This window comes from Collinsella aerofaciens (assembly GCF_028206795.1).
Classification (GTDB): domain Bacteria; phylum Actinomycetota; class Coriobacteriia; order Coriobacteriales; family Coriobacteriaceae; genus Collinsella; species Collinsella aerofaciens_AX.
Map to the genome: position 1 here is coordinate 1 of NZ_JAQLFJ010000006.1, position 57,671 is coordinate 57,671.

Below are 57,671 nucleotides of genomic sequence, written 5' to 3' on the forward strand. Positions count from 1 at the left end.
CGCGAGTTCCGCACGCAAAGGAAAGCACTTAATGTGCTTTCCGTCTTGCGCAGGACTGTAGAGCAGCAAACTTAACCCCCGCCCCCAGCCCCGGAGACCCTCCCGGATGGCCCCAAAATTTTTTTCAAAAAAGTTGTTGCGCGCCGGACAGACTTCTGTGTATACTAATCCCCGCAGCGCACGCGAGCGGAAACAAACGCGAACGCCTGCCTGGGGAGTTAGCTCAGTTTGGTTAGAGCGCCGGCCTGTCACGTCGGAGGTCGCGGGTTCGAGCCCCGTACTTCCCGCCAACGCAATTAAAGCCACGTCTTCGGACGTGGCTTTTTGCGTTTGATGCACTTTGTTTCGATAGAACGATCGCCCTGGTGCATCTTCGCCCAGAATCCCCGCGCCTTCGGGAACGCAAGTAAAATCTAATAAGTATATCTGTCTGAACAACAGCTTTGTTGCGCAACACCTGTTCAACGAGACAGGGGGTTAGGTTATACTAAATTCCACTGTGCGCCGCATCTGATGCATTTCGCTCCAAGCGCGGCACTCAGTGGATATCCGATTTACCATTTGGATGTCCTGGCGGTCATTTAGCGTCTCGACACAAGCTCGGCCCCGGAGCTCGTTCGAGCTGTTCGTATTCCTTGAAAGGGGAAACATGGACATATCGAGGAAGACTGATTATGCCCTTCGCATGCTTGCGATGCTTGCCGAGGAGCCGGAGCGGTTGCTTTCTGTTCGCACTGCTGCCGAAGAGGTCAATGTTCCGTATTCGTTTGCCCGTTCGATTCAGCACGGCTTGGTTCAGGCCGGCATTGTGGAGAGCCTGCGTGGTGTTCATGGCGGCATGCGCCTTAAGGTGAGCCCCGACGATGTCACGATCCGTCAGGTCGTAGAGGCCGTTCAGGGCCCCATGGTTATGAACGATTGCACCGCGCCCGATGGCGACTGTGCGCGCATGGGCACGTGCTGCTATCATCCCCTGTGGGCCGGAGCCCAGGCGCTGATGCGCGACTATCTCGATTCCGTTTCGCTCGGCGATATCGTCGCCCATCGCCAGTTTCCGGCTGTCGATCCCAAGTTCGCCGACCGCGATGCGTTTCCCGAGTACGCCGCCTGCGCGTATGCTTGCCGGGAGGAATAGCGCCGCATAAGGAGCATTGTCATGATTCAGGACCCCTTTCGTTCGATGATTCGTTCGGAAGGGGTCCTGCGTTATCGCGACCTTCCGTGGCGCCGCACGCGCGACCCGTATATCATCTGGCTTTCCGAGGTCATGCTGCAGCAGACGCAGGTGCCGCGCGTGGAGACGCGCATGCCGGCGTGGCTCGATCGCTTTCCGACTGTCCGGGCGCTTGCTCAGGCCGCCCCTTCCGATGTCTTGGATGCGTGGCAGGGGATGGGCTACAATCGCCGCGCCCTGGCGCTTCACAGGGCTGCACAGTGCGTTGTGGAGGACTGGGATGGGGAGTTTCCGCGTGAGATGCACGATCTGGTCGCGTTGCCCGGCATTGGCCCGGCAACGGCGCAGGGCATCCGTTCGTTTGCATTCGATCTTCCGGGCGTGTATCTGGAGACCAACGTGCGCACGGTCTTTTTGCATCATTTCTTTCCCGATGTGCCGGCCGTTCCCGATCGCGAGCTGGTGCCGCTGATTCAAGCTGCCTGTCCGGCGGCCCCCGGTGCGGCGGCGGATGAGATTGCGCCCTTTGCCGCGCCTCAAGACGATGCCGACACGCCGCGCGCGTGGTATTACGCGTTGCTGGATTACGGCGCGTATCTTAAAAAGACGCTGCCCAATCCGTCCAGGCGGTCGGCGAGCTATAGTCGTCAGTCCAATTTTGAAGGCTCGCGTCGCCAAAAGCGCGCCCACATTGTGCGCATGCTGCTGGCGGCGCGCGATGGGCAGCCGGCAGGTATTACGCTCGATGAAGCTGTTGCAGGCGTTAACGAGATGGAGACGGCAGCCGGCCGAGAGCCGGTCGAGCGCGAGCTGGTCGCAAGCATCCTTGCCGATCTGGAGCGCGAGGGCTTTTGCCGCTCCGAGGGCGATCGTTGGTTGAGCGTGTAGCCCGCTCAAATCTGAAGAACGGGATTGTAAGGTTTAAATTCTCGGCTTGAGGGCATCCTAAAGACAGGGCCGCTCAAAGCCTATGGGCGGCACGTGTTGAAGGGAAGTACACCTATGGATTTTGAGAACTCTCAGACCAAGAAGAACCTCGAGACTGCTTTTGCCGGTGAGTCCCAGGCACACACCAAGTATCGCTACTATGCATCCAAGGCCAAAAAGGACGGCTACGTTCAGATCTCGAATATCTTTGCCGAGACGGCGGGCAACGAGTCCGAGCATGCCAAGCTGTGGTTTAAGTATCTGCACGATGGCGCCGTTCCGGGCACTCTGGACAACCTGCGCGACGCCGCCGCGGGCGAGAACTACGAGTGGACCACGATGTATGACGAGTTTGCCAAGACCGCCGAGGAGGAGGGCTTTGCCGAGATCGCCGAGAAGTTCCGCGGCGTCGCCGCTGTCGAGAAGGCCCACGAAGAGCGCTATAACAAGCTCGTCGAGCGCATTGAATCGGGCGAGGTGTTTGAGCGCGAGGGCGTAAAGGTGTGGAAGTGCCTGAACTGCGGACACCTGCATGTTGGTGCCGAGGCGCCCGAGGTGTGCCCGGTGTGCAACCACCCGAAGGCGTACTTTGAGGAGCAGGTGGTGAACTACTAGCGCTTGGCGCTGGCTGCTGCGGAGCGCAGGGCGGGAGGCCGGATCGCCTTCCCTCCCCGCTCACGGCTCCACAGGGTCGCGTTGAGGGAAGGCGATCCGGCCTCCCGCCCTGCGCTCCGGCTTCGGGTCGTCGCGTGCTCGTTACTGAAAAGCTGATTAGAAGTTTGTGTGCCGCCCCTTTTGGGGCGGCACGTTTTTGTGTGGGGTCTCGGTCTCCACAATTTTCGTCAAGCTTTTGGTTAGATTTTGGTTAGTTGGCGGGTTGGCGGAAGGGCAAAAGACCATTCGATAAAAAAGCTCAGAGAAAGTGCTGGTAGGGGAGTTGTTGAGGTTTTCGACAGCTTTTGTCAACAAGAAACTTTGCGGCTATTGCTACGGATTGCGTTGCCGTGGCATTGACGGTGCGGGATGCTGGGCGTAAGCGTCGAATGCTCCGATTTTGGAGGCCAGCATGGATCTGTTTCTTGAGACTCCGCAGCAACAAGCTGAGCGCATGCTGCGTCAGCAGCAACGACTCATGGAGATGCAAATGCAAGGGGCGGCAGTCCAGCCCTTTGCGCAAAATGTCGTGCTCGCTGCTGTACCTGCAGCTGTGCCCGGGTGTGAATCGGCACCAGAGGCCTATTCCGTACAGCAAGATTCATATGCGCAGGAGCTCGCGTTCGACAAGCGTCGTGCGCGCCGTCGCCGCGTGGGCCAGCGCCTGCGCACCTTGGCGATGATCGTGCTCATCCCGCTGGGGCTTGCGGCCATCTTTCTGGCGTCGTATGCCCTCACGTGCATCCTCAACGGCGCATCGCCCAACGAGGTACTCCAACATCTAGCGGCCCTGGGCCAGCGCCTAGGTGACGTCATAACAACCATCCGCGCCGGCTGGGAGAGCTAGCGTTTGTCACATTAGGACTTCTAGGGTGTAGGGATTCTCGCCACGAGTAGGATTCTTGCATCCTGTGGGTCCTGTCGTGCGACTGAATAGTATTATTGAAGATGAATAATAATAGGATTTGCTATGTATAAGCAGGATTTAGAGCAGACTCTTTTGGATATTGACGAAGAGGCGGAGCTGGAAATAGGTCCAAGAGACGATAGGCCGAGCGTTGTATTGGTGGGAGGAAGCGCCTTCATGCTAAACGATGTGACGAATCGGTCGGTTACACATGACATTGATGTGTTTGAGGCAGACAGGTGCCTCCGCGAGATCATAGCTCGATACCCCGAGGTGAATGGCATGGTAGTGGCATATTGCAACCAGATGCCATTCAATTACGAAGATCGACTGATCCCATTGGAGATCGGGGCGCATTTTATCAGGTACTTTACGCCATCTTTGGAGGATCTGGCGGTGATGAAGCTTTATGCCTATCGTCCGAACGACATCGTCGACCTCCATAGTCGAACATTTATCGACCGACTTGATTGGGATCTGCTCGAGCGGCTTATATTCGATGAAGGGGAGGCGTTGGCCTCGTCGCCTTCAGAGCGGAGTTATCAAGAGATGGTCTGTGCATACAGGCAATACAAAAAGGAGGTGCTCGGTTGAATCTGACTTTTGAGGGTTTTTTGAAAGGCTATTGCCGAGAGCTGTCCGGACAGCAGTCGCTGAGTTTTAGGAAGCTTGTAAAGCAGGCAACAACGGTTGAGCCGCGTGTGGCGGAGCCTCTGTTTTTGCTCGCTTTGGCGCAGGGTAAGGCCGAATACGTTCTGGGTTTATCCGAGGGCTCGTGGATGGAAGAGGATTACCGAGACGTTTTGTCCTTGTACGGTCAAGCGGGTAACATAATATCTTTATGCGCCAAAAGTGAGCTTCCTAATCGTTATGCCAACGTTTGGCGTGCGTATAGAGCGGTGAAGGAAAAGCCGGTGGCGAACAGAAGGATCAACGCCCTGATGCGAAAAAGAATACTGGAAGCATTGGAGGAATCGGGCGTAACGCGCTATGGCCTCTGCCGTGCTCTGCACCTGAATAAAGGAAACGTGTACGCATACTTAGCCGGTGATGACTCGAAGGTGAGCAGGAAGACAGCGCGTCGCATTATGGAATATGCGGAGGAGAGAAGCACCCAAGAAGGGGCCGGGCGCCCGGTGCGTGTGGCGGGGTAAGATTGATCGCGGTTTTGATTGATGGTCGATTGAGTTTGTTGGGCGGAGTCTATGCCTGCTATTGATATCGTGCTTGTTGTGATTGCCTTGGTGGCGGTGGGAGTTGCTGTGGCTTGCGCCCTCCAGCTCAAGAGCCTGCGTGCCGAGTTGCGGGAGCGTGGCGACAGTAGCGCGGAAACGCTGGCAGCGCTCGAGCAGGCCAACAGCACGCTCGACACCCTCAACGTCGCGTTGGCAGAAACCCGCCGCACGGCAAATGCCATCGCGCAGCAGCAGACGACCGATGCGGCCGTAGAGCAGCAGCGTTACCTGACCATCGCGCGTGAGTTCTCGCAGGCTGGCGACCGTATGGATGACCTGCGCCGCGAGACGGCCCAACAGCTCGGTGCCAACCGCGAGGGCATCGAGCACCGCCTGGACAAGGTGCGCGAGACGGTCGATGCCCAGCTGGGCGCCATCCGCAAGGACAACAACGTGCAGCTCGATCAGATGCGCGCGACGGTGGACGAGAAACTCTCCCGTACGCTCAACGATCGCCTGTCTGCATCGTTTAAGCAGGTGAGCGACCAGCTCGAGGCCGTGTACAAGGGCTTGGGCGACATGCAATCCATTGCCACGGGCGTGGGCGACCTCAAGCGCGTGCTGGGCAACGTCAAGGCGCGTGGCATTTTGGGCGAGGTACAGCTGGGTGCAATCCTGGCGGACATCCTTACGCCCGACCAGTATCTGGAAAACGTCGCCACCAAGCCCAGCGCCTCGGAGCGCGTCGAATTTGCCGTCAAGCTGCCGGTGGACGAGGGCGACCCCGTGCTGCTGCCGATCGACTCCAAGTTCCCGGGCGACGCGTACGAGCATCTGCTCGACGCGCAAGAGTCGGGTGATGCCGAAGCTGTGGCCACCGCGCGCAAGACACTCGATGCTATGGTGAAACGCGAGGCAAAGGACATCTGCGAAAAGTACCTGAGCGTGCCCGCGACCACCAATTTTGGCATTATGTTCATGCCGTTTGAGGGCCTGTACGCCGAGGTCGTCAGCCGCCCCGGGCTTATCGAGACCCTGGGCCGCGACTATCACGTTAACGTTGCCGGCCCCAGCACCATGGCGGCCATCCTCAACAGCCTGCAGATGAGCTACCAGACGTTTAGGCTGCAAAAGCGCACCGACGACGTGCTGCGTGTGCTCTCTGCCGTCAAGGCCGAGCTGCCGCGCTATCAGGCGGCGCTGCGTCGTGCCCAGCAGCAGATCGAGACCGCGGGTAAAACGGTCGAGGGCATCATCACCACGCGCACCAACGTTATGGAGCGCAAGCTCAAGGATATCGACGCGCTGGAAGACGCGCGGGAGGCCGACGAGATTTTGGGCTTGGAGTCCGCAGGCTTGCTCGCAGACCAAAAAGACGAAGACTAGCTGCATCTGACGGCGGGGTGCCTGCACAAGCACGGCGCGGGCGCTTTTCGCATCGTGCTTGCCTGAAGTGCGCTTTAGTGTGCAACAATGGCGTTTCGCCCTATCAGACGCGAAAGGAAGCCCATGTCTCAGAGAAACACCAGTCCGCTCAAACGCTCCACCGTGCGCCGCACGCTACAGCGTTTTTGGGACGTCACGCGCACACAGCCGCTGATCGTCTTTCTCTCGGTGTTCTCGTCGGCGGGCTACATCTTTTTGCTCACGTTTGCCAACACCTACGTGATGGCCCTTATCGTCGACCGCGTCCAGGCCGGCCCCGTGGCGGGCGACCAGGTGTTTGAGGTCTTTGGTCCCTATATTCTGGCGCTCGTGTTCGTTAACCTAGTGGGCCAGATCCTCTCCAAGCTGCAGGACTACACCGTCTACAAGCTCGAGATTGCAGGTAACTATCACTTGGCGCGCTTGTGCTTCGACACACTCTCCAATCAATCCATGACATTCCACACCAGTCGCTTTGGCGGATCGCTTGTGAGCCAGACGAGTCGTTTTATGAGCGGCTACACGGGCCTGGTGGACGTGACGGTGTATTCGCTCATTCCCACCATCACCTCGGTTGTCTGCACGGTGGCGGCGCTCGCCCCGGTGGTACCGACGTTTACCGTGATTTTGGTGGGCATCATGGTCGTCTACATCGCATTTGTCTGGCTTATGTACAAGCGCATCATGCCGCTTTCGGCCGCGACGTCCGCCGCGCAGAACAAGCTGTCGGGCGTGCTGTCCGACGCGGTCACGAACATCCTGGCCGTCAAGACCTGTGGGCGCGAGGACTTTGAGCGCGACCTGTTCGATGCCGCCGACCGCGCCGCGCGCGACGCCGAGACGGTTTCGATGCACGCCATGATGCAGCGCAACTTTACGACCTCGGGCCTTATCGTCGTTACTATGGCCGTGGTGAGCGTGTTCGTCGCGGGCGGCAACGCGTGGTTTGGCATCTCTGCTGGCGCGCTCGTCATGATCTTTACCTATACGTACAACCTCACCATGCGTCTGAACTACGTAAGCTCCATGATGCAGCGCATCAACCGCGCGCTGGGCGATGCGGCCGAGATGACGCGCGTGCTGGACGAGCCGCGTCTGGTGGCAGACGACGAGAACGCTCCCGAGCTTAAAGTGACCGAAGGTGCGATTGATTTTGAGCACTTGAGCTTTGCATACCGTGACGCCGCAGCGGGCGAGAGCGTGTTCGACGACCTGACGCTCCATGTGGCGGCGGGCCAGCGCGTGGGCCTGGTGGGTAAATCGGGCTCGGGCAAGACGACGCTCACCAAGTTGTTGCTGCGCCTGGACGACGTACAGGGCGGCCGCGTGCTCGTGGACGGCCAGGACGTCTCGCGCTGTACGCAGCAGAGTCTGCGCCGCCAGGTTGCCTACGTGCCGCAGGAGGCGTTGCTGTTCCATCGCTCCATTCGCGAGAATATCGCCTACGGACGCCCCGACGCCACCGACGAGCAGATCCGCGAGGCCGCGCGCCTGGCAAATGCGACCGAGTTTATCGACCGCCTACCAAACGGCTTTGACACCATGGTGGGCGAGCGTGGCGTCAAGCTTTCGGGCGGCCAACGTCAGCGCGTGGCCATCGCCCGCGCTATCCTGACCGACGCGCCGATCCTGGTGCTCGACGAGGCGACGTCTGCCCTCGACAGCGAGTCCGAGGCGCTGGTGCAGGAGGCGCTCGAGAACCTGATGCGCGGTCGCACCTCCATTGTGGTGGCGCATCGCCTGTCCACCGTGGCGGCGCTCGATCGCATCGTGGTGCTGGCGGACGGCGAGATTGTCGAGGACGGTACGCATGCGCAGCTTGTCGAGGCGGGCGGCGAGTATGCGAGCCTGTGGGGCCGCCAGACCGGCGCATTTTTGGAGGCTTAAGGCCCCCGTACGTGGGACAATCGTTTCCGTGAAGTTATGTTTCTGCCGAGCCGAGGAGTTGTTATGCCACGCGAGACCAATGCCGCCAAACGCGAGCGCGCCGTTGAGGTGTGCGAGCGCCTCAACCGTCGCTATGGCCCGGTCGAGTGTTTTTTGGATCACGAGAATCCCTTTAGGCTGCTCATCGCGGTGCTGCTCTCGGCGCAGACGACCGACGCGCAGGTCAACAAGGTGACGCCGAAGCTGTTTGCCCAGTGGCCCACGCCCGAGGCCATGGCGGGGGCGAGCGTGGCCGATGTGGCCGATACCATTAAGTCGCTCGGCTTTTATAAGAGCAAGGCCAAGCACGCCGTGGAGGCCGCGCAGATGATCGTTGCCGATTACGGTGGCGAGGTGCCGGCCGACATGAAGGAGCTCGTCAAGCTGCCGGGTGTTGGCCGCAAAACGGCGAACATCGTGCTCAACGTGGGGTTTGGCATTGTCGAGGGCATCGCGGTCGATACGCACGTCAACCGCATCGCGCACCGCCTGATGCTGAGCCCCAAGACGCATGCCAAGGAGCCGCTCAAGACCGAGCAAGATCTGCTCAAGATTTTGCCGCACGAGTATTGGGAGTCGGTCAACCACCAGTGGATCACATTTGGCCGCGAGATCTGCGATGCCCGTAAACCTAAGTGCGACGAGTGCCCGCTGGCAGACCTTTGCCCCAGCGTGCGCGTAGCGGGGTAGGGCGGAACACATCTTCGTCTGGCGTTTTTTGCGGGGCTGGGTTTGCCTTTGAGCCGGAGTCCTCTCCATGCGCTACCATGACAGGCAATGAAATTCGCCGCATACCCGCCGAGCTTGCCCCGGCGGGCTTTTGGCGTTGCAATGCCGGAGGAACAGCATGCTCATTCACCGTATAGCCGCGCAGCTCTACACTGCCGAGGCCTTGCAGACCGTCGAGGCCGGACTCGATGCCGGCGAGGACGTGACGCTGGCCGTGTCGCAGTCGGGCCGTACGCTTATGGCGGCCGCCCAGTTTGCGCGCCGTCCGCGACCGACGGTCTACATTGTGAGCGGCGAGGACGCGGCCGATCGCGCCGCGCGCAGCCTTGCCGCCTACGTGGGCTTGGCGCATGTGTGCCGCTTTCCCGAGCGCAAGGACTATCCGTGGCGCGAGCAGGCGCCCGACGACGCCGTGGTGGCGCAGCGCTGCGAGGCTCTGGGGCGCATCGTGCGCGGGGACAACTGCATCATGGTTGCCTCGGCCCGTGCGCTGCTGCGCTGCGTGCCGCCGGTCGAGAGTCGCTATTGGGAGTCCACCACTTTTGCGGTGGGCGAGGAGATTCCTTTTGACGAGGTGCCGCAGCGCCTGGTGGGCATGGGCTACACCAATGCCGGCGCCGCCGACGCGCCCGGTCTGTTCCGCGTGCACGGCGACACCGTCGAGGTGTTCCCCGCACAGGAAAAGGCGCCCGTACGCATCGAGTTCTTTGGCGACGAGATTGACCGCATCCGCCGCATGGTGAGCTCCACGGGCCAAACCATCGGCAACGAGGACAGTATCGAGATCTTCCCCTGCCGTGAGCTGGCGCTTACCGATGAGGCGGTCCACAACATGCACGTGGCGCTCTACCGCGCCAGCCAGGACGATAGCAAGCTGGCGGCGCTGCTCGAGATGGTGGATGCGCGCATCGTCACGCCCGAGCTCGACCGCTTTTTGCCGGTGATGTACGGCCAGACCGTGAGCCCGTTGGCACACGTGAGTGGCAAGGCGCTTGTGGTTTTGTCCGAGCCGCGCTCGCTGTTCGACGACTGCCTGCGTGCCTACGAGGATATCGAGGCCCGTGCCGGCGAGGCGGGGATTGACCGCCTGGACGGTCTGTACGTGCGCGCTCAACAGCTCGATTTTGGTGCCCAGCAGCGCCTGAACTACGTAAGCCTCATTCGTGCCGGCGGCGCGGTGACGGCCGAGCTCAAGATTGAGCAGCCTGCCATCGCAGGCTCGGACAACCGTTTTATGACGCGCATCCAGGAGGTCGTGGGCAAGCGCTATGCCTGCGTGTTTGCCATTCCCGACCGCGGCGCGCGTGAGTCGATGGAGCTCACCTTTGGCGACGAGGGCATTACCTTTGAGGAATCGCTGACCGCGGCGCCCGAAAATGCCGGCGCCATCGGCGAGCGCGTACGCGTGGCAACGGCGGATTCTGCCGATCGCGCTGCCCGCCAGGAAGCCCATGCTGCAATTCGCGAGCGTAAGGCCGACGCACTCAACGCCCGCTCGCTCGAGGCGGGCGCGGCCCAGGCTGCCGCCGGTGCCGCCGTGCCCACCATCTCGCGCGGGCGCGTGACCTTTGTCGATGCCGCCCTGCCGCAGGGCGTGGTGGTGCCCGATGCCAACCTGGCCGTGTTCTCGATCGCCGACCTCAACGCCCGTATGGATGCCAACCGCGCGCGCAGCCGCCGCAAGGTGGACATTACGCAGATCACCTTCCCGTTTAAGCCGGGCGACTACGTGGTGCACGCCACTCACGGCATCGCACTCTTTAGCGAGATTGCGCGTCAGGAAGTGGGCGGCAAAGAGCGCGACTACTTTTTGCTGGAATATGCCGACGGCGACAAGCTCTACGTGCCGCTCGAGCAGGTCGACCGTATCACGCGATACGTTGGCCCCGATGGTGACAAGCCGCGCCTGACCAGGCTCAATACCGCCGACTGGACGCGTGCAACCAATAAGGCGCGCAAGAACGCGAAAAAGCTGGCGTTTGACCTGGTCGATTTGTATACGCGCCGCTCGTCGATTACCGGTATCGCCTGTCCGCCCGATACGCCCGAGCAGATCGAGATGGAGGAGAGCTTTCCCTACGACGAGACGCGCGACCAGTTGGAGGCCATCGCCGACATTAAGGCCGACATGGAGGCGCCCAAGCCCATGGACCGCCTGCTGTGCGGCGATGTGGGCTTTGGCAAGACCGAGGTCGCCCTGCGCGCAGCGTTTAAGTGCGTGGACTCCGGCCGCCAGGTCATGGTGCTCTGCCCCACGACCATTCTGGCCCAGCAGCACTACGAGACGTTCTTTGAGCGTTTTGCCCCGTTTGGCCTTGAAGTCGAGGTACTCAGCCGCTTTCGCACGCCGGCGCAGCAAAAGCGCGCGCTCAAGGCATTTGCCGAGGGCACGATCGATGTGCTCATCGGCACGCATCGTCTGCTTTCGGCCGATGTGAACCCTAAGAACCTAGGCCTGGTGATCATCGACGAGGAGCAGCGCTTTGGCGTGCAGCACAAGGAGCAGCTCAAGAACCTGCGCGAGCAGATTGACGTGCTCACGCTTTCGGCCACGCCTATTCCGCGAACCATGCAGATGGCCACGAGCGGCGTGCGCGACATGAGCCTGATCACGACGCCGCCGACTGGGCGTCGTCCCGTGATCGTGCATGTGGGGGAGTACGACCCCGATGTGGTGAGCGCGGCGATTCGCCTGGAGGTGGGCCGCGGCGGCCAGGTGTACTACGTGTCCAACCGCGTCAAGACCATCGACGACGCCGTGGCGCGCGTGCACGAGGCCGCGCCCGAGGCGCGCGTGGGCGTGGCGCACGGCAAGATGAGCCCGCGCGAGGTCGAGGATGTGATGATTGAGTTCGCGACCAAAAAGATCGACGTGCTCATCGCCACGACCATCGTGGAGAGCGGCATCGACAACGCGACCGCCAACACGCTCATCATCGAGGATTCGCAGCGTCTGGGCCTGGCGCAGCTCTACCAGCTCAAGGGCCGCGTGGGTCGCTCTGCCACGCAGGCCTACGCGTACTTTATGTTCCCGGGCGAGCTGCCGCTCACCGAGGAGGCGACGGCGCGCCTGACCGCACTTTCCGAGTTCCAGGACCTGGGCAGCGGCATGCGCATCGCCATGCGCGACCTGGAGATCCGTGGTGCCGGCTCGCTTATGGGCGCCGAGCAGCACGGTAACCTGTCGAGCGTGGGCTTTGACCTGTTTACGCAGATGCTGGGCCAGGCCGTGGCCGAGGCGCGCGGCGATGACGATGCCGGCGTGGAGGCGGCGAGCGTGGGCATTAACCTGCCGGCCGATTACTTCTTGTCCGAGGAGTACCTGCCGGCGGTGGACCAGCGCGTGCTCGTGTACCGTAAGCTCGCGGCGGCCGAGGACCTGGAGAGTGTCGACGAGGTGCAGGAGGAGACCGAGGCCGCGCATGGTGAGCTGCCGTTGGCGGGACTCAACCTGTTCAACCGCGCGCGCATCCGCATTCGCGGCGAGCGCCTGGGGCTCGAGAGCGTCACGCTCAGCGGCGGTCGCATCACGTTTTTGGGCGTCGACGTGCCCAAGAAGGTGGCCTTTGAGCTTAAGACCCGCTATGGCGCGGTGAACTTCCCCAAGAGCCGCAAGCTGTCAGTGCCCTACAAGGCGGGCGCCGGTGCGGGCAGCGGCCTGGGTCGTGGCCTCGACGCCAACGACGGCACCGGTCCCGTGGCAGCCGCCCTCATGCTGCTGCAGCAGCTGGGCGCTAGTGATGATGACTAACAGGTAGGGGGCGTAGCGGGATAGAGATATTGGTCGTTCTTTGTCCCACCACGTTGCGGGCCGATTCCACCCCATCGAAAGGAAAGCATGTTCGGATACATCTATAAGAAAGATGTCGCCATGATTGCGGTCGTCCTGTGCCTTTGTCTGGGCGTGGGCAGCTTCTTCGATTACCAGATCTCGAGCGCGCTGTTCAACATCGGCAGCATGTACGGTCGCTTTATCGAGGCCGCCGGCGAGCTGCCGTTTGAGCTGACGGCGAGCATCGCGGGCGTTATGCTCGTGCGCGCGGTGCGTCCCGATTCCAGGGGGAGCAAATGGCTCGCCGTGCTCGGCATCCTCGTCAACGTCGGCCTGGCCGGCTACGAGATTATCTCGTCCCTGCAGGTTGGCGGTAAGCTTATCGCAGCTCAGCTGGTACTGACGTTTGTGCTGGTTATCGCTGCCAACTTTGTCGTCTATCGCCTTACGCGCGACACCGACCCCGACGAGCTCACGCGCTGGGCGCTGATGGTGCTTGCCGTGTGGGTCGCTCAGGCCATCATCCTCAACGTCATTGTCAAGCCGCTGTGGTCGCGCCCGCGCATGCGCGTGATCGAGGTCACGCCGGGGCTCAGTTTTCAGCCGTGGTGGGTGATCGGTAACCCCGACAAGTGGGCCTATATCGCCGCCGGCGTGATCAAGGACGGCTTCAAGTCGTTTGCGAGCGGACACACGGCGCATGCGGCGATCGGCCTTATGCTCGCCGGGCTTCCCGCGGCGGCCTTTAAGGAAAAGCCGTCGCGACGCCGCGTGGTCTTTTGGGTCGCGGCGGCCGTCGCGGCGCTCGTCGCCTTTGGCCGTATCGTGATCGGTGCACACTTTTTGACTGACGTGAGTTGCGGCTTTGCCCTGGTGTTGGCACTTGAGTGCCTTGCCGCGCGCATTGCCTATCCTCACGGCGTACAATAGCCCCACTTGAATCATCTGGACGATACCTGGTAAGAGAGGATTGCCATGCTCGCGTTCAACAACGACTATTCCCACGGTGCACATCCGGCGGTGCTGCAAGCGCTCGTCGACACCAATATGGAACCGCAGCCCGGCTACGGCACCGATGCACATACCGAGCGTGCCAAGCAGCTTATCCGCGAGGCCTGTCAGGCTCCCGATGCCGACGTGTTTTTTCTGGTGGGCGGCACGCAGGCCAACGCGACGGTGATCGACATGCTACTTGCGCCCTACGAGGGCGTCGTTGCTGCCGAGACTGGCCACGTCGCCTGTCACGAGGCGGGCGCCATCGAGTTTGGCGGCCACAAGGTGCTCACCATCCCTGGCTACGAGGGCAAGATGCATGCCGAGGACCTCGAGAATTATATCCAGGTGTTCTACGAAAACGAGAGCTACGAGCACACGGTGTTTCCGGGCGCGGTGTACGTGAGCCTGTCGACTGAGTACGGCACGCTGTACTCCAAGGCCGAGCTCGCGGCGATTCACGCGGTGTGCCAGAAGCGCGAGATTCCGCTGTTTGTGGACGGTGCCCGCCTGGCCTATGCGCTGGCAGCCGACGAGTGCGACATCACCCTGCCCGAGCTGGCACAGCTGTGCGACGTGTTCTACATCGGCGGCACCAAGTGCGGCGCTCTGTGCGGCGAGGCCGTGGTGTTTTGCGGCATGCACGCTCCGGCGCATCCCATTCCGCGCATTAAGCAGCACGGTGCGTTGCTGGCCAAGGGCCGCCTGACGGGCGTGCAGTTTGAGGCGCTCTTTACCGATGGCCTGTATTTTGAGATTGGTCGCCAGGCGATCGAAACCGCGCAGGCGCTTCGTCGCGTGCTGCACGAGCGCGGCTACCAGTTCTTCTTGGAGACGCCCACAAACCAGCAGTTTGTGATTTTGCCCAACGAGGACATGGCCCGCATTCGCGAGCACGCCTCGATCGAGTACTGGGAAAAGTACGATGAGACCCACACCGTGGTACGTTTTTGCACCAGCTGGGCCACGACGCAGGAGGACATCGACGCGCTGGCGGCTGTCCTGTAGCTTGATGTAATGACGAGGGGCCGCCCTGCGCCTGGGTTTGGCGCGGGGCGGCCTTTGCTTTTGTGGGGGAAGGGTTGTATGACCGAGATGTCCGAGCCGACGATTCGCCTGGCGACGCCCGACGATGCGCCGGCGTTGCTTGCCATCTATGAGCCGTATGTGCGCCAGACGGCGATTACCTGCGAATACGAGGTGCCGAGCGTTGAGGAGTTTGCCGGGCGCATCGAGCGTACACTCAAGCGCTATCCGTATCTGGTGATGGAGTTGGACGGGCGTCCGGTGGGCTATGCCTATGTGAGCCCGCTCAACAGCCGCGAGGCATACGACTGGTCGGTCGAGACGTCGATCTACCTGGCGCGCGATGTGCGCCACGGCGGGCTGGGCCGCAAGCTGCACGATGCGCTCAGGCAATGCCTGGTCGCGATGGGTATCACCAACATGTGCGCCCTCATCGCCGTGCCGCACGATAAGGACGACGAATACCTGACGCACAACAGTCAGGATTTCCATGCCCATATGGGATATCGCCTGGTGGGCGCCTTCGATCGCTGCGCCCAAAAGTTCGGTCGCTGGTACGACATGTGTTGGATGGAGTTGGTCCTGGCCGAGCGCACCCCCAACCAGCCCAAACCAACCTGGTTCCCCGACCTCCTCGCCTAAAACCACCACAAAGGTGCCTATCCCCATTGTGGTGGTTAGCCGATGGGCTCGGTGTATTTGGCGCGGTCGGTGCGTTGGATGCGCTTGGAGACATGGAGCGGGCGGCCGTCGGTGTCGTAGACGTAGTCAGTGATAAGGATCAGTGCCTGCCCGCGCTCAACGTTGAGCAAAAACGCCTCGTTTTGCGAGGCATAGCACACCTCAAAGGTCTTATGCCCCCGCGCCGGCGCACGATGGAACTCCTGGCGCAGCGTGGCGTAGAGCGAACCGTTGATATCGCGATCGATGAGCGACCCAAAGCTTGGCGGCAAATAGGTGGTCTCCAGGCACAGTGGCGCATCGTCCAGGTAACGCAGGCGGACAAGTTTGACGAGCTTGCTGCCCACGGCGGCGTCAAAGAACTTAGCTATGCTGCCGGCCGCCTTGGCAAAGCCCGAGTCCACGGTGCGCGTGGTGGGCTTCATGCCCTGACCTTGGACCTGTGCCGTATAGCTCGAAAACACCAGGTTGTTCTCGTGGAGCGCGGGCGTGTCGGCCACAAAGGTGCCACGTCCGCGCTCGGTGCGCACCAGACCCTCGTCAACTAACACCTTAAGCGCGTGGCGCACGGTACTGCGCGACAGCCCCGATTCGTCCATGAGCTCCATCTCGGACGGCAGCTTGTCTCCGCGTGCGTAGGTGCCGGCGGCGATGCGGTCACGCAGCGTACCCGCCAGACGCTCGTATTGGGCCAAGTTCTTTTTTGACGAAGTGCTCATGCGAACAACCTATATCTAACTTGTATGCTTACTGAACCAAGCATGTATCCAACATGACAACAAAATCGCTGGTAATGGATTGCCGAAAACTTTACCAGCAAAATTTCTAAGACAAATATAGCATACAACTAGTCGACATAACCAAAACATGTATGTAACTTGTATGCCATCGAGAGCATCAAACGAGAAGAAAGGCTGATGCACGATGACTACTCAGGAACAGGTTAAGGACGTCGTCTCCCAGGTTTTGGCTGACAAGACGGACAAGGGCGGCATCAAGCGCGTCGTGTGGATCGGCGCTGGCGGATCCAACGGCGGCAACTATCCTGCCCAGTACTTTATGGAGCACGAGGCCACGCAGGTTGTGAGCTCCAGCTACACCAGCAACGAGTTCGTGCACGCCACCCCGGCCTACGTCAACGAGAACACCCTGGCCGTCGTCGTGTCCATGCGCGGCACCAAGGAGACCATCGTCGCTGCTCAGGTCGCCAAGGACCACGGAGCCAGCACCATCGCCATCTATGTTGACGAGTCCGGACTCACCGAGGTCTGCGACTACAAGATCCAGTATGACAGCCTGGCCGTCGACGAGTCCTGCATGGGCCGTACCAACTCCGCCGTCGTGACCATGATCGCCATGGAGCTCACGCAGCAGACTGAGGGCTATGCCGAGTACGAGACCGCCATGGCCGCCTTCGACCTGGTCGACCCCATCTACCGCAAGGCCGTTGAGTACACCCGTCCGCTCGCTGCCAAGTGGGCCGAGCAGAACGCCGACAAGCCCTGCATCAACGTCATGGCTCAGGGACCGCTCTTTGGTGCCGCCTACGTCTTTAGCATCTGCAACGTGCAGGAGATGCTGCAGATCGACTCCTGCACCATCAACACCTGTGACTTCTTCCACGGCCCCTTTGAGATCCTGGACAAGCGCACCTCGCTGTTCCAGCTCATCAGCGTTGGCCGCAGCCGCTGCAACGACGAGCGCGGCATCCGCTTCGTCAACCAGTACGGTGGCGAGCGCGTCTATCAGCTCGACGCCAAGGAGCTCGGCCTCAACGACATCAAGGATAGCGTGAGCGAATACTTCAACCACCTGATCTTCGCCCCGATCCTCAACAACGTCTACATGCGTGCGCTCTCCGCCGTCACCCACAAGGACTACATGACGCGCCGTTACATGTGGAAGCTGGATTACTAAGGGATAGAGCGGCCTAACAGCCCAATACCCCTCATGAGTTGCGGTGGAATAGTTCCTGTTTGGGAGCGTGAAGCCTCTGTTTGAGAACTATTTCACCGCAACTGCTAGAGCGGCACTTGGGGACGTTCCCTTTCTGCCGGCAGTTGGGGACACTCCTTGTGTCGAGAGATTTCCCGTTCGCCGATTTGTGCCTTGAAAAATGTATATAACGACTATAACGTAGTATGAAACATATTGGAAACAATACCGAGGAGGCTGCGTTGAAGAAAAGCAATCTGGGCTATGTGCTGGTGCTGATCGCCGCGCTTATGTGGGGCAGCATCGGAATCTTTGTAAACGGCATCTCGGCCATGGGCGTTTCGTCCCAGAGCATGGCTGCCTTTCGATTGTTGGTCGGAGCGCTTATCTTGGCGCCGGTCCTGATGTTTATGGGCTGCCGTCCGGGTGAGGGGTCTACCGTGGCTCAGGGTCCGCTGGCCCTGTTCAAGGCGAGCCCTAAAGAGCTTGTTTCCTGCGCGCTTGTCGGTATCGTCGGTTTGGCTGCCGCCAACACCTGCTATTACGAGTGCATGCGCGAGGTGGGCATGTCCACCGCATCGGTGCTGCTCTACACGTCGCCGGTGTTTGGCGTCGCGCTCGGCCGCGTGCTTTATCGCGAGGACGTGACCCCCAACAAGCTCGTTGCCATTGTCTTTAACATCGTTGGCTGTGTGCTTGCAGTGACCAATGGCGACCTTTCCGGTTTTCATTTTTCGGTTTGGGGCGTCACGTCGGGCGTGATTGCAGGCCTTTGTGGGGCGTCGCTCGCGGTGTTTAGCCGGATGGCAACCAAGACGGTCCACCCGCTGGCTGTCACGTTTTGGGGCTTTGTTTTTGGCGGTGCGGTTATGGCAGCTATCGCGGCTCCGTGGCCGGATGTCACCGTGGCAATGTCGCCACAGTTGCTGCTGCTGTTCCTTGGCTTTGGACTCATCCCCACAGCCGTGGCTTACATCTTATATATGCAGGGTCTGTCCATGGGGCTCGAGACGTCGAAAGTTCCCGTCGTAATGTCATTCGAGACAGTCGTCACCGTACTGCTGGGCATTGGTGTCTACGCCGAGCCCGCTGGTGCGATCAAGGTTCTGGGCATCGTTTTGGTGCTCGCGTCCATCGTGATCATGAACACCGACTTTTCCAAGCTGCGCAACAGTGTGTTTGTCGGCCATGTCGTTGAGAGCATGACCTTTAAGCCCAACGCGTGGTGGACGGAGAAATCGCAGGACATGGATCTCTTCCGCGAGCGCACGGGCATTGCGCTGGAGCCCACCGTGCAGGAAAGCCCCTGGTACTTCGTGCGATAGGGGGTTGCGCGCGGCGTCCGACCTGGGGTTATCCAGCCAGCGCCGGCCTACCCAGCCCCAACGTTTCAAGTACGTTAAGCCCGCCAACGGTCGTTTTTCACCCGCGAACGGTTTATATACTAATTATCAATATAAGCAACGTATAAGACGTTATAATGACCATAACGAAAAGGAGGAGGCAAGATGAATCAGATCATTCTCGCATCTCATGGCGGCCTGGCCGCAGGCGCCAAAGACACGCTCGAGATGGTTCTCGGCGACGTGTCGAACGTCCACGTCGTGTCGCTTGCTCGTGACGACAAGGAGCCCATCACCAATAAGGTGGACGCTATGATCGCCACGTTCAACGCGGACGACACCGTCTATGTGCTGACCGATATGCTCGGCAGCTCGGTCAACAACAGCATGGTCGAGCTTTCCCGCAACGGTGCAGCATTCACGGTGATCAGCGGTTTCAACATTCCGCTGGCACTGACGCTTGCCATGAGCCCCGCCCCCGTCAAGGGCGCCGAGCTCGCGGCCCTCATCAACGAGGCCCGCACCGGTCTGACCAACCCCAACGCACCGGTCGAGGTCGCCGCGGCTCCCGACAAGAAGGCCAAGGCGTCCCGTCACAGCTCCGGTCCCGCCAAGATCGTCCTCGCACGTCTTGACTACCGTCTGCTGCACGGCCAGGTCGTCTTTACCTGGACCACCAAGGTTCAGGCCGAGCGCATCATCGTCGTCGACAACGCTGCTGCCAACGATGACATCAAGAAGGGCGCTCTTAAGCTGGCCAAGCCCCAGGGCGTGCGCCTGAACGTCTTCACCGTCGAGCGTGCCCTCGCCAAGATGGACAAGCTCAACACCCTCGGCGAGCGCGTCATGTTCGTCTTTGGCAACACTGCCGAGATGCTGCAGTTCTGCCAGGGCTACAAGCTCGACGCCATCAACCTGGGCGCCACCGCCAACCACGACGGTGCCGAGCAGGTCGGCGGCAAGGACAGCTCCGTCTTCTTCGACGCCACCCAGAAGGCCGACGTCAACCAGCTGCTCGACATGGGCATCAAGCTCTACGTCCAGCAGACCCCTACGTATCAGAGCGTCGACATCGACGCCAAGCTGTAATCAACCAGGCATTTGCCTGACTGAAAGGAGAAGGGTATGAATACGTTCATCAGTGCGGTGCTCGTCGGCCTCGTCGGCGTGTTCTGCATGTGGGACTCCCGCCTGCTCGGTCGTCTTAACTTCGAGCAGCCCCTCGTTGGCGCTACGCTCGTCGGTCTGCTGCTGGGCGATGTGCCCACCGGCCTTGCCGTCGGTGCCGCCGTCGAACTCGTGTCCATGGGCCTGGTGCAGGTCGGCGCCGCCGTTCCGCCCGATATGGTCCTGGGCGGCATCGTGGCCGCTGCCTTCGCGTGCCTGACCGATGCTTCCGCCGAGACCGCCATGACGATCGCCATCCCGGTCGCCGTCCTGGGTCAGCTCCTCGGCATCGTGTTCCGTTCCATCATCGCCGCCCTCACCCATGTGGCCGATAGCGCGATTGATAACGGCAAGTTCAAGACCGCCTACCGCATGCACATCTGCGCCGGCTCCGGTCTGTACGCCATCATGTACTTCCTGCCGATCTTCCTGGCCGTCTTTGTCGGTACCGACCTGGTCCAAGCCATCGTCAACATGGTTCCCGAGTGGCTGTCCGTTGGTCTGAACGTCTCGACCAAGATCATGACCGCCTACGGTCTGGCCCTGCTGCTCACCATGATGATCAAGAAGGGTATGACCCCGTTCCTGTTCATCGGTTTCCTGCTCGCCGCCTACCTCAACCTGTCCGTCATCGCGGTCGCTCTGATCGGTGTGTGCCTGGCTATCGTCTTCATGGGCTTCAAGTTCAACGGTTCCCATGCAGCCGCCGGTGTCGATTCCGACTACGATCCGCTCGAAGACGACGAAGACTAAGGAGGAACACACTATGGCAACCGCAACCAAGGACGTGTCCCTGAACAAGAAGGTCAGCCAGTTCTTCTGGCGCTCCTGGGCCATCCAGGCCTCTTGGAACTACGAGCGTCAGATGAACATGGGCTTCCTCTACGGCATGGTTCCCACGCTCGATCGCCTCTATCCGGACGAGTCCGACCCCAAGCAGCTCGCTGCTAAGAAAGAGGCTTACCACCGTCACATGGCGTTCTACAACTGCACCCCGCAGACGAGTGCTTTCATCCTGGGCCTCTCCGCCTCCATGGAGGAGGAGTACGCCAAGGATCCCGAGAACTTCGATCCCGATTCGATCAACGCGGTCAAGACCTCCCTCATGGGTCCGCTTTCCGGCATCGGTGACTCCCTCTTCCAGGGCACCATCCGCGTTATCGCCTTTGGTCTGGGCGTTCAGCTGGCTCAGCAGGGTTCCATCATGGGCCCGATCCTGGCCATGCTCATCTCCATCGTCCCCTCTGTGCTGATCACTTGGTTCGCAGCCAAGATGGGCTATCAGGGCGGCCACGAGTACCTGAGCAAGCTTCAGGGCGGCGACCTCATGGAGAAGCTCATGTATGTCTGCGGCATCGTGGGTCTTATGTCCGTGGGCGGCATGATCGCTACGCTGATCGGCGCCACCACCCCGCTGCAGTTCGCTGACGGCACCGTCGTGATCCAGGACATCCTGGACGGCATGATGCCCCAGATGATCTCCCTTGGCCTCACCGGCCTTATGTACTGGCTCATCAAGAAGAACGTCAACACCGGTTGGCTTCTCGTGATCGCCATCGTGGGCGGTATCGCCCTCTCCGCGGCCGGCATCCTGGCCTAGTCGCGACCAAGCGTCTAACCGCTTCCCCCGGGGGCCTGCCTGGCATCCCATACCCCAGGCAGGCTTCCATCCCTAACATGTGACAAAGGGATAGTCCCTTTGTCACATCCTCAACGGGCCGGCGACTCGGTCCTAACTACGGTAACCCTGCGAGCGTCCGGCAATGTGACGCCGCAACAAATCGAAAGGAATGTGTCAGATGTACGAGATCGACCTTAACCTCCCTAAGCAGATCGTCGCTGACGTCCTGTCCAACCACGAGATCCACAGCGTCGCTTTCGTCGGCTGCGGTGCTTCCATGTCCGACCTTTACCCCGCCAAGTACTTCCTGGCCAACAACACGGACAAGCTGAACGTTCAGATCTTCACCGCTAACGAGTTCAACTACGACACGCCTTCCTGGGTCAACGAGCACACCTTCGTGATCACCTGCTCCCTGGGTGGCTCCACGCCCGAGACCGTCGAGGCCAACAAGACCGCCAAGAAGCACAACTGCCCGGTCGTCTCCCTCACCAACAAGGCTGGCTCCGCTCTGACCGTCGACGCCGACCACGTCATCGTTCACGGCTTCCACGCCAACTACGCTGCCAAGTGCGAGAAGCCCGGCTACGCCATCGCTCTTGCTGTCGAGATCCTTCAGCAGACCGAGGGCTATGACCACTACGAGGACATGATCACCGGCCTCACCAACGTCTTCGAGCTCTGCGAGAACGCCGCTCAGTCCGCCAAGGGTCTTGCCAAGCAGTTCGCCCAGGACTTCAAGGACGACGAGATGATCTACTTCATGGCCTCCGGTGCCTCCGAGAAGATGGCTTATTCTCACGCCGCCTTCCTGTTCACCGAGATGCAGTGGATCGACGCCGCCGCCTACAACACCGGCGAGTACTTCCACGGCCCGTTCGAGGTTTCCACCGAGGGTAAGCCCTACGTCTTCTTCATGTCCGATGGTGCCACCCGTCCGATGGACGCCCGCGCCCTCACCTTCCTTAAGCGCATGGGCGCCAAGGTCGCTCTGATCGACTCCAAGGACTACGGCCTGGCCGACGCCGTGCCCGCGAGCGTCGTCACCTACTTCAACCCGCTGCTGCACCTCGCCGTTATGCGCGAGTACGGCAACCAGATCGCCGAGGCCCGTCAGCACCCGCTGACCATGCGTCGCTACATGTGGAAGCTTTCCTACTAATCACAAGTAAGTAGACCTTACAGGTTGATTGAGAGGGGATGGGGTTTGCGCCCCGTCCCCTTTTTGCTTTGGGGGCGTGTCTGTCGCGTCATAAAACCCCAGATAAAACCTACCAAAATAAACCTGTCCCTTTTTGGCAGGTAGGAGGAGATGCGTATGATCAAGGCAGTGCTGTTTGACATGGACGGCGTGCTGGTCGATACCGAGTGGTTCTACAACCGCCGCCGCGTGGCGTTTATGGAAGAGAAGGGGTTCCACTTTGACGAGATTCCCGATCTTTCGGGGTCTAACGAGCCGGCCATTTGGGAGGCGCTGGTGCCCGACGATGTTGAGCTGCGCGAGCGCCTACGCGTGGAGTACAAGCAGGTCTACAGCCCGGACCACCCCGTTCCGTATGCCGAGCTGCTCAACGAGCAGGCGGAGCCGGTGATGCGTGAGCTGCATGAGCGTGGCGTGAAGTGTGCCATCGCGAGCTCGTCCTATCGCGAGTTGATCGACGAGCTGGTGGAGATTGCCGGTATCGCCGACGTGCTGGACTACACCATCAGCGGTCACGAGTGCAGTGCGTTTAAGCCCGACCCCGAGATCTACCTGCGTGCCATGGAGGCGCTGGGGGTGGAGCCTGCCGAGTGCCTGGTTATCGAGGATTCGCCTTTGGGCATCGAGGCTGGTAAGCGCTCCGGCGCCCGCGTCCTGGCGCTGCGTCCGCACGAGGGTGTCAACCTCGATCAATCGCGAGCCGATGCCGTTATCGATAATCTGACCGACATTTTGGCCGCTTTGTAGCGTCAATCCGCCGAGAGAAGCACTGATTCACGCGTCTTTTGCTGCGGATTGGCTTAATTTGTCATCTATTTGGATCCGTTTGGCTTCGATTCGGACTAAGTGAGTAGACTTTTTGATGCAAGACGAGCACAAAGCGCATCTGCTCTAGTAAAACCGCAGGTCACAGGGGTGGCGGTTTTGGGTGTGCTCTGCAGGTCGCGTAAAGTCTACTCACTTGTAATTTGGGCCTTTGGTCGTGGGGTTGCTGGTCCCGCTTTGGTTGTCGAGAGAGGGTGAATTGAAGCGCCCCCGCACGCTCCATGCTACAATCGCGGACATACCCCACAACTACATCTGCCTTCGAAAGGAGCCTGCGTGGCGAACGCCATCGATCAGCTCACGGACCGAGTGCTCGTACTCGGCCGCCTCACCATCGTCCGCCGCGCCATTACTGCCGTGGCGGTCACGATTTCCGCCGTTCTCCAGACATTCCTGATCCAGGCGTTCGTTCAGCCCGCCGACCTGCTTCCGAGCGGCCTCACCGGCGTTGCGGTCCTGCTCGATCGCGTTACCTCGCTGGGCGGCGTTCGCATCGACATTTCGCTCGGTATGCTCGCGCTCAACATCCCCGTGGCGCTCCTATGCTGGAGCGGCATTAGCAAGCGCTTCGTCATCTTCTCGATGATGCAGGTCGTGCTCTCGTCGCTGTTCCTCAACGTCTTTCACTTCGCGCCGTTTTTGGGCGACAAGATCATGCTCATCATTTTTGGCGGCGTGGTCTCGGGTCTGGGCGCTGCCATCGCACTTAAATCCGGCGCATCCACCGGCGGCACCGACTTTATCGCGCTGTGGGTTTCCAACCACACGGGCAAGACCATCTGGGGCGTCATCTTTGGTTTCAACTGCTTTATCCTGGCGATCTTTGGCTTTATGTTTGGCTGGGACAAGGCGGCGTATTCCATCGTGTTCCAGTTTATTTCGACCAAGACCATCGACAGTTTCTATCGTCGCTACGATCGCGTGACGCTGCAGATCACGACGCGCAAGGCAGACGAGGTCATGACTGCCTACGTAAACCATTTTCAGCACGGCATTAGCTGCGCCGAGGTCGTCGGCGGATATAGCCGCGAAAAGATGTACCTGCTGAACACCGTTGTCTCGACCTACGAGAGTCAGGACATTATCAAGCTGGTGTGCGACGTTGATCCCGGCGCCGTGATCAACGTGTTCCACACGCTCAACTTTGTGGGCGGCTGGTGGGGTGGTCATGTCGACGAGCCCATGCCCACGGCCGTTCCCGATCCCGACAAGCCCGCACGCATGGCCAGCAGGCAGGCGCGCCTCAGCGAACAGGACAGCCTGCAGCAGGACGACGGCAAGTAGGGTATTGGCATTTTGCCGGTCCTGCGCAACCCATCCGAACGAGCCCCCCGAAAGCCCCGTTGCTTTCGAGAGGCTCTCGTTTGCCCAGATAAAACCTACCAAAATGAAGCTGTCGCTTTTTGGTAGGGAGGGTGTATCGTTTTATCATTATGAGGTAATATGAAACTAGACGTTATATACGTATTAGTTATTTCGATATTTCGATAAGAGTGATTAGATATGCCTGCGCCCAAAAATGCACCGCTTTACCAGCAGATTTACGACGAAATCAAGGATGCGATCGAGAAAGGTGTTTATGCACCCAAGGAGCGTATTCCGTCCGAGCTTGAGCTAGCCGAGCAGTACGACGTGAGCCGCATTACGGTGCGCCGCGCCGTCGAGGAGCTGTGCTCCGATGGCTACCTGGTTAAGCAGCAGGGTCGTGGTACCTTTGTCTCCACGCCGCACATCAATCGTCAGTTCCACGCTTCGACGCTGCAGACGTTTACCGCGCTGTGTGCCAGCAACGGCATGAAGGCGGGCGCGCATGTGGTCGATCGCCAGATTGTGCCGGCACGTCAAAACGAGATGGAGTTCTTTGGCCTGCAAAAGGACGCGCTGCTGCTGCATATTAAGCGCGTGCGTACAGCCGACGGCGAGCCCATCTTTGAGGAGAACATCTTTGTGCCGTTTGACGCCTACCGTGAGCTGTTGACGGCCGATCTTGAGGACAAGTCGATTTTTGCCGAGGTCGAGCGTGTTGGCGGAACGCCGATTGTCTCGGTTGGCTACCGCACGGTCGAGGCCGTTCGTGCCAATACCGAGCAGGCGGCCGAGTTGGGCATTGCTCCGCACGATCCGCTGCTCAACCTGCGTGCCAGCTTTACCGGTCCCAATGGCGAGCCGGTTCTGATGGGTAAGCAGTACTACGTGGGATCGCGCTACGTCATGGTGATGTAAGTTACGCGGTTTTACCAAACCGCGTAACGGCTCGACGCTACAAGCCCGCCAGAGCGGCAATCTGCCTTTCAACTTCGGCGGCATGACCAGAAGGTCAATGCCGCCTCGTTTCAAGGCACCTTGCTCGCTCTGGCGGGCTTTCGCTGACATTGCCAAAACATCGACTACCCGCAGAATGAGCGTGGAAAATCTCCCGTTTTTGGCTTGGTGACGGGCTTAAAGTGGGAGATTATCCACGCTCATCCGGAAAGTGTCCAAAAATCCACGCTCGTTCGCCTTGGATTGCATCGCCCGTGGCCGGCAGCCGCGCGGCGCCGGTCCGCGTAGCGGCGTATAATCGGCGGCAGATGACTTGGACGTTAGGAAACCATGACCGATAGCATGCAGCAGATGGCGCTCGACACGCTCGGCGCCTATTTTGGCTACACCTCGTTTCGCCCGGGACAGGACCGCATGGTCGATGCGATCCTTGCCGGTCGCGATGCGTTGGGTGTTATGCCCACGGGCGCCGGCAAGTCCATTTGCTACCAGGTGCCCGCGCTCATGCTGCCCGGCATCACCTTTGTGGTGAGTCCGCTGCTGTCGCTTATGGAGGACCAGACCCGTGCGTTGCTCGCGGCGGGTGCGCGACCCAGCTATCTCAACTCCAGCCTTACCCCGGCCCAGCAAAACACCGTGCTCAAGCGGGCGCGCGAGGGCCGCTATCAGCTTATGTACGTGGCGCCCGAGCGCTTGCTTGAGCCGCGTTTTTTGGCCTTTGCGCAGGAAGCTGCGGCCGAAGGCGGCATCGGCGTGCCGCTCGTGGCCATTGACGAGGCCCACTGCGTGAGCCAATGGGGCCAGGATTTCCGCCCCGCCTACCTGCAGATTCGCGAGTTCATCGATTCCCTGCCGCAGCGCCCTATCGTGGCAGCCTTTACCGCTACGGCGACCGAGCGTGTGCGCGCGGACATTCAGCAGATGCTCGGCCTGCAAAACCCCGCGACGGTGGTGACGGGCTTCGATCGCAAGAACCTCTACTTTGGTTGCGAGGAGATGGGCGACAAGGCCAAGACCGCCTGGGTGCGCGACTATGTGATTGCGCATTCGGGCGAGAGCGGCATCGTGTATTGCTCGACCCGCAAGACGGTCGATGCGCTGGCGGGCGAGCTTGCCGAGGCACTGGGCCCCAGCGGCATTCGCGTGGGTCGCTACCATGCCGGCATGGGCAACGACGCCCGCCGCCAGAGCCAGCGTGCCTTTATCGACGACGACATTCAGGTGATGGTTGCCACCAACGCCTTTGGCATGGGCATCGACAAGCCCAACGTGCGCTACGTGATCCACAACAACGTGCCCGAGAGCATCGAGGCATACTACCAAGAGGCGGGCCGCGCCGGCCGTGATGGCGACCCGGCAAGCTGCCACTTGCTGTGGAACGGTAACGATTTTCGCATGCGCCGCTTTCTGATCGACCGCGGCGACGCTGCCGACGAGGCGCTCGACGACGAGCAGCGCGCGTGGGCGCTCCAGAATCGATATCGTCTGCTCAGCCAGATGGAGGGCTACTGCAATACCACCGGCTGCCTGCGCGAATATATGTTGCGCTACTTTGGCGACGAGGCCGCGGCCGAGCATGCTGCCGCGGCTGGTGCGGGCGCCGCCGCCACGGACGAGGCCGAGGGCTGCGGCAACTGCAGCAACTGCCTCATGCAGTTCGAGGTCGAGGACGTCACCGATATGGCCCGCGCCGCTGTGCGCTATGTGGCCACGCGACCCATGCGCTTCGGCAAGTCGCTCATCGCCGACGTGCTCCACGGCGGCAACACCGAGCGCATTCGCCAGATGCATCTGGACGAGGACCGCGGCTACGGTGAGCTGTCGAGCGAATCGGTCGGGCGTATCAAGGACATCATCGGCCAGCTGTGCGGCCGCGGTTATCTGGCTACCTCGCAGGGGCAGTACCCGGTCGTGGGGCTGGGCCCGCGTGCCACCGAGGTCGAGGATGAGGCGTTTGCCTTTACCGTCAAGCGTCGTGCGTCCAAGCGCAAGGCCTCGGCCCGTGCCCGCCGCGCGGTGGATCTGCTGCGTGAGGAGGCCGAGCTTGATCAGCGCCCGCGCGTGGGCGACGATGCCGAGCTGTTTGAGCGCCTGCGTGCCCTGCGCAAGGAGATTTCGACCGAGCTGGAGATGGCGCCGTACATGGTTTTTTCCGACAAGGCCCTGCGCGGTCTGTGCCGCCTACGCCCACAGACGCGCGACGAGCTTATCCAGGTCAACGGCATCGGCGAGAAAAAGGCCGACGCCTTTGGCGAGCAGTTTATGGCGGCGATTGAAGAGTTTGAGTCCGAGCATGCACGGAATGGAGCATAACGATGACATCCGACGATAAAACCGAGCGTACTGAGGTGTCTGCCGTGCCGCTGTACCAGCAGGTTATGGACGACCTAAAAGGCGAGATCGCGCGTGGCGTGTACGCATCCGGCTCGCGCATTCCTTCTGAGATGGAGCTCGCGAAGTACTACGGCGTGGGACGCATCACCGTGCGCCGCGCCATCGAGGAGCTGTCGCGCGCGGGGTATCTCAACCGTCAACAGGGGAGGGGCACGTTTGTGTGCGCGCCCAAGCTCAAGCGCAAGATTGTCCAGAAGGGTGACGTTCAGAGCTTTTCCGAGGGTTGCGCTGCCAACGACATGGTGGCCGGAGCACGCCTGGTGTCGCGCACGGTGGTTGCGGCGACGCGCGAGGACGCGGCGTTTTTTGGGGCGGAACCCGGCTGCGAGCTCATCGTTGTCGAGCGCGTGCGCACGGCAGACGGCGTGCCCGTCATGCTCGAGAACAACGCCTTTGTGCTGGCCGACCATCCCTATCTGCAGACGCTTGCCGACAAGGACCTCACGGACAATTCCATCTTTGCGCTCGTTGCCGAGCATTCGGGCCGCGCGCCGCTCAAGTCCGACCCCTGTACTGTGGAGATTGCGCTTGCCGATGCTCAGGCAGCCCCGCTGTTGGAGGTGCCGGTCGGCGAGCCGCTGTTTTATATGGAGGCGTACTTTACCGATGAGGACGAGCGGCCCTTGCTGCTCGGGCGCCAAAAGATCGTGGGCTCGCGCTACGTGTTCGACATCTAACGTCCACAGATAGAACAATATAGAACAAATTTGGTGAAATGACTTCACGGGTGTCGTCGTGCGTGCTATATATAGGACAACATAGAACGACAGCAGGTACGAGCTGTCGTCGTTCTAAACCGCCACACAAGGAGGGGCACCACCATGAACGCACATGATCTGGTTCAGGAAATTATCGAGCGCAAGGGCAAGATCGAAAACGTCTTTTGGATCGCTTGTGGCGGTTCGATGATCGACCTGATGCCGGCCAACGAGCTGCTCAAGCGCGAGGCCACCACGTTTACCTCGACGGTCTACACGGCACGCGAGTTTTGCCTGATGGCCCCCAAGAGCTTAGGGCCGAAGTCGCTCGTTATTGCCTGCAGCCACAGCGGCAACACGCAGGAGGTCGTCGACGGCTGCGAGATGGCACTGGCCGCCGGCGCCGAGGTCGTCGCCCTCACCGACTGCGAGGGCTCCAAGATCGATAACGGCAAGTGGACTACCTGGGTCTACCCCTGGGGCGAGGGCGTGTCGCAGGCCGAGGTGCCGCAGGGCATCGGCGCCCTGATCGCTGCCGAGCTGCTCGACCAGCAGGAAGGCTACGAGGCGCTCGCCGACATGTACGAGGGCCTCAAGCAGATGGATGTGCTGCTGCCCGCCGCCCGCGAGAAGGTCAACGCCGAGCTGGGCGCCCGCTTTGCCGAGCTCTGCCAGCAGCACAAGTTCTTCTATATCCTGGGGTCCGGCCCCAACTTTAGTCAGACCTACGCCATGGCCATCTGCTCGCTCATGGAGATGCAGTGGCAGCACTGCTGCTATATCCACTCCGGCGAGTACTTCCACGGCCCCTTCGAGGCTACCGAGCCCGGCGTGTTCTACTTTGTGCAGCTCGGATCGGGCGAGTGCCGCCCCATGGAGGAGCGTGCACTCGCGTTCCTCAACACGCACACCGATACGGTCATGGTGCTCGATGCGCTCGAATACGGCGTGGGCGAGGTGCCCGCCAGCGTCCGTTCGTTCCTGGAGCCGATCTTCTTCTACGCGATGAGCTGCGAGCTGCGCGCCGCCCGCGGCAAGGTGTTCGACCACAGCCCCGAGATCCGTCGCTACATGGGCATCGAGCAGTACTAGGTAACGGGAATTATCTTTTTGACGGGGTCTGCGCTGCGCGCGGGCCCCGTTTTGCGTTGTGGCGGCCGGATTTGTGTTTGCGCGAAAACGAAGGTGAATACTTTTCCGCGATGTGAACGACCTATTTTGGACCCCCGAAGCATCCACACTTTTTGGCGGCAAAACTGCAGGAAAATCTTAATGAAACCGCAGGAAATGGTTCCCATAAAGTGTCGATGCTTCGGGGGCTCATTTTTGCTCGTTCACTTCGCGGAAAAGTATTAGACCTAAATTTGTAAGCGTGTCGTGTGAGCCAAAAAGCGGGCCGCGCCGATGGGTTTCCGGCGCGGCCCGCTTTACATGGCGTCCGTATGGGCGAGGTGTCGCGTCAAGCGGCGGCCTACTTTGCGTCGTACGCCTCGGCGTCCCACCAGTCGAGCTGGGCGATGTTGTCGCGGATGTGCTGGCAGCTCTTGTGGAAGCCCTCGAGCTCGTGCTCGGACAGGTCGAGCGTGTAGACCTCCTCGACGCCCTCGGCGCCGATCACGCACGGCAGGGAGGTAAAGATACCCTCCTCGCCATACTGGCCGGTCATGAGCGTGGATGCCGAAAGCACGGCGTGCTCGTTGTGCAGCACGGCGGCGCAGACGCGCGCGGCGGAGTTGGCGACGGCGTACTCGGTGCACTGCTTGCCCTGGTAGGTTACGTAGCCGCCCTTGCGCGCGAGTTCCTCGATCTCCATGTGGTCGAAGGCATACTTGTCGGGGTTCTCGGCCTGAAGTTCGTTGAGGCTCTTGCCGGCGATGGTTGCGGCCTTAAAGGCGGCAAGCTGGCTAAAGCCGTGCTCGCCGATCATGTAGGCGTCGATGGACTTGGGGCTCACGCCGACCTTCTTGGAGATCTCGGTGCGCAGGCGGGCGGAGTCCAGGCCGCAGCCCGAGCCGATGATCTTCTTGGGATCGTAGCCGGTCAGATGCCACAGCTCGGTGCACACGACGTCGCAGGGGTTGGAGATACTCACGAAGATGCCGTCGAAGCCGGCGTCGACGATGCGCTTGGCAAAGGTGCGGGCGGCGTCGGTGGTAAAGAACAGCTCGCCGTCGCGGCTGCCGGCGGCCAGTGCGACCTTGCCGGCGGCGTTGACGATGACGTCGCAGCAGGCAAGCTCCTTGTAGTGGTCGTAGCAGTTGACGATCTTGGTGTTGTACGGGACAAACGAAAGGGAGTCGCGCAGGTCCTGGACCTCGGACGTCACCTTGGCCTCGTTGATATCGCACAGGTACAGCTCATCGGCAATGCCCTGCATGAGTAGGCTGTTGGCGACATGTGCTCCTACGTGGCCCTGGCCGACCACACCGATCTTACGCGTCTGGTACATACGAGTATCCTTCCGGCCGAGTTTTTTGCGTCGAACCATTGTAGCGTCCTGCCGTCACTTTGCTAGACTAAAGCGCCGTAGATTTTTGGGACATGCCTTAATCTCTACTTTTGGAGTGATTTGGGCCGCTGGCGGCATCGCTGGGCGATGTGCTCGCGCGGATAGGGCTGCTCGTTGTACCATAGCTGCAACTGACTCGTAAGGAGCATCCATGCCCATTCGCATCCCCGACGCCCTCCCTGCCGCCGCGCAGCTCGAGAGCGAGAACATCTTTGTCATGACCGAGTACCGCGCGCTGCACCAAGACATCCGCCCGCTGCGCGTGCTCATCCTCAACCTCATGCCCACCAAGATCGCCACCGAGACGCAGATCATGCGCAAGCTCTCCAACACGCCGCTACAGGTGGAGGTGGACCTGCTGCGCACCAAGACGCACGAGGCCACGCATGTGAGCGCCGGCCATCTGGAGACGTTCTACCGCACGTTCGACGACATCCGCGACATCCACTACGATGGCCTGATCATCACGGGCGCCCCGGTGGAGCAGATGCCGTTCGAGGAGGTCGACTACTGGCCCGAGCTCTGCCAGATCATGGATTGGTCCACCACGCACGTACACTCTACGCTGCACATTTGCTGGGGCGCGCAGGCCGGCCTGTACCATCATTACGGTATCCAGAAGTACGACCTGCCGGCAAAGGCAAGCGGCGTGTTCGAGCATTATCTGGTGAAGCCGCAAAGCCCGCTGGTCCGTGGCTTCGACGACCGCTTCTATGCCGTGCATTCGCGCAACACCGATGTGCGCCGCGAGGACGTGGAGGCCGAGCCGCAGCTTGAGGTCGTGGCCGTGTCCGACGAGGTGGGCCTGTACATCGTCAAGTCGACCGACAGCCGTCGCTTCTTTGTATTTGGCCACCCCGAGTACGATACCGACACGCTGCGCCTGGAGTACGAGCGCGACGTGAAGCGCGGACTCAACCCGGAGGTGCCGGCGCATTACTTCCCGGGCGACGATCCCACCGCCGAGCCGCGCAACGTCTGGCGCAGCCAGGCTCAGCTGTTCTACACCAATTGGCTCAACTACTACGTCTACCAGACCACACCCTACGACCTGGCCCGAGCCGGCGAGGAGCACTAGGCTGCGATGATGCCGCTGTAGCCGTGGCTGATGTGGCAGCGGTTAGGCGCTGATGATGTGGGGCAGCGGCAGATCGTGGACGTCGGTGGGGATGTGGTCGACGCGCTGTTCGTCAAAGGCGATGCCGACGATTTGACATACGGGCGAGAGCATGGGCAGGTAGCGGTCATAGCAGCCGCCGCCGTAGCCTAGGCGCGTGCCGGTGCGGTCGAATGCTACGAGCGGCGCGACGATCATGTCGAGAGCTTCGGCAGGCACGATAGGGAAGCGGCTGCTGTCGATGTCCGTGGCCGCAAAGGCCCGCGTGGGGTGGGCGATAAACGTAGCCGCGTCCGCGTCGCCGGCAGCAACTGCCCGCATACACATGCGCTGGCCACAAGCTGCGGCGTCTGTTGCCGAGAGCATGCACGGATAGGCCACGCGCCAGCCACGTTTGGCGGCAGCTGCGGCAAACGCGGCTGAGTCGACTTCGGAACCCATCGCGGCATAGACGGCAACGGTGTGCGGCGCCGCGGCATCCAAGCGGCCCAGCAGCTCAACCAGCCGCGCACAGATATCAGCAGACTTCGCCGCCCGCAAGTCCAAATCAAGAGCATCGCGCCGAGCAATCACCGCCCGCCGCAACTCAGCCTTGTCCATCCCGGCTTCCTCTCCCAAACCTACCAAAAAGGGCAGGTTAATTTTGGCAGGTTTTATCTGGGCAAATGTCGAAACCACCACAAAGGTGCCTGTCCCCTTTGTGGTGGTTTTGGCCCATGCGTTAACGCTATAACGCCGCGGCGATTGCTTCGGTCACAAACTTATTGAGTGACTCGCCCTTCTTTGCCGCCGCCAGTGCTGCCTGCTTGTGAAGCTCGGAGCCTGTTCTCACATTGAACGAGCCCTTAAAAGCCCGCTCTGGTTCCTTGCCCTTTTCGGCACAAAACTCAAGGTAATCGTCGACGGCGTCGTGGAAGCATTGCTCCACTTCTTCAGCCGTGGAGCCTTCAAATACAATTGCGTCCCTAATGCCGGCGACCATACCTGTTAGTACATGCTGCTCGGCATCGAACTCGACTGGGGCGAAATAGCCCTTGTATGCCAAAACGTTACTCATGACTGCCTCCGACATCCTGCAGAAATCGAACGATGTTTCGAATTGTCCCCGCTGTCAATTCGTCAGATGGATGAGGCGCGTGCATCACGAACATCCTGCCATCTGAGGGCCTGTAGAAGCGAATGCGCGATCCGGATGTCTTGCCTTTGCTGTCCATTTCAAAGCCATATGAGGCCATGACTTTTAAAAAATCGGCATACCGATACGTCGAAGGGCAGCTAAACAGTTGGGCGATGAGTTTATCGGCTCGAGTCATCCCGCCTCACATTCTGCAACTATATTCTAGTTGCAATTTAGATCCGATGCAATCACCCATACTATAGAACATGTGTACGTATAGAACAAGTGTTCGAACCACTACAAAGGGGCCTGTCCCCTTTGTAGTGGTTTTGCTTGCTGTGGTTAGCCCATCAGGTCGACTACGTTAAAGCCGGCGTTGCTCTTGGCGATGACGTCTCGGCCGCCAAAGACGCAGGTGGGCGACTCGGCTGCGATGCGCGTTACGTCGGTGCCGAGCGAGCGCAGCTCACCGGGCGTGGCGGCGAGCATCTGGGCGCGACGCTCCTCGCGCGCATGCGGATCGAGCCCGGCCAGGTAGGTCGTGTTGCGGCGCTTGGTGAGCGCATAGGGCTTCACCGGCGCGTCCATGCCGCTCACGCAGCTCACGATAAAGCCCTCAAAGGCGGCCTCGTCGGGCTCAAAGCGGCCAAGCCATGCGCCTGCACGCTCCACGCGCTCAATCGAAGGGTCAATCGCCGGGTCGCGGTAGGTGTAGAACGCCGTCTGGCGTTCGCCGGCCGCGCGGAATCCACAGCCGTACGCGCCGCCCTTCACACGGATCTCGTTCCACAGATAGTCGTAGGAGAGTGCGTTGGCAGCCACGGCCCAAGCGCCTGTCACGTCAATGCCCAGGCGACGCGGATCGCACGCACGCGCGGCAAAGCAGATGTCGCTGGGGATCACGAAAGCCTCGTGGCGGTCGCGCGGCGCCGGCACCGCGAGCGCGTCGCGGCCGGCACCATCGCCCGCACCCAGCCCCAGGTCGCCCGCGGCATCCCAGTACGCGTCAAAGTCATCGTCGCTGCCGGTAAAGCTCGCCATGCAGCCATCGGCCACAAAGATGCGGTCTGCCAGCTCTGCAAGCTTGGCGCGCAGGCCGTCCAGGCGCTCGTCAAAGTGCTCGAGCAGATCGCGCAGGAACAGATAGAAATCCACGCCCGAAAGCTGCTCGCGCACCACGGCCGAAGGCGAGGTGTAGCTCATCGCGCGACCCAGCGCCGCCGAGTGTCCGTTGTTGATAAAGCCCTGCTCAAGCCCAATGCGAATCTGCGTGAGCACGTCGCGAACGCGGTCGGCGTCGGCGTCTGCCAACAGCGTGCTCGACCACACCTCGCGCGGCAGGCTCGCCAGCGCGTCGATCTTTTCGGACAGGGCGCCGGCACTCACCAGCAGGTAGGGGCGCACGCCGTCTACGTCGGGCTGGGTCATGACCTCGGTCGTAAAGCTCAAAAAGCCCAGCTTGCCGGCGAGCAGGTTGTCAAGTTCCTCGGCCGAGTGCTCGCTCGTGGGCAGCTGTTTGAGCAGGCGGCAGAGCAGCGTCACGTAGGGTAGGTCCTCAAACGCGACGCAACTCAGGTCGAAATACTGCATGGCGTAGGCCAGTCGGTTGGTGGGGATGTCGTGGCGCAGGCACGGGATGGGCGCGGTCGTGTCCACAACGAGCGGCGGCTCGGGGCGTGCCTCGCCAATGTCGGACACGCGCAGGCGCGGTAGCGTGGCCTTGTCCTCGGGCGTGTCCTCGGCCTCCTGTGCGGCACGCAGCGCGGCTGTGCGCTCGACCACATCGGTCAGCTCGGCATCGGTCATGGCGTCGCGCTTGGCTGTCAGCTCGGCGGCCTCGGCACCCTCCGAACCCTCGGCGGCGTCCACCGGCACCAGCTCGACCAGCGCCATATGGTCGTTCTGCAGCACCAGCTCGCGCAGCAGGTCCTCAAAGTAACTGCCGTCCAGCTCGCCACGCAGCTCTTCGTACACCGGGCCGTACTTGAGCGCCAGCGTCGCGGCGTCGTCATCGTAGAGCCACGTGCTCAGCGCGTCGCACGCAATGGCCACGCCGTCGGCGATGCCGTAGTCGCGCTGGCGCAGGTCGTATTCGTTGCTGCTGATGATGGCTTCCAGGCGCTCGCGCGGAATGCCGTGCTCGTGCAGGTCGCGGCAGGCGTCCTGGAACACGCGGCGCAGCTCGCGCGCCACGCCGGGCTGCGCGTTTTGCAGCATGATGAGCTCGTAGGGCTGCAGGCACTCGGCCGCGGTGTAGCTCACCACGTTGCCGCCCAGGCCTGCCGCCAGGATAGCCTTCTTAACCGGCGCCTCGTTGGAGCCCAGCAGCGCCTCAAACAGGATGTCCGCGGCGATCGTGCGCTTGCGGTCGAGTGCGCTGCCCAGCACAAGGCCCAGGCCCACCAGGGCGTTTTCGGGCGTGGTGGCCATCTCGACGCGCTTATACTCGCAGGTCACGGGCGCCTGCACGTCCAGCGGATTGGGTGCCAGCGTGGACGGGTCCTCGCCGGCGGCGACGGCTGCGTCCATGCGGCGGCTCGCGGCGCTCGGCTGCGACAGATAGCGCTCGTCCAAAAAGGCCAGTGCGCGGTCCACGTCCAGGTCGCCGTAGAGCGTGATGTAGGAGTTGGAAGGATTGTAGTGGCGAGCGTGCGTGTCCAGGAACTGCTCGTAAGTGAGCGCGGGAATCGCGCGCGGGTCGCCGCCGCTCTCGTGCGCATAGGCGGTATCGGGATAGAGCACGGCGTTGACGGCGTCGTCCAGCACGCTCATGGGGTCGGACAGCGCGCCCTTCATCTCGTTGAACACCACGCCGTTATAGCGCAGCGTGCCCTCGCGCAGGCTCGCGGAGCTGCTGTCGCCTTCGACCTCGGCGCTCTCCGGCAGGTCCAGCTCGTAGTGCCAGCCCTCCTGCTCAAAAATGGTGGGCTTGGTATAGATGGCCGGGTTGAACACCGCGTCCAGGTACACGTCCATCAGGTTGTACAGGTCCTGCTCGTTGGTGGTGGCAACGGGGTAGATGGTCTTGTCGGGGTAGGTCATGGCGTTGAGAAACGTCTGCATGGAGCTCTTGATCAGGTCGACAAACGGCTCCTTGACGGGAAACTTGGCCGACCCGCACAGTACCGAGTGCTCAAGAATATGGAACACGCCGGTGGAATCGGCCGGCGGCGTCTTAAAGCCAATGGCAAAGGCCTTGTTCTCGTCATCGCATGCCAGGTACAGCAGGCGAGCGCCCGAGGCGGTGTGGCGCAGCACATAGGCGTCCGAGTCGAGCTCGGGCACGGTCTCGCAGCGCTCGACGGCAAAGCCGTGGCAGGTAGTGCCGGGCACTAGCAGCGCGGCGGCAGCGGCGCGCGGGTCGGTTGAGGTGGTGGGCATATGCAGTCTCCTTTGACGCCCCAGCGGGGGCGAATCGAGTCGAATCCTCGAGAGTATACCCATATGGGGCCCTCGACCAATCTGCCGGATGAGCGTGGATTTTCGGACACACGAGCGTGGAAATTCGGACGCCCGCCAAATGAGTGTGGATTTTCGGACGGAATCAGCCTCAAAACGCCCAAAAACCGTCCAAATATCCACCCTCATTTCCCGACCGTCCAAAATCCACGCTCATCCGCCGCCCGCACATCTCTCATATCTCATTCGTCTCTAATACGAGAGATAACAGAAAGATGAGAGATAAATATGAGAGATAACAATGCTGCAAAGAGACAGACAACCATGGTATTGTCTCAATATAGATTGTTTTACCAGCGAAAACATGTTTAAATGAAACAGATGACAGACATCTTATCTTTCATCTCTCACTCCTCTCTAATATGAGAGATAACAGAAAGATGAGAGATAATTACGAGAGATAACTGAGAGACGAAGGAAATCTATTCGCGGCATTCTTCGCAGAACCGAGCGAAAGGACGTGCAGATGAACGAAAACGAACTGACCGGTCTGCTCGAGTCTTTAAGGCGCATGGGCTCGGACGATCTTAACGTTGAGGTCAAGGAGAGCGCCACGACGCTTTCCCGCGACGTATGGGAAACGGTCAGCGCTTTCGCAAACACCGCCGGCGGCATCATCGTACTCGGAGTGAGCGAGCGCGCGGGTTTTGTCCCAGTTGCAAACTTTGAGACCGAGAAAGTGCTCAACCAATTCGTGGCGGGCATGGGCGATGCTGGCGGTCGCGGAAAGCTGGCCAATCCGCCCAAATACACCATTGAGCGCGTGGAGCTCCAGGGCACCGTGGTTCTAGTCATCGCGATTGAGGAGCTTGACCCGTCGAGCAAGCCTTGCTATGTCATGGAGCGGGGCGCTCAAGGTGGCAGCTACAAACGCATCGATGACAAAGATGTCCCGCTTTCGTCGACCGAGGTTTTGGCACTGTCGTCATATGAACGGACGAGTCCTAGCGATCGCGATGCGGTGCCCGGCACGAGTGTGGGCGATCTCGACGAGTCGCTGGTCGACCGCACGATAGAGCGTGCCTATTCGTTGACGCCTCGAGCGATGCGCGGTGCGGCGGACAAGAAGACAAAGATGGAGCGTCTGAATTTCCTCGACTTCCAGGGCAATGTTACCAAGGCCGGCCTCCTTGCCGCGGGCGTTTACCCTCAGCAGTTCTATCCCAAGCTCTTCATTGATGTGGCTGTCCACGTGGGAACTCAAAAGGGAGCTGCGGGGCCACTAAGGTTTATGGACCGCACAATCTGTGAGGGAACGTTGGGCGAGATGATCTCGGATGCTGTCGCGGCCGTCGCCAAGAATTTGCGGCGAACCTCGACCGTCCAAGGCGTCTCGCGTGTCGACTCGCTGGAGATTCCCGAGGAGGTTCTGCGCGAGGCAATCGCCAACGCCGTAATCCATCGAGAATACGGGGATCGGTTCTGTGGACAATCGATTGCCGTCGACGTCTTTGACGATCGTGTCGAGGTGACGAATCCTGGCGGCCTTTACGGGGGAAAGACTCGCGAGAACTTGTTTGACGGCAGCTCCCGATGCCGTAACGCGACGCTCGTGAAACTCATGTCGATTGTCCCGCTGCCGGATGGCGCAGGTTCGCCGGCTGAGGGCAATGGCTCGGGCATCCCGATGATGATCGATGCCATGCGCGCGCATGGTCTGGCCGAGCCCCTGTTCTGCCCGGGGTTCGATCGGTTCAAGGTCGTACTTTACCGTCCAAAGATCGAGCCGGTCGATCATGGCGGGGACTTGATTATGACGGCACTCAAGCGCTACGGCGAATTGGGGACGCGCGAACTGGCGGAGCGCACGGGACTCACGGTTTCCCAGGTTAGGGCACGCGTCAATGCGCTCATTGAGCAGGGTGAGCTTGAGCCGACGGCGCCGTCGACAAGCCGCAACCGCAAATATAGACTGTCAGAGCGCGTGGAATAAATGCGTTAGTGGACGAGGCGACCCAATAATCGACCCTCGATTGGCGCCCACTAAGGTAAAGCGGTTGTTGCCCAGTCGACGGTGATGCTAAAGACTCGGCTTACGCCGGCATGGCCCCGAACCCGTCCATCAAGAACAGCCTAAGAACCAGCTTGATGACATATCCCGGTTTGATTTCTGCCGTGCCAAAGACGCTGCGCTCGGCGAGCTCGCTGCAGTATGCGTAGATGTCGCGGATAAGGTCCGCGCCCGAAAGCGTAAACATGTAGCCTGCGTCCGAAAGCGCATTGGGCGCGGCGGGCAACTTGGCCATGTGGCAGAACGTTTGCAGGTCGGGCGCCATGGCGTTCTGGTAGTCAAGGTGGCTGCCGTCTTCTTGCGCGGCGAATTCCAGCTGGCGTACTCGATCAAGCGCCGCTGCCAGCACAAAGCTCGGTGTGGGAGCATTGACGTCCTCCGTGCTCGCCACAAGCCTGCCCGCCGCCTGCGTGACAAGCCAAGCGACCTCGCGCTGGCAACGCACGGCCTTGCGCGTAACCGGCTTGATGGACGAAGAAGAAACGCTCCCCTTAGGCGGATTCGAAGCAGCCATAAGACCCTCCCATGAACGACCCGGTCCAACAAGCCCGGATGAAACACGTGCTACATCAGTATACAGGGGAGTGGGGTAGCGGGGTACAAGCGCGCCAGCGGCAAACCGAGAGCATCAACAATGTGCCTCCGCTCTATTTGGACGATGGTACGTGGGTCATTAAGTACTCGGTTCAAGCGTCGGGTACCGTTGATTTTCGAGACCAGAATTACAACCGTAAAATGCTCAACTGCATGGAATGTGACGTCCCAGTCGGAGTCATATTTGCAACCGAGGTGGGCTATAAGGTGCTCGGCCTTGCGTTTGTTGAGCGGTTCGAGCCCGAAAACGGATGGTTTGTTCTGCACGGTCCTGTTCATAAAGGCGGACCGGACCCTCGTTTTGCGCCCGACATGAGTTATCTGAAGCACATACCCGTCGATATTGAGTTTGCCGGACAGGGTGCGACCGACGATGAAATTTGGCTTTGGCGGTCTTTTACGATCGTGCTGTTTGATCGGATCGCGTGGCGATGCAATCTCGCACACGCCTGCCGGTGCATGCTCTTCCTGATTTGTATAGCGAGAGGGGAGCGAACGTGAGCTGGCGAGGCGATATTGCGATGGGGAAGTACGGAAAACTGCCGTGCGCCCTTATAGACAACAAAATGTTTCCGAGCGTAGAAGTTGATTGCGGGTCGTTTGTCGTCGCCTGTCCTTGCTGCGGCTCGCAAATACCGTGCCTCGACATTCGGTTCATCGATGCGTGCGACAGACTTAGCGACGAAGTGAGAAAACGGACAGGCGTTCATATGCCGGTGTATCAGGAGAAATGCCCTGTTTGTGGCCTCGATATCGTGTACGACGCCGGCGACGAGGGATAGGTGATGCGGAGGAGCTGGCTGTGAAGGCATCTCTGTCCCTATAAATAAATCCCCTCACCGAGCTGCTTGTGGAACTTGGCGTGATGGTCGCGTGCCCAGGTAAAGAGCGCCTGGTCAAAGTCGGTGCGTGTGGCCGGGACGCCGAAGACGCCGGCAACTTCGACGCGCACAAACTCCAGTGCCGGCAGTTTGTTGATGGCAGTGAGGGCAAACGGGGACGAGGGCTCCTCGAACAGATAGCGGCTGCCTTGCAGCGCGTCGCAACTGGTGCACGTGTTGCCGAGCGACGGGGCTTTGGAGGCTCGCGCGCCTACGGGCTTGTAGCCGCAGCGCTTAGAAAGATAGTCGCGGATCTCGCCCGGCACGCAGCCAAGAGCGGGAACAATGGCGAGCGCGTTGGCATTGGCCGTGTCGATGGTAATGTGCCCGGCTTCGTTGGGCGCGTGCGCGATGGCGATGCCCTTGTCGTCATCGATTCGATAGGGAATGCCGAAGGCCGCGACCGAGGTCTCTTTGTGACACTTCCAGCACTCGCGCTTGCCCAGTACTAGATATATATACGGCGCTGAGGGGTCGGATCGGTCAACACCGGGCAGCCACTCGGCAAAGGGCTCGGGGTTGACGCCGCTGGGTACATACCAGATCTTCTTGGTCCGGTCCCATTTGGCGCCCAGCGCCTTGGCTTCTTCTTTGTGCGAAAAGGGGACATCGAGCTCGGTGCGCATGGCGGCTCCTTGGTGCTGCAGGTGCGAGTGGCTCAAGGATACCGCAGGGCGCAGACATCGCGGCGTTTTGTTGAGAAGTTGCGGCGCGGACTGCTTGGTTACGCCGTTAGATAAATTGGCAAGTAGATGGTCGGCTTTTGACCAGTTGGGCGGTTGGAGCAGCTTGCGGCGCAGTTTTGTGCCTGGCTATTGTTGATGTTGGGGTATTGAATATATTTGGCTGCCATTCGTCAGGTGAATTGTTGTTACGTTGCGATGACGGTTGGAACTGCCAGCGGATTTAGCGACAAAAAACAAAACAGCCCAGAGGACATAGCCTCTGAGCTGCGAACATTTGGTGGGCGTTAGAAGATTTGAACTTCTGACCTCTTCCGTGTCAGGGAAGCGCTCTCCCCCTGAGCTAAACGCCCGATCAAGGGTGCGCAAGCGCGCAAGGGATAATATAACGGAGCCTGAACTCGGTGGCAAGAACATTTTTAAAAATCGCTTACATTGTGGAATTCGGGGGCTTTGTCATATCCATTTCAAAAGAGCCTGCTGCCGCGATTTGACTGTCGCATAATGCAAGGCCATTGCGGTATCGAGCTATGGAAAGACGTCTGCGGAATTGTCCTACCGATAAGCGGACAAGCCTCCAGCTGGTGCCTTCGCCGTGGTAAGGTAAGCCGAATTGTTTCCAGGCTGCTTCGAGGGAATGGAATGAGCAAAGAGCGTGTCGAGCAGGTCGAAGGCGCAGGGGCTTCGGTGCCGATGACCGATATATCGAACATTGATGTGCCCGAGGGCACCGATGAGCTCAGCCGTAGCACCCGCCGCGCTTGGCGCGAGCGCCTGAACAGCGCTTCGACGCGCAAGATGATCACGGGCGTCTTGGCTACGCTGGTGGGCGGTTCGTTTTGGGGCTTCTCGGGCACCAGCGCGAGCTTTCTGTTCGATACCTACCACGTCGACACCTTGTGGCTTATGAGCGTGCGTCAGATTCTCGCCGGTCTACTCTTTATGGCTGTGGTTGTTACGCGCGACCGCGAGCGCCTGATTAAGCTCTGGACCACACCCGCCGATCGCAAGCAGCTGCTGCTCTTTACCGCCTTTGGTCTGCTGTTCAACCAGTTTTGTTATCTTTCGGCCGTGCGCCTGACCAATGCCGGAACCGCGACGGTGCTCCAATGCCTGCAACTGGTCATCATTATGGGCTACACCTGCGTGATCGACCATCGCATGCCTCGCGTGCGTGAGGCCGTTGGCATTGGGTTGGCCCTGGGCGGCACCTTTTTAATCGCTACCGGCGGCGACCCTACCAGTCTGAGCATATCGCCGCTTGGCCTGGTCGCAGGCCTTATGTGTGCGGTCAGCGCCACGTGTATGGCGGTGATTCCCGCCAAGATCCTGCCCGAATACGGCAGCCCCATCGTCACGGGCTCGGCAATGCTCACGGCGGGCGTGGTCTCGTGCGTCTTCGTGCAGCCTTGGGCGCATATGCCGGCACTCGACGCTGCCGGCGTCGAGGCGCTCGCGGTATTCGTGGTTATCGGCTCGTTTTTTGCTTACATGCTCTATATGCAGGGCGTTAAGGACATCGGCTCGGTGCGTGCGAGCCTCATCGGAACTGTGGAGCCGGTTTCGGCGACCATCACCAGCGCCGTTATGCTGGGCACGGTGTTTTTGCCGACCGACCTTATCGGCTTTGCCATGATCATCGTGATGATGTTCCTCACGGTGTAGCTGGCGCCGCCGCCAAGACGGAAAAGGCGTTGTGCCACATTTTCGCCAATTGATGTCCGTGTCTGGAGTTTAGCTGTCGATGCTCAAAATGCCATAAACTAGTAACGTTATGGACTTTTTCATTGCGACTCAATTGCGAGGATTTCTTTATGGCTGGTAATCACTTTAAGGGCAGCGATAGCGGCCGTCCTGCAGTTCCGCCGCGTCCGAACGGGGCTGGTAAGGCCGGCACGCCGGGCGGCGCTGGGCAGGGCGGTTCCGGTAAGCGCGTGTCCCCGGGCGAGACGGCGATGTTTACCGCTCTGTACGAGCAGTCTCAAAAGGCAAAAAAGACCGGCCGTGCAAGAGGGAATGTCTTTGCGGGCGGTGCAACCTCCACGTCGCAGCCGAGCGGGGCCCCTTCGATACCTGCGAACAACGCAGGTGCTGCCAACGCCGCGAATACCGCCGGCAACGTTAATGCCGGCAAGGCCGCCAACAATACTCCCTCTGCCGGTGGCGCGGGGCTTACGGGTAACCTTGGCACGATTTACACCGGCGCCTCCGAGACTGGCACGTTCGCCCGCCTGGATGATAGCGGTGCCGAGTTTGCGGGCTCGGGTTCCAAGGAAGATTATTACGATTTTGGCTTGAACTACGGTAGCGACGCTTCGTCGAGTTCGACCTCTGACGGTCTGGTCCGTCATCGCCATCGCAAGGGCGAGCGCAAAAAGCGTCACACTGGCGCCATTATTGCCGCTGTAGTCGCGGTGCTTCTCGTTGCGCTTGGCGCAAGCGGCTTTATGCTGCTTAACTCGGCAAAGACCGTAAAGAGCGAAGCGAAGGAGGCTGTCGAGATCGTCGGTGGCCTTAAGGACAAGGTCACGTCGGGCGATTTTTCGACGCTGCCTGACGACGCGAAGAAGATTGATGAGCTCTGCGACAGCATGAAGGCGGAGACCTCGAGCCCGCTGTGGACGGCGGCTTCGTTTATCCCGGTGTATGGCAGCGACATCAATGCTGCCCGCACCATGATCGACGCCCTGTCCGATGTCTCTAGCGGCGCGCTGATTCCCATGGCCGACAACCTCTCGCGGGCAACGCCCGGCAAGCTGTTCCAGGATGGCATGATTAACGTGTCCGCGCTGCAGGCGGTCGCCGATTCGCTTTCCAACAGCTCGAAGGTGTTCAAGAGCGCCAACGAAAAGATCCAGGGCATTGGCGATACTCATATTTCCCAGGTGACCGAGCTGGTCGATAAGGCCAAGGACGGCTTTGCCACCCTCAACGGCGCGGTTGACGCGGCGGAGAAGGTCGCCCCCGTCCTTCCCCAGATGCTCGGCGCCAACGGCCAGACGCGCAACTACCTTATGTACGCCATGAACAACGTCGAGATTCGTGCCTGCGGCGGCTTTGGCGGTTCGCAGGGCCTGATTTCGGTCACCGACGGCCAGATGTCGATCGGCGAGTTTGTTCCCCGCATTGGACTCAGCGAGGATGAGGCAGTCGAGAGCGTCGACGAAGAGGATGAGGCGCTGTTCGGCAACCACAGTAACCTGTACAACTCGGGCAATACCTATTCGCCTGATTGGCCCCGCAACTCGCAGCGTGTCGCAGCCCTGTGGAAATCTCAATATGGCCAGGACGTTGACGGCGTCGTGGGTATCGACCCGGTGTTCCTGCAGTATCTGCTGGGCCTGGTCGGTAACGTGTCGCTGCCCGACGGAACGGTTGTCGACGGCACCAACGCCGCAAAGGTCCTCATGCACGATGTGTACTGGAACTATCCGGTCGAGGAGTCGGACGGCATCTTTGCATCCGTCGCCAGCGCTGCCTTCGACAAGATCCTTGGCGGTATCGGCGATGTCGATGTTACGAAGCTTGTCAGCGCCGTTGAGCGCGGTGCCGAAGAGGGCCGCCTGATCGCGTGGATGAAAAACGATGACGAGCAGAACGCTATCAAGGAGATGAACATCGACGCCTCGCTGCCCGATCCGGATGACCCGAGTGAAGATCCCGTTGCTGGTGTCTACTTTAACAACCTGAGCTTCTCCAAGCTCGACTGGTACCTGAATGCCGATACGCAGATTGGCCAGGGCATCAAGAACGGTGACGGCACATGCTCGTATCGCATCACCGTTACCCTGACGAACATCATGACGCAGGAGGAGGCCGGCAAGCTGCCCGACTACGTCGCGGCGAGCGCGCCCGATGCCGCGCGCGACGACGAGCGTCTGAATGTCTCGTTGTTTGCCCCGACGGGCGGCAACATTACTGATCTGACCGTCGAGGGCACCCAGTTTGGTCTTGGCGCCGCTACGTGGCATGGAATCCCCTTCTATTCGGGCACCGTTGACCTGCATGCTGGCGAGACGACGACGATCACATATACGCTGACCACGTCAGCCGAGGCGGGGGACAAGCCGCTTACGCTGCGTCAGACTCCTACATGCCAGGCGGCTCGCGACAGCGCGTCGGCGTAGGGTTTTTCTGGTAGCGCAGATAATCGAGTACCATTTTGGGGCGGACAGGCAATCTGTTCGCCCCTATTTTGTAAGGAGAGCGCATGAAGTACTTTGGCACCGACGGCTTTCGCGGTGAGGCTAACGTTGGGCTGACGGTAGAGCACGCTTATAAGATTGGCCGTTTTGTGGGCTGGTATTACGGCGCCAACCGCGAGCGCAAGGCGCGCGTCATCGTGGGTAAGGACACGCGTCGCTCGAGTTATATGTTCGAGGCGGCGCTGGTGAGTGGCCTGGTCGCGAGCGGTGCGGACGCCTATATGCTGCACGTGATCCCGACGCCGGGCGTGGCGCATCAGACCGTGGAAGGCTGCTTCGATTGCGGCATCATGATCAGCGCGAGCCACAACCCGTTTTGCGATAACGGCATTAAGCTCGTCAATAGCGACGGTTTTAAGATGGACGAGGACGTACTGGAGCTCATCGAGGACTACGTCGATGGCAAGAGCGAGGTGCCGCTGGCCACGGGCAACCACATCGGCGCCACGGTGGACTACATGCAGGGCCGCAACCGCTACATTGCCTCGCTCATCGCCAGCGCGAACTTTTCGCTGCAGGGCGTCAAGATCGGCATCGACTGCGCCAACGGCTCGGCGTCCTCGGTGGCCAAGCCGGTGTTCGACGCGCTGGGCGCCGACGTGCGCGTGATCAATGCCGCGCCTGATGGTTTTAACATCAACGTCGACTGCGGCTCCACGCATATGGAGCGTCTACAGCGCCACGTGGTGGAGCAGGGCCTGGACGTGGGCTTTGCCTATGACGGCGATGCCGATCGCTGCTTGGCCGTGGACGAGCGCGGTCGCGTGGTAGACGGCGACCAGATCCTGTACGTGTGCGGCGTGTATCTGAACAAGCACGGGCGACTCTCGGGCGGTACCGTGGTGCCGACGATTGCCAGCAACTTTGGCCTGGTCAAGTCGCTGGAGCTTGCCGGTCTGAGCGCCGTGACCAGCGGCGTGGGCGACCGTCACGTGTATGCCAAGATGCGCGCGGGCGGCTACAGCCTGGGTGGCGAGCAGACGGGCCATACGATCTTTGGCGATATCGAGCGCACGGGCGACGGCATTATGACCTCACTGCGCGTGATGGAAGTGATTCGTGCCGAGCGCGAGACGCTCTCGCAGCTCACGGCTCCGTGCAAGCTGCTGCCGCAGGCGCAGGTGGCCGTGCACGTGGCGGACAAGGACGCCGCGCTCGAGAACATGGGCGTGCAGAACGCCATCGCCGAGGCCGAGGCTGCGCTGGCAGGCGAGGGCCGCGTGCTCGTGCGCAAGAGCGGAACCGAGTCGGTGATTCGCGTGCTGGCCGAGGCGCCCGACCAAGCATCCGCCGATGCCGCCATGAAGCGCATCGCCAACGCACTCGAGGCTCTGTAGTTACGCGGTTTTACCAAACCGCGTAACTGCTCGACGCTGCAAACGCCCCTAAGCGGCAATCTGACGTTCAATTTCAAGGGCGCGACCAGAAGGTCAGCGCCCTTTCATTTCACGTCACCTTGCTCGCTTAGGGTCGTTTTCGCTGACGTTGCCAAGACATTGGCGTCAACATAGTTGGCGTTGGCGATGGCGTGCTGGTCAATCCTTACAGCTCGTACAGCGTGGTGAACTTGTCCTGCAGGTAGCTGCAGTAGTAGCGGGCGTCAAAATCCATGCCGCAGGCACCCTTGATGAGTTCCGGCGCGTCCTTGGCGCGGCCCCACTGCCAAATGTGCTCGCCCAGCCACGCGCGGACGGGTGCCAAGTCGCCGCTCGCGCAGGCACCGGTAAGGTCGACGCCGTCGCGGCACATGGCCGGCACAAACATGGCATCGTAGGCGCTACCCAGCGCATACGTGGGGAAGTAGCCAAACGAACCGCCGCTCCAATGCGTATCCTGCAGGCAGCCGTGCGTGTCGTCGGGAACGGGAATGCCCAGGTACTCGTCCATAAAGCGGTTCCAAAGCGCGGGGATGTCCTTGGCCGCAGCCTCGCCGGCAAACAGCATGCGCTCGATCTGGTAGCGCACCATAATATGCAGCGGATAGGTGAGCTCGTCGGCCTCGGTGCGGATCAACGACGGCTGCGCGATGTTCACGGCGCGGTAGAGCGTGTCTTCGTCGACGTCGCCGTAGACCTCGGGCGCGTGACGACGCAGCACCTCGAGCAGCGGGCCCATAAAGGCGCGGCTGCGACCCACGGTGTTCTCGAAAAAGCGGCTCTGGCTCTCGTGGATGCCCATGGAGGTGCCGCCCTCCAAGCACGTGCGCGCATAGGCGGGATTGACGCCCAGCTCGTACATGGTGTGCCCCGCCTCGTGGATGATGCTGTAGACGTTGGAGATGCAGTCGTCCTCGTAGATGTGCGTCGCGATGCGCGCATCACCCACGGCAAAGCCCTCGCTAAACGGATGCTCGGTAAAGGCAAGCGTGGTGTCGTCCAGGTCCAGGCCGACAAGCTTCATAAGGTCGAAGCTCATGGCGCGCTGGGCAGCCTCGGGCACGTGGGCGTGCAAAAAGTCGGCAGCCGGCTGCTGGCCGTGCTCGCCGATGGCGTGCACGAGCGGCACGACCGTGGCCTTGACCTCATCGCAAAACGCGTCGAAGCTCTTGGCGGAAAGGCCGCGCTCGTACTGGTCGAGCCAAACGTCGTATGGATCGCGCTTGGGGTCCATGAGCTCGGCCTGATGCTTAAGTTGGGCGACGATTCTATCCACATAGGTCTCAAAGCTCGCCCAGTCGTTGGCAGCCTTGGCCTTGTGCCACACGGCGTCCGCCTCGCAGGTGAGCCTGGTCCAGGCCTCGGCTTCTTCGGTGGGGATGGCACTGGCCTCACGTTGATCGCGGCCGAGCACACGGATCTCGTCGAGCAGCTGAGGGTCGTCGATTTTGCCGCCGGCGACGGTCTCGCGCGCTAACGAGCGTACGAGCTCAACGGACTTCTCGCTGGTCAGCAGCTTGTGATGCTCGCCGGCAAGCGTGCCCATGGCGTCGGCACGCGCTGCTGCGCCGTTGGCAGGAGCAATCGTCGCTCCATCGAACTCGGCAATCTTGAGCAGGTACTCACGAGTCCACAGCTTGCCTTCGAGCTTGCGGAATTTTTTGACGGCCTTATCGACCTTCATGCCTTTGGATGTCTTGCCCGCTGCAGGCTCGGCCTTCTTATCGAGTTTCTTTCCCATACCATATCCTTGATCTCGTGAGCCGAGCGCTTCGGGTGGGCGCGCGGCCAGTTTGCACAGCTACCTGCCTTGTACCCAGTGCGAACAAAACGGAACGCGGCGATGCACACGCAGAATGTGTTATCCTATAGCCCAATGCGTTGACGGAGAGGGTTTTGCCCGCCGCGTCGCCGGCAAGAGAGGGAAGGTCATGGGCTGCGAGCCTTCCTGCGGTGACAAGGGCCAAGCGTTCACTCCCGAGCAGCGACCTCAACGGGCACGCAGCCAGCGGCGGCGAAGCCCCAGTAGGGAAGCCGTGAGCCTCGCGACAAGGGGCACAGAGTGGGCGCGGCGGGCCAGACATCCGCCGGGTCAAACAAGGTGGTACCGCGGAATTCAACCGTCCTTGGGCAATGCACATGCCCGAGGACGGTTTTTTTATTACCGAACCGGGCCGCGTTTTCACAACGCCAGACGGTGGCAGCCGCCTCGGCAAACGGAGAGCGCGAGAGACGAAAGGGAAGACATGAGTCTGATTGATGATCTGGTCAAACTCGAGGAAGAGGCCAAGGAGCTCGTCGCAGGCGCCGACGACGCAGCCAAGCTCGAGGCTGCGCGCGTTGAGCTGCTCGGCCGCAAGGGCCGCATCACCGGCCTGATGCGCATGATGGGCAAGCTCGCCCCCGAGGATCGTCCCGTGATGGGCAAGCGAGCCAACGAGATGCGCCAGCTGATTGAGGGCATGCTCGACGAGCGCAACACCGAGATGAAGGCCGCCGCCCTCAAGCGCGCACTGGAGCACGACGCCGTCGACATCACGCTGCCGGGCATCCGTCCGCAGATCGGCCACCAGCACCTGATCAAGCAGATTATCGAGGAGGCCGAGGACATCTTCTGCGGCATCGGCTACACCGTCGAGTCCGGCCCCATGGTCGACACCTCCTACTACAACTTCACCGCGCTCAACGCCCCCATGGATCACCCGAGCCGCTCGGCCCGCGATACCTTCTACGTGGTCGACAACAACCCCGGCAGCGTCGCGCACCCCGAGGCTCACGCCCACGGCGAGTCCGACGTGCTGCTGCGCACCCAGACTTCGGGCGTGCAGATCCACACTATGGAGTCGCAGAAGCCGCCCATCTACATGATCTGCCCGGGCACCGTCTATCGTCCCGACACGGCCGACGCCTGCCACCTGCCGCAGTTCAACCAGATCGAGGGCCTGGTCGTCGACGAGGGTATCACCTTTGGCGACCTCAAGGGCACGCTCGACTACTTTGTTAAGTGCATGTTTGGCGAGGATCGCAAGACGCGTTACCGCCCGCACTTCTTCCCCTTCACCGAGCCCAGCTGTGAGGTGGACGTGAGCTGCCACGTCTGCGGCGGCAAGGGCTGCAACTTCTGCAAGCACAGCGGTTGGATCGAGATCCTGGGCTGCGGCATGGTCGACCCCAACGTCCTGATCAACTGCGGCATCGACCCCGAGAAGTACACCGGCTTCGCCTTTGGTATTGGCGCCGAGCGCGTCGCGGCCCTGCGCTACGACCTGCCCGACCTCAGAACGCTTATGACGGGCGATATGCGCTTCTTAAATCAGTTCTAGGCCCGGCGGCTTTCCCAAGCACCGCACCTTGCCTTTCAATCGTCGGTTGCGTACCTAAGTACGCGGCCCTCCTCTTTCAAGGCAATCTGCGGCACTTGGAAAACCCGTCTCCGTTGCAGTTTTTGGCTCAAAGCCGCATTTATGAAAGGAGACCAGTTAGATGCGCGTTTCTTACGACTGGCTCAAGACCATGATCGATATTCCGGAGGATCCCAAGACCCTTTCGGACGAATATATCCGTACCGGCACCGAGGTCGAGGCGATCGACACCGTGGGCGAGTCCTTCGACCACGTGGTGACCGCCAAGGTGCTCACCAAGACCCCGCACCCCGATAGCGACCACATGTATGTGTGCTCGGTCGACGTGGGTGACAAGAACCTCGACGCCGACGGCAATCCCGCTCCACTGCAAATCGTCTGCGGCGCGCAGAACTTCGAGGCCGGCGACCACATCGTCACGGCCATGATCGGCGCCGTGCTTCCCGGCGACGTCAAAATCAAGAAGAGCAAGCTCCGCGGCGTCGTGTCCATGGGCATGAACTGCTCCGCACGCGAGCTCGGCCTGGGCGGCGACCACTCCGGCATTATGATCCTGCCCGAGGATACGCCCTGCGGCATGCCGTTTGCCGAGTATGTGGGCTCGAGCGACACCGTGCTCGACTGTGAGATCACGCCCAACCGCCCCGACTGCCTGTCCATGATCGGCATGGCCCGCGAGACCGGTGCCATTTTCGACCGCGATTTCCATGTGGAGCTGCCCGCCATCAAGGCGGAGACCGGCCGTGCGACCGACGACGAGCTTTCGGTCGAGATTGCCGACGAGGGCCTGTGTGACCGCTACGTTGCCCGCATCGTGCGCAACGTCAAGGTCGGCCCGTCGCCCGACTGGATGGTCAAGCGCCTCAACGCCCTGGGCGTGCGCCCGCACAACAACATCGTCGACATCACCAACTACGTGATGATGCTCACCGGCCAGCCGCTGCACGCCTTTGACCTCGACACCTTTGCCGAGCGCGATGGCCACCGTCGCGTGGTGGTTCGCGCCGCCCAGCAGGACGAGAAGTTCACGACGCTCGATGGCGAGGAGCGTGTGCTCGACGCCGGCATGGGCCTCATCACCGACGGCGAGCGTCCCGTGGCGCTGGCCGGCGTTATGGGTGGCATGGATTCCGAGATCGAGGACGATACCGTTGACGTGATGGTCGAGAGCGCCTGCTTCAACGCCGGCCGCACCTCGCACACCAGCCGTGACCTGTCGCTGATCTCCGACGCCTCCATTCGCTTTGAGCGCCAGGTTGACGAGACCGGCTGCGTGGATGTCGCCAACGTTACCTGCGCGCTCATCGAAGAGATCGCCGGCGGCGAGGTTGCTCCCGGCTATGTCGACGTTTTCCCCGCGCCCAAGACCATCGACAGCATTAAGCTGCGCCTGGCCCGTGTGCACGCCATCTGCGGTGCCGACATCGAGCCCGACTTTATCGAGCGTTCGCTCACCCGTCTGGGCTGCACCGTCGAGCGCGACGGTGAGGACTTCATGGTCACGCCGCCGAGCTTCCGTCCCGACCTGCCGCGTGAGATCGACCTGATCGAGGAGGTCCTGCGCCTATGGGGCATGGGCCGCGTCACGGCGACCATTCCGGCTGCCAAGAACCACATCGGCGGCCTGACGCGCGAGCAGAAGCTTACCCGCAAGGTCGGCGAGATCCTGCGCGCCTGTGGCCTCAACGAGACCACGACCTTTGGCTTTGCCGCCCCGGGCGACCTGGAGAAGATTGGCATGTCCACCGAAGGCCGCGGCTGCCCCGTGGTGCTCATGAACCCGCTGGTGGCCGAGCAGACCGAGATGCGTCGTTCGCTGCTGCCGGGCCTGCTGCAGTCCGTGGCCTACAACGAGGCGCACGGTACGCCCAACGTGCACCTGTACGAGGTCGGCAACCTGTTCCACGGTCGCGAGAACGCCAGCCTGCCCAAGGAGACCAAGTCCGTGGCGGGCGTGCTCTCGGGCCAGTGGAGCGAGCAGTCCTGGAACATGAAGTACCGCAAGCTGCGCTTCTTCTTTGGCAAGGGCATTGTCGAGGAGCTGCTCGCCCAGCTGCGCATCGAGAAGGTTCGCTTCCGTCCCGTCGAGGGCGAGGGCTACGCTTTCTTGCAGCCGGGTCGTGCGGCCGAGGTTCTGTCCGGCGGAACCGTGCTGGGCTGGGTCGGCGAGATTCACCCCGAGGCGCGCGAGGCGATGGGCATCGATGAGGTCGTCGTTGCCTTTGAGCTCGACTTGGACAAGCTGATCAAGGGCGCCCGCAACCAGGAGAACTATCGCGAGTTCTCGCAGTACCCGGCTGTTGAGCATGACCTTGCCATTGTGGTCGACAACACTGTGACCTGCGAGGATCTTGAGCGTCGCATTACCAGTGCCGGCGGCAAGCTGCTCGAGGGCGTGCGCCTGTTCGATGTCTACCGCGATCCGGTCCGCATCGGTGCGGGCAAGAAGTCCATGGCCTTTGCGCTCACGTATCGCTCGGATGACCACACGCTTACCAGCGAAGAGGTCGAGAAGGCGCACCAGAAGATCGTCACCAAGGTGTGCAAGGGCGTAAACGGCGAGGTTCGCTCGTAATCTTTGCCGTTCGGAACCCGCCCCCTGCGGGGTTTTCACGGCAACGTCCTCGCCGCTTCGCGGCTGCGGGATGTTGCCTTAGAAAACCCCTCTCGGGGGCGGGTTCCTGCGTTAACCTTGTTGCGAGCGGACTGCACCTTCTTCCGGGTGACCGGAAAGTTGGGAGTGCATGGGCCTTTAATGGACGGTGCGTGGACCTGGGTTAATAACGTACGTATTGCAAGGGCGTGCTGCGTTGTGGGCGGTGCGCCTTTTTGTTAGTATGCAGAGTCGGTGTTACGGATTGTTGGAAACGTAACACGCAACGTTCTGATTGAGAGGGCTCATGCATATTCCCGATAATTATCTGTCCCCGCAGACCGATGCCGTTATGGCGGTGGCGATGGTGCCCGTTTGGGTCCATTGCATTAAAAAGGTACGCGCCACGCTCGATCGCGAGCACATGGCGTTCCTGGGCATTTGCGCCGCATTCTCCTTCTTGCTCATGATGTTCAACGTGCCGCTGCCCGGTGGCACCACTGGTCACGCCGTTGGTGGTGCGCTCATCGCACTGCTGCTGGGTCCCGAGGCCGCTGCCATCGCGGTTTCGGTCGCGCTGGCGCTGCAGGCGCTGCTGTTTGGCGACGGCGGCGTTCTGTCCTTTGGCGCCAACTGCTTTAACATGGCCTTTGTGCTGCCGTTTACCGCTGCTATCGTGTTCCGTGCGCTCAACAGCCGTCTGCACGACAAGAGCTGGGGCACCTCGGTTTCTGCCATCGTGAGCGGTTGGGTCGGCCTGTGTCTGGCGGCCCTGTGCGCGGCGATCGAGTTTGGCATTCAGCCGATGCTCTTCACCAACGCCTCGGGTGCTCCGCTGTACTGCCCCTTCCCGCTGTCCGTGGCTATTCCGGCAATGTTGATCCCGCATATGCTGGTTGCCGGCGTGGTCGAGGGCGTAGCGACGGCCGCCATCTACGGTTTCATTAAGAAGACGGCGCCGAGCGTTATCGTCGGTCCCGAGGCCGTCGATGGCCAGCTTGCCGCCGAGAGCGCTGCCACCAAGAAGACCTCGCTGGTCCCCACGCTCATCCTGGTCGCCGTGCTTGTCGTGGCCACGCCGCTGGGCCTGTTGGCCACAGGTGACGCATGGGGCGAGTGGGACGCCGAGGGCGCCGCGACCGCCGTTCAAGAGGCTGGCGACGACAGCCTGCAGGCTTCGGTCGGTCTCGATACCCCGACCTTTGCCGATGCCCTGCCCACGGGCGATTATCTGCAGGCCTATTCCGAGGAGCAGGGCCTTGGCTTTGCCGGCCAGGCCGCGATGTATATCCTTTCGGGCGTGATTGGCGTGGCGGTGCTCACCATCGCATTCCGCCTGTTCTCGCTGACGGTCAAGGAAAGCGGTGCTCATGGCAATAGCCGAGCTGCCTAGCTGGCTCGCGGTCGAGCAGCGTTACGAGCCCGCGGGGGCTCGACATCGTGTGATGCAAAAGAACGTCCTGCACCTGGCGAGCCTGCTTGAGCGGGTTCGCCTGGGCGGCGGCGCACACAAGGGCGGGTCGATAATCGACCGCGCCCTTTCTTCCGTTTCGGCCCCGGTGCGTTTGGTAGGGATGTTCGTTTGCGTTCTGTGCGTGTGCCTGACGCAGAGCCCGCTGTACCTCATGTTGATGGCGGCTATCGCGCTGGTGCTCGTTGCCGTGCGCCCCGTACGCGGGCTGCGGGCAACCTTTGTGCCGGCGCTTGGCGCTGCGGGGCTCGCGGTGGTTCTGGCACTGCCTGCCCTGTTGCTGGGCGCGTCTGCCACGGGTGCCATGCTCAAGATCGCGCTCAAGACGTTTATTAATGTGTCGCTGGTGCTGGGTGTTTCGTGGACCCTCACGTGGAGCCGCATGTCGGCGGCGCTCAAGATGCTACATCTACCCGACGAAGTTATCTTTACGTTTGATATGGCGCTCAAGCATATCGAGGTGCTGGGACGCACGGCGCACGATCTGTGCGAATCGGTCATGCTGCGCAGCGTTGGCCGTGCACCTGCGGGTTTTTCGCGTACCGACTCGCTGGCGGGTATCATGGGCATGACCTTTATCAAGGCGATGGAATGCAGCCGCGCGATGGATGAGGCTATGCTTTGCCGCGGCTTTGCCGGTGCGTATCCGGCGCCTGCACGCGCTGGGTTTGGCTGGCGTGATGCGGTCTATGCGGCCGGCGTGGCGCTGCTGGCAGTGTTGTGCGCCGTGCTGTAGGCGCTGCTGGTTCCGACTGGGGATGCAAATAGGGAAGGGCGACGTTTTGACGATCGATATGAATAGTGCGGCGGGCACGAACGGTGCGGGCGGCGCCGAGGTCGTGCCGCTCATCGAGCTGCGCGACGTGGTGTTCTCCTATGCGGGTCATACGGTGGTCGATGGTGTGTCGCTGCAGGTCGATCGTGGTGAACTCGTTGCCCTGCTCGGTCCCAACGGCTGCGGTAAGACGACGATTATGCGCCTTATCAACGGCCTTGAGCTCGCGGACGCGGGTGCGTACCTGTTTGACGGGCACGTGATCGATGCGGCATATCTCAAGGATTCCGCAGCCGCTCATCGTTTTCATCAGCGCGTGGGCTTTGTGTTCCAGAATGCCGACGCCCAGCTGTTCTGCGCTACGGTGGGCGAGGAAGTTGCTTTTGGCCCCGCGCAGATGGGACTGCCGACAGACGAGCTCGAGCGCCGCGTCCGCGATGCCATGGAGCTGTTCCAGGTTGCCGATCTGGTCGATGCCTCGCCCTATCAGCTTTCGGGCGGGCAAAAGAAGCGCGTTGCGCTGGCTGCGGTGGTGTCGATGAACCCCGATATCCTAGTGCTCGATGAGCCCACCAACGGGCTCGATGAGGACTCGTGCGACATCGTAGTCAACTTTTTGCTGGCCTACGTTGCTGCCGGTAAGACGGTTTTGATGAGTACGCACCATCAAGATTTGGTGCGCCGCCTGGAGGCCCGTGCCATCTATATCGATCGATATCACCATGTGGTCGAGGCGCCCGTGCCGTCGTATGGAACCGAAAGCGGTGCTGCGGAATAGTTGCTGCGTAGGGTATGTATGGCCGCCTGTGCGACTCTGCCGTGATGGTATAGTTAACCAGGTTTTATGGGGGTGGCTATGCCAAGTTGGAACATTCATATCGCTCAAACGGAGCGCTTGCTGGCACGTGCTAGCGTGCTTGCCGATAGCGTGCGCGACCGCAATGCCTTTTTGTTTGGCTGCGTGGTTCCGGATATCTTCGTGGGCTATATGGTCCCTGGCATCGCCGATCCCATTCCGTATCGCATTACGCACTTTGCAAAGCCCGAGCCTATCCCTAAGCCGCGCGAGCACGAGTTCTGGGATACCTATGTGGCGCCGCTGCTTAAAGGCGCACCCGCGGGCGAACCTGCTGAGGCTACCTCGATTGTCGAGGAGCGCGAGCGACTGAACCGCGTGCACTATCCTCAGCGCTACAGGGATGCCGAGCCGGTTGTCGGTCCCGGCGCCTGTGAGTTCTCGCTTGCGTCCGAAGATGTGGCGCAGTCGCTGCTCGATTTAACGCTGGGCGTCTGGTCGCATCTGGTGGCCGACACGGTATGGAACACGCGTGTGAACCAGTATCTGGAAGCACACGGCGGCAAGCCGTGCGAGGAATTCCGCATTAAAAAGCAGGGCGATTTTGACTGGTTTGGCAAGACGCTGGGCATCGTTTCCATTCCGCGTGCGACCGATCGCCTCTATACCGCTGCGACGCGTTTTGGGCAGTATCCCATCCATAAAGAATATGTGCTCAAGACTATCGGCGTCATGCACGAGATTGTACGCGAAAACCCCGGCGAGCCCGATCATCCGCCGTATCGCCTGCTAACCGAGGAGTTTTTCGATGCAACGTTTACCGAGGTCATCGAGCTGACCGAGGCGGGATTTGCGGCTCGCGTTGCTGCTTCTGACGTTCCCGCAGTCCCCCTGATCGCTAGCTGCTAGCCGGCCGGCTTAACGGTGAACAGTTCATTCCAATTGACCAATAGCTCCCGCCGCAGGGCATCTTCGGTGGTGCGCTCGGCATCGGAGAGGCTTGCGACTGAACGCAAATCGATGAAGCTGCATATGAAGAAGGTCTTAAAAAAGGGCCCGGAAGGCAATGCCTTCCGGGCCCTTTGCAATGCAAACATGCTTGCAAGTACGACTTAACGCACCTGAGCGACGTAAGCGACGTTGGTCGAGGAGACCTTGTCCTCGAGCTGGACGCTCATGCGGGGATCGCCGGCGGTAGCGACGGTCAAATCGCCAGCCTCGACGTAGCCGAGCTCCTTAGCGGTCTCGATCGCCTTGACGATCGTGCCGTTGACGGTGCCCTGGGTAATCTCGGCCTGGTGCGGGATAACGCCCCAGTACATGATCATCTGCTGGACGGCCCACTCGTGGCGGGAGAACGCGCAGATCGGCATGTTGGGGCGGAAGTGCGAGATCAGGCGAGCGGTACGACCGGTGGTCGTCGGCACGGTGATGCACTTGGCGCCAACGGTGGTGGCCATGTTCACAGCGGACATACCCACAACGTTGTTGACGACGCGGGTGCCGTGAGCGTCGGCCGGAACCTCGAGCGGAGCGTGGGCCGGGAGGTACTTCTCGGTCTCGAGAGCAATGCTGGCCTGCATCTTAACGGCCTCGACCGGGTACTTACCGGCAGCGGACTCGCCGGACAGCATAACGGCGTCGGTGCCGTCGTAGATGGCGTTAGCAACGTCGGCAACCTCGGCGCGCGTCGGGCGCGGGTTCTGCTGCATGGAGTCGAGCATCTGCGTAGCGGTGATAACGGGCTTGTAGGCCGCGTTGCACTTGGCGATGATCTCCTTCTGGATGTGCGGAACGAGCTCGGGCTTGATCTCGATACCCAGGTCGCCACGGGCGACCATGATGCCGTCGGAAGCCTCGAGGATCTCGTCGAAGTTCTCGACGCCC

At 60.9% G+C, this 57,671-nt stretch carries 47 protein-coding genes and 2 tRNA genes (1 of these 49 running past the window's edge); 38 read left to right on the forward strand and 11 right to left on the reverse strand.

Annotation, left to right across the window (positions count from 1 at the left end):
• The first annotated feature begins 212 nt into the window (after positions 1–212).
• The 14 genes from PMX70_RS05085 (at position 213) to PMX70_RS05150 (ending at position 15,350) form a co-directional block, all read left to right on the forward strand.
• Positions 213–290 (forward strand) — tRNA-Asp (locus PMX70_RS05085).
• 359 nt (positions 291–649) lie between these two features.
• Positions 650–1,135, forward strand: coding sequence for an RrF2 family transcriptional regulator (locus tag PMX70_RS05090; protein WP_118080686.1), 486 nt, complete (start codon positions 650–652; stop codon positions 1,133–1,135).
• Between the two features lie 21 nt (positions 1,136–1,156).
• Positions 1,157–2,062: an HhH-GPD family protein gene (locus tag PMX70_RS05095; RefSeq protein WP_271743082.1), complete on the forward strand. Its 906-nt coding sequence runs from the start codon at positions 1,157–1,159 to the stop codon at positions 2,060–2,062.
• A 114-nt stretch (positions 2,063–2,176) separates the two neighbouring features.
• Entirely contained in the window at positions 2,177–2,716 is a 540-nt protein-coding gene (rbr, locus tag PMX70_RS05100; protein WP_006235152.1) for a rubrerythrin, read from the forward strand.
• 451 nt (positions 2,717–3,167) lie between these two features.
• A complete protein-coding gene (locus PMX70_RS05105) occupies positions 3,168–3,602 on the forward strand; it encodes a hypothetical protein (RefSeq protein ID WP_271743083.1) in 435 nt (144 codons plus the stop codon).
• Between the two features lie 123 nt (positions 3,603–3,725).
• Positions 3,726–4,256, forward strand: a complete 531-nt coding sequence (locus PMX70_RS05110; RefSeq protein ID WP_117736879.1) for a DUF6036 family nucleotidyltransferase — start codon at positions 3,726–3,728, stop codon at positions 4,254–4,256.
• The gene (locus PMX70_RS05115; protein WP_271743084.1) at positions 4,253–4,816 is read left to right on the forward strand and encodes a hypothetical protein; all 564 of its coding nucleotides are present in this window, start codon (positions 4,253–4,255) and stop codon (positions 4,814–4,816) included. Before PMX70_RS05110 ends, PMX70_RS05115 begins: the two co-directional genes overlap by 4 nt.
• Before the next feature lie 51 nt (positions 4,817–4,867).
• Positions 4,868–6,223 (forward strand): DNA recombination protein RmuC, encoded by a 1,356-nt coding sequence (locus tag PMX70_RS05120; RefSeq protein ID WP_271743085.1) that lies wholly within the window; start codon positions 4,868–4,870, stop codon positions 6,221–6,223.
• Positions 6,224–6,346: 123 nt separating this feature from the next.
• Positions 6,347–8,149 carry an ABC transporter ATP-binding protein gene (locus PMX70_RS05125; RefSeq protein ID WP_271743086.1) on the forward strand — a complete coding sequence of 601 codons (1,803 nt, stop codon included), beginning with the start codon at positions 6,347–6,349 and terminating at the stop codon, positions 8,147–8,149.
• A gap of 63 nt (positions 8,150–8,212) precedes the next feature.
• Positions 8,213–8,878, forward strand: coding sequence for an endonuclease III (gene nth, locus PMX70_RS05130; RefSeq protein ID WP_271743087.1), 666 nt, complete (start codon positions 8,213–8,215; stop codon positions 8,876–8,878).
• Positions 8,879–9,035: 157 nt separating this feature from the next.
• On the forward strand, positions 9,036–12,668 hold the full coding sequence (gene mfd / locus PMX70_RS05135; RefSeq protein WP_271743088.1) for a transcription-repair coupling factor: 3,633 nt from the start codon (positions 9,036–9,038) through the stop codon (positions 12,666–12,668).
• Between the two features lie 87 nt (positions 12,669–12,755).
• Entirely contained in the window at positions 12,756–13,619 is an 864-nt protein-coding gene (locus tag PMX70_RS05140) for a phosphatase PAP2 family protein (RefSeq protein WP_271743089.1), read from the forward strand.
• Positions 13,620–13,664: 45 nt separating this feature from the next.
• Complete coding sequence (locus PMX70_RS05145) at positions 13,665–14,690, forward strand: threonine aldolase family protein (RefSeq protein ID WP_118271027.1); 1,026 nt, start codon at positions 13,665–13,667, stop codon at positions 14,688–14,690.
• A 78-nt stretch (positions 14,691–14,768) separates the two neighbouring features.
• The gene (locus PMX70_RS05150) at positions 14,769–15,350 is read left to right on the forward strand and encodes a GNAT family N-acetyltransferase (RefSeq protein WP_271743090.1); all 582 of its coding nucleotides are present in this window, start codon (positions 14,769–14,771) and stop codon (positions 15,348–15,350) included.
• Between the two features lie 35 nt (positions 15,351–15,385).
• On the opposite strand, the gene PMX70_RS05155 is transcribed toward PMX70_RS05150, so the two are convergent.
• Entirely contained in the window at positions 15,386–16,108 is a 723-nt protein-coding gene (locus PMX70_RS05155; RefSeq protein WP_271743091.1) for a GntR family transcriptional regulator, read from the reverse strand.
• Positions 16,109–16,313: 205 nt separating this feature from the next.
• On the opposite strand from PMX70_RS05155, the gene PMX70_RS05160 reads away from it, so the two are divergent.
• The 12 genes from PMX70_RS05160 to PMX70_RS05215 all read left to right on the forward strand — a co-directional run bounded on the left by PMX70_RS05160 (position 16,314) and on the right by PMX70_RS05215 (position 29,927).
• Positions 16,314–17,306, forward strand: coding sequence for an SIS domain-containing protein (locus PMX70_RS05160; RefSeq protein WP_271743092.1), 993 nt, complete (start codon positions 16,314–16,316; stop codon positions 17,304–17,306).
• A 260-nt stretch (positions 17,307–17,566) separates the two neighbouring features.
• Positions 17,567–18,649, forward strand: coding sequence for a DMT family transporter (locus PMX70_RS05165; protein ID WP_271743093.1), 1,083 nt, complete (start codon positions 17,567–17,569; stop codon positions 18,647–18,649).
• 183 nt (positions 18,650–18,832) lie between these two features.
• A complete protein-coding gene (locus tag PMX70_RS05170) occupies positions 18,833–19,756 on the forward strand; it encodes a PTS sugar transporter subunit IIAB (protein WP_271743094.1) in 924 nt (307 codons plus the stop codon).
• A 36-nt stretch (positions 19,757–19,792) separates the two neighbouring features.
• Positions 19,793–20,587 (forward strand): PTS mannose/fructose/sorbose/N-acetylgalactosamine transporter subunit IIC, encoded by a 795-nt coding sequence (locus PMX70_RS05175; RefSeq protein WP_117629035.1) that lies wholly within the window; start codon positions 19,793–19,795, stop codon positions 20,585–20,587.
• A gap of 13 nt (positions 20,588–20,600) precedes the next feature.
• Positions 20,601–21,434: a PTS system mannose/fructose/sorbose family transporter subunit IID gene (locus PMX70_RS05180; protein WP_271743095.1), complete on the forward strand. Its 834-nt coding sequence runs from the start codon at positions 20,601–20,603 to the stop codon at positions 21,432–21,434.
• 199 nt (positions 21,435–21,633) lie between these two features.
• Positions 21,634–22,617: an SIS domain-containing protein gene (locus PMX70_RS05185; protein WP_233502903.1), complete on the forward strand. Its 984-nt coding sequence runs from the start codon at positions 21,634–21,636 to the stop codon at positions 22,615–22,617.
• Between the two features lie 156 nt (positions 22,618–22,773).
• Positions 22,774–23,403: an HAD family hydrolase gene (locus tag PMX70_RS05190; RefSeq protein WP_271743096.1), complete on the forward strand. Its 630-nt coding sequence runs from the start codon at positions 22,774–22,776 to the stop codon at positions 23,401–23,403.
• A gap of 354 nt (positions 23,404–23,757) precedes the next feature.
• Positions 23,758–24,765 (forward strand): YitT family protein, encoded by a 1,008-nt coding sequence (locus tag PMX70_RS05195; RefSeq protein WP_271743097.1) that lies wholly within the window; start codon positions 23,758–23,760, stop codon positions 24,763–24,765.
• A gap of 219 nt (positions 24,766–24,984) precedes the next feature.
• On the forward strand, positions 24,985–25,704 hold the full coding sequence (locus PMX70_RS05200; protein WP_117877469.1) for a GntR family transcriptional regulator: 720 nt from the start codon (positions 24,985–24,987) through the stop codon (positions 25,702–25,704).
• Between the two features lie 369 nt (positions 25,705–26,073).
• Positions 26,074–28,056: a RecQ family ATP-dependent DNA helicase gene (locus PMX70_RS05205; protein WP_271743098.1), complete on the forward strand. Its 1,983-nt coding sequence runs from the start codon at positions 26,074–26,076 to the stop codon at positions 28,054–28,056.
• Positions 28,057–28,058: 2 nt separating this feature from the next.
• The gene (locus tag PMX70_RS05210) at positions 28,059–28,814 is read left to right on the forward strand and encodes a GntR family transcriptional regulator (RefSeq protein WP_271743099.1); all 756 of its coding nucleotides are present in this window, start codon (positions 28,059–28,061) and stop codon (positions 28,812–28,814) included.
• A gap of 144 nt (positions 28,815–28,958) precedes the next feature.
• Complete coding sequence (locus tag PMX70_RS05215; RefSeq protein ID WP_271743100.1) at positions 28,959–29,927, forward strand: SIS domain-containing protein; 969 nt, start codon at positions 28,959–28,961, stop codon at positions 29,925–29,927.
• A 379-nt stretch (positions 29,928–30,306) separates the two neighbouring features.
• Here PMX70_RS05215 and PMX70_RS05220 read toward each other — a convergent pair whose 3' ends face one another.
• Positions 30,307–31,284, reverse strand: coding sequence for an L-lactate dehydrogenase (locus tag PMX70_RS05220; RefSeq protein WP_271743101.1), 978 nt, complete (start codon positions 31,282–31,284; stop codon positions 30,307–30,309).
• Between the two features lie 211 nt (positions 31,285–31,495).
• On the opposite strand from PMX70_RS05220, the gene metA reads away from it, so the two are divergent.
• Complete coding sequence (gene metA, locus PMX70_RS05225) at positions 31,496–32,422, forward strand: homoserine O-acetyltransferase MetA (RefSeq protein WP_271739874.1); 927 nt, start codon at positions 31,496–31,498, stop codon at positions 32,420–32,422.
• 42 nt (positions 32,423–32,464) lie between these two features.
• On the opposite strand, the gene PMX70_RS05230 is transcribed toward metA, so the two are convergent.
• From PMX70_RS05230 to PMX70_RS05240, 4 genes are all read right to left on the reverse strand, one after another.
• The gene (locus tag PMX70_RS05230; protein ID WP_271743102.1) at positions 32,465–33,061 is read right to left on the reverse strand and encodes a 5-formyltetrahydrofolate cyclo-ligase; all 597 of its coding nucleotides are present in this window, start codon (positions 33,059–33,061) and stop codon (positions 32,465–32,467) included.
• A 127-nt stretch (positions 33,062–33,188) separates the two neighbouring features.
• Positions 33,189–33,518: a type II toxin-antitoxin system HicB family antitoxin gene (locus PMX70_RS05235; RefSeq protein ID WP_022094981.1), complete on the reverse strand. Its 330-nt coding sequence runs from the start codon at positions 33,516–33,518 to the stop codon at positions 33,189–33,191.
• On the reverse strand, positions 33,511–33,774 hold the full coding sequence (locus PMX70_RS10145; RefSeq protein WP_117629026.1) for a type II toxin-antitoxin system HicA family toxin: 264 nt from the start codon (positions 33,772–33,774) through the stop codon (positions 33,511–33,513). The genes PMX70_RS05235 and PMX70_RS10145 overlap by 8 nt, the downstream gene beginning before the upstream one ends.
• Positions 33,775–33,920: 146 nt before the next feature.
• Positions 33,921–36,959: an insulinase family protein gene (locus tag PMX70_RS05240; protein ID WP_271743103.1), complete on the reverse strand. Its 3,039-nt coding sequence runs from the start codon at positions 36,957–36,959 to the stop codon at positions 33,921–33,923.
• A gap of 544 nt (positions 36,960–37,503) precedes the next feature.
• On the opposite strand from PMX70_RS05240, the gene PMX70_RS05245 reads away from it, so the two are divergent.
• Positions 37,504–38,970, forward strand: a complete 1,467-nt coding sequence (locus PMX70_RS05245; protein WP_117645965.1) for an ATP-binding protein — start codon at positions 37,504–37,506, stop codon at positions 38,968–38,970.
• 100 nt (positions 38,971–39,070) lie between these two features.
• On the opposite strand, the gene PMX70_RS05250 is transcribed toward PMX70_RS05245, so the two are convergent.
• Entirely contained in the window at positions 39,071–39,562 is a 492-nt protein-coding gene (locus PMX70_RS05250) for a hypothetical protein (RefSeq protein ID WP_117648206.1), read from the reverse strand.
• A gap of 11 nt (positions 39,563–39,573) precedes the next feature.
• Here PMX70_RS05250 and PMX70_RS05255 point away from each other — a divergent pair, with 11 nt between their 5' ends.
• A complete protein-coding gene (locus tag PMX70_RS05255; RefSeq protein ID WP_271743104.1) occupies positions 39,574–40,143 on the forward strand; it encodes a hypothetical protein in 570 nt (189 codons plus the stop codon).
• 319 nt (positions 40,144–40,462) lie between these two features.
• On the opposite strand, the gene PMX70_RS05260 is transcribed toward PMX70_RS05255, so the two are convergent.
• Together PMX70_RS05260 and PMX70_RS05265 are read right to left on the reverse strand one after the other, a co-directional pair.
• Positions 40,463–41,149, reverse strand: a complete 687-nt coding sequence (locus PMX70_RS05260; protein ID WP_117839823.1) for a DUF5710 domain-containing protein — start codon at positions 41,147–41,149, stop codon at positions 40,463–40,465.
• A 335-nt stretch (positions 41,150–41,484) separates the two neighbouring features.
• A tRNA-Val gene (locus PMX70_RS05265) sits at positions 41,485–41,559 on the reverse strand.
• Between the two features lie 289 nt (positions 41,560–41,848).
• On the opposite strand from PMX70_RS05265, the gene PMX70_RS05270 reads away from it, so the two are divergent.
• From PMX70_RS05270 to glmM, 3 genes are all read left to right on the forward strand, one after another.
• Positions 41,849–42,871, forward strand: a complete 1,023-nt coding sequence (locus tag PMX70_RS05270) for a DMT family transporter (protein ID WP_172674587.1) — start codon at positions 41,849–41,851, stop codon at positions 42,869–42,871.
• 149 nt (positions 42,872–43,020) lie between these two features.
• Positions 43,021–45,333 carry a DUF4012 domain-containing protein gene (locus PMX70_RS05275; RefSeq protein ID WP_117839822.1) on the forward strand — a complete coding sequence of 771 codons (2,313 nt, stop codon included), beginning with the start codon at positions 43,021–43,023 and terminating at the stop codon, positions 45,331–45,333.
• Positions 45,334–45,416: 83 nt separating this feature from the next.
• Positions 45,417–46,748 (forward strand): phosphoglucosamine mutase, encoded by a 1,332-nt coding sequence (glmM, locus tag PMX70_RS05280; protein ID WP_271743105.1) that lies wholly within the window; start codon positions 45,417–45,419, stop codon positions 46,746–46,748.
• Between the two features lie 205 nt (positions 46,749–46,953).
• Here the strand turns inward: glmM and PMX70_RS05285 are convergent, their stop codons facing one another.
• The gene (locus tag PMX70_RS05285) at positions 46,954–48,528 is read right to left on the reverse strand and encodes a carboxypeptidase M32 (protein ID WP_271743106.1); all 1,575 of its coding nucleotides are present in this window, start codon (positions 48,526–48,528) and stop codon (positions 46,954–46,956) included.
• Between the two features lie 505 nt (positions 48,529–49,033).
• Between PMX70_RS05285 and pheS the strand changes: the two genes are divergently transcribed.
• The 6 genes from pheS to PMX70_RS05315 all read left to right on the forward strand — a co-directional run bounded on the left by pheS (position 49,034) and on the right by PMX70_RS05315 (position 56,693).
• Positions 49,034–50,110, forward strand: coding sequence for a phenylalanine--tRNA ligase subunit alpha (gene pheS / locus PMX70_RS05290; RefSeq protein WP_055250566.1), 1,077 nt, complete (start codon positions 49,034–49,036; stop codon positions 50,108–50,110).
• 160 nt (positions 50,111–50,270) lie between these two features.
• Positions 50,271–52,724: a phenylalanine--tRNA ligase subunit beta gene (pheT, locus tag PMX70_RS05295; RefSeq protein WP_271743107.1), complete on the forward strand. Its 2,454-nt coding sequence runs from the start codon at positions 50,271–50,273 to the stop codon at positions 52,722–52,724.
• Between the two features lie 325 nt (positions 52,725–53,049).
• Positions 53,050–54,135: a cobalt transporter CbiM gene (cbiM, locus tag PMX70_RS05300; protein WP_271743108.1), complete on the forward strand. Its 1,086-nt coding sequence runs from the start codon at positions 53,050–53,052 to the stop codon at positions 54,133–54,135.
• A complete protein-coding gene (locus tag PMX70_RS05305; protein WP_271743109.1) occupies positions 54,113–54,949 on the forward strand; it encodes an energy-coupling factor transporter transmembrane component T family protein in 837 nt (278 codons plus the stop codon). Before cbiM ends, PMX70_RS05305 begins: the two co-directional genes overlap by 23 nt.
• A gap of 46 nt (positions 54,950–54,995) precedes the next feature.
• Complete coding sequence (locus tag PMX70_RS05310) at positions 54,996–55,766, forward strand: energy-coupling factor ABC transporter ATP-binding protein (protein ID WP_271743110.1); 771 nt, start codon at positions 54,996–54,998, stop codon at positions 55,764–55,766.
• A gap of 78 nt (positions 55,767–55,844) precedes the next feature.
• Positions 55,845–56,693 (forward strand): hypothetical protein, encoded by an 849-nt coding sequence (locus tag PMX70_RS05315; protein WP_117736236.1) that lies wholly within the window; start codon positions 55,845–55,847, stop codon positions 56,691–56,693.
• Between the two features lie 203 nt (positions 56,694–56,896).
• Here PMX70_RS05315 and pyk read toward each other — a convergent pair whose 3' ends face one another.
• Positions 56,897–57,671 carry the 3' portion of a pyruvate kinase gene (pyk, locus tag PMX70_RS05320; RefSeq protein WP_117637393.1) on the reverse strand. It continues 686 nt past the right edge of the window, so only the last 775 of its 1,461 coding nucleotides appear in the window; its start codon lies beyond the right edge, outside the window; its stop codon occupies positions 56,897–56,899.

Excerpts from the sequence above, each read along its gene's own strand:
- PMX70_RS05090 (WP_118080686.1), top strand. The coding sequence starts at position 650 with ATGGACATATCGAGGAAGACTGATTATGCCCTTCGCATGCTTGCGATG.
- PMX70_RS05095 (WP_271743082.1), top strand. The coding sequence starts at position 1,157 with ATGATTCAGGACCCCTTTCGTTCGATGATTCGTTCGGAAGGGGTCCTG.
- rbr (WP_006235152.1), top strand. The coding sequence starts at position 2,177 with ATGGATTTTGAGAACTCTCAGACCAAGAAGAACCTCGAGACTGCTTTT.
- PMX70_RS05105 (WP_271743083.1), top strand. The coding sequence starts at position 3,168 with ATGGATCTGTTTCTTGAGACTCCGCAGCAACAAGCTGAGCGCATGCTG.
- PMX70_RS05110 (WP_117736879.1), top strand. The coding sequence starts at position 3,726 with ATGTATAAGCAGGATTTAGAGCAGACTCTTTTGGATATTGACGAAGAG.
- PMX70_RS05120 (WP_271743085.1), top strand. The coding sequence starts at position 4,868 with ATGCCTGCTATTGATATCGTGCTTGTTGTGATTGCCTTGGTGGCGGTG.
- PMX70_RS05125 (WP_271743086.1), top strand. The coding sequence starts at position 6,347 with ATGTCTCAGAGAAACACCAGTCCGCTCAAACGCTCCACCGTGCGCCGC.
- nth (WP_271743087.1), top strand. The coding sequence starts at position 8,213 with ATGCCACGCGAGACCAATGCCGCCAAACGCGAGCGCGCCGTTGAGGTG.
- mfd (WP_271743088.1), top strand. The coding sequence starts at position 9,036 with ATGCTCATTCACCGTATAGCCGCGCAGCTCTACACTGCCGAGGCCTTG.
- PMX70_RS05140 (WP_271743089.1), top strand. The coding sequence starts at position 12,756 with ATGTTCGGATACATCTATAAGAAAGATGTCGCCATGATTGCGGTCGTC.
- PMX70_RS05145 (WP_118271027.1), top strand. The coding sequence starts at position 13,665 with ATGCTCGCGTTCAACAACGACTATTCCCACGGTGCACATCCGGCGGTG.
- PMX70_RS05150 (WP_271743090.1), top strand. The coding sequence starts at position 14,769 with ATGACCGAGATGTCCGAGCCGACGATTCGCCTGGCGACGCCCGACGAT.
- PMX70_RS05155 (WP_271743091.1), bottom strand. The coding sequence starts at position 16,108 with ATGAGCACTTCGTCAAAAAAGAACTTGGCCCAATACGAGCGTCTGGCG.
- PMX70_RS05160 (WP_271743092.1), top strand. The coding sequence starts at position 16,314 with ATGACTACTCAGGAACAGGTTAAGGACGTCGTCTCCCAGGTTTTGGCT.
- PMX70_RS05170 (WP_271743094.1), top strand. The coding sequence starts at position 18,833 with ATGAATCAGATCATTCTCGCATCTCATGGCGGCCTGGCCGCAGGCGCC.
- PMX70_RS05175 (WP_117629035.1), top strand. The coding sequence starts at position 19,793 with ATGAATACGTTCATCAGTGCGGTGCTCGTCGGCCTCGTCGGCGTGTTC.
- PMX70_RS05180 (WP_271743095.1), top strand. The coding sequence starts at position 20,601 with ATGGCAACCGCAACCAAGGACGTGTCCCTGAACAAGAAGGTCAGCCAG.
- PMX70_RS05185 (WP_233502903.1), top strand. The coding sequence starts at position 21,634 with ATGTACGAGATCGACCTTAACCTCCCTAAGCAGATCGTCGCTGACGTC.
- PMX70_RS05190 (WP_271743096.1), top strand. The coding sequence starts at position 22,774 with ATGATCAAGGCAGTGCTGTTTGACATGGACGGCGTGCTGGTCGATACC.
- PMX70_RS05200 (WP_117877469.1), top strand. The coding sequence starts at position 24,985 with ATGCCTGCGCCCAAAAATGCACCGCTTTACCAGCAGATTTACGACGAA.
- PMX70_RS05205 (WP_271743098.1), top strand. The coding sequence starts at position 26,074 with ATGACCGATAGCATGCAGCAGATGGCGCTCGACACGCTCGGCGCCTAT.
- PMX70_RS05210 (WP_271743099.1), top strand. The coding sequence starts at position 28,059 with ATGACATCCGACGATAAAACCGAGCGTACTGAGGTGTCTGCCGTGCCG.
- PMX70_RS05215 (WP_271743100.1), top strand. The coding sequence starts at position 28,959 with ATGAACGCACATGATCTGGTTCAGGAAATTATCGAGCGCAAGGGCAAG.
- PMX70_RS05220 (WP_271743101.1), bottom strand. The coding sequence starts at position 31,284 with ATGTACCAGACGCGTAAGATCGGTGTGGTCGGCCAGGGCCACGTAGGA.
- metA (WP_271739874.1), top strand. The coding sequence starts at position 31,496 with ATGCCCATTCGCATCCCCGACGCCCTCCCTGCCGCCGCGCAGCTCGAG.
- PMX70_RS05230 (WP_271743102.1), bottom strand. The coding sequence starts at position 33,061 with ATGGACAAGGCTGAGTTGCGGCGGGCGGTGATTGCTCGGCGCGATGCT.
- PMX70_RS05235 (WP_022094981.1), bottom strand. The coding sequence starts at position 33,518 with ATGAGTAACGTTTTGGCATACAAGGGCTATTTCGCCCCAGTCGAGTTC.
- PMX70_RS10145 (WP_117629026.1), bottom strand. The coding sequence starts at position 33,774 with ATGACTCGAGCCGATAAACTCATCGCCCAACTGTTTAGCTGCCCTTCG.
- PMX70_RS05240 (WP_271743103.1), bottom strand. The coding sequence starts at position 36,959 with ATGCCCACCACCTCAACCGACCCGCGCGCCGCTGCCGCCGCGCTGCTA.
- PMX70_RS05245 (WP_117645965.1), top strand. The coding sequence starts at position 37,504 with ATGAACGAAAACGAACTGACCGGTCTGCTCGAGTCTTTAAGGCGCATG.
- PMX70_RS05250 (WP_117648206.1), bottom strand. The coding sequence starts at position 39,562 with ATGGCTGCTTCGAATCCGCCTAAGGGGAGCGTTTCTTCTTCGTCCATC.
- PMX70_RS05255 (WP_271743104.1), top strand. The coding sequence starts at position 39,574 with ATGAACGACCCGGTCCAACAAGCCCGGATGAAACACGTGCTACATCAG.
- PMX70_RS05260 (WP_117839823.1), bottom strand. The coding sequence starts at position 41,149 with ATGCGCACCGAGCTCGATGTCCCCTTTTCGCACAAAGAAGAAGCCAAG.
- PMX70_RS05270 (WP_172674587.1), top strand. The coding sequence starts at position 41,849 with ATGAGCAAAGAGCGTGTCGAGCAGGTCGAAGGCGCAGGGGCTTCGGTG.
- PMX70_RS05275 (WP_117839822.1), top strand. The coding sequence starts at position 43,021 with ATGGCTGGTAATCACTTTAAGGGCAGCGATAGCGGCCGTCCTGCAGTT.
- glmM (WP_271743105.1), top strand. The coding sequence starts at position 45,417 with ATGAAGTACTTTGGCACCGACGGCTTTCGCGGTGAGGCTAACGTTGGG.
- PMX70_RS05285 (WP_271743106.1), bottom strand. The coding sequence starts at position 48,528 with ATGGGAAAGAAACTCGATAAGAAGGCCGAGCCTGCAGCGGGCAAGACA.
- pheS (WP_055250566.1), top strand. The coding sequence starts at position 49,034 with ATGAGTCTGATTGATGATCTGGTCAAACTCGAGGAAGAGGCCAAGGAG.
- pheT (WP_271743107.1), top strand. The coding sequence starts at position 50,271 with ATGCGCGTTTCTTACGACTGGCTCAAGACCATGATCGATATTCCGGAG.
- cbiM (WP_271743108.1), top strand. The coding sequence starts at position 53,050 with ATGCATATTCCCGATAATTATCTGTCCCCGCAGACCGATGCCGTTATG.
- PMX70_RS05305 (WP_271743109.1), top strand. The coding sequence starts at position 54,113 with ATGGCAATAGCCGAGCTGCCTAGCTGGCTCGCGGTCGAGCAGCGTTAC.
- PMX70_RS05315 (WP_117736236.1), top strand. The coding sequence starts at position 55,845 with ATGCCAAGTTGGAACATTCATATCGCTCAAACGGAGCGCTTGCTGGCA.